Here is a 57,671-nt window from a genome sequence, read left to right as displayed (position 1 = left end):
TGAAGCCCTGAGCGGCAAAAATGGGCGTTTTTAATTCGTGTGAAACATCCGCCAGAAATTCGCGCCGAAATTGCTCCAGGCGCTTTAGTTCATCAATCTCTTTCTGTTTTTTAGCGACATAGACAAAAATTTCGTCGTTTAGCTTTTTGAAGGGATTGGTGTTCTTGATAATTGTTTTACGGGAGATCGTAAAATCGCGGATTTTAAGTTTGTGGATCGTCTTATACATCTTATTGACCTCCCGGAATACCAGCAGTTCAATCGCGTATAATACCAGAAAAAACGAGATAACAAACGATGATACACCAACCACAAACAGCATGTTGTTGGTTACGCCCTCCACAAACGTCAAAAACGCCAGCGTCAGCGCCGAAATTAACGACGCCAGCAACAGGGCAATAAATCGGGGACTTAGGGACATTAGACGAATGAGTGAATGAGTGGTTGGCCAAATGAGCTAGTCAGCCAACCACTGTTCAATAAACATATTCGCCTATTCACTAATTCACTCATTCGCTTATTCGGGTTGGTCTGTAAACATATACCCTACACCTTTGAGGGTTCGGATATGTGTATCCCCAATTTTCTCGCGGAGTTTACGAATATGAACGTCTACCGTGCGTTCGAGGACATAGATGTCTGCTCCCCAGATTTTTTGAAGGAGTTCTTCTCGACTGAACACCTTATTAGGATGCTGTGCCAGGAAAAACAGTAATTCAAATTCTTTTTTTGGAAGAATCACAGACTTATCGTCCTGAGTGACCGAATAATTTTTGCGATTAATCGTCAATTCGGCAATATTGATCTGTTCGCCTGGATCAGCTTTCTGCGCTTCCCGGCGGAAAAGAGCATTTACCCGGCTCATCAAGGCTCGTGGTTTGATTGGCTTGGTAATATAATCGTCGGCACCTACATCAAAAGCGGCCACCTCGGAGTATTCCTCTGAGCGGGCTGTCAGATAAAGAATGTAGGTCTGGCGTAACTCCGGAATGTCACGCAATTGTCGACCAGCCTCGATGCCGTCCAAGTGCGGCATCATAATATCGAGCATAACCAGCTCGGGTAAATAAGACCGTGCAATTTCGACGGCTTTACGTCCGTCAGTTGCCGTACGGACATCATAACCTTCTTTGGCGAGATTGTATTCGAGCATCTCGACAATGTCAGCGTCGTCGTCTACGACTAAGATGCGATGCAGCGGTTGAGCAGCTTTAGCAGCACTCATGTGAAGCAGAGTTGGTGAGAAAAGCCTATTTTTAGCTTAGGCTGCCCCGAAGTTACGTGGCTTATCCACAACGTTACGCCTAAGGAACACATACTTAACAATAATTTAACAAGCCAACAAACTTTTTTACGCTTACCTAGTAACTGACTTCTAGTCGATTAGCCTTCTACGTTACGCCATACCGCTTAAGAAACAAAGCTGTTGAAAATCAGTTAGCTCCTCATTAATTTATCGATTCACAAAAAGAAAATAACGATTAGTCTCTAAATAGCGTTTATGCAGCATCATGGATACTCGCGCACGGGAGGTTAAGCTCCCCTCATACGCTAAAATTGCCTGCGTATTACTGTCATTAGTTATCATTATTTACGGATTGCATGCCCTACAGGGATTACTGATTCCCCTGGTCTTCGCAATTCTCTTCTCTGTTCTCCTCTTTCCATTAGCACAACGGCTCGAAAATTGGCGGGTGCCTCGTATACTAGCCATTACGTTGTGTTTAATCCTGACACTGGCCGTTATTGTCGGCATTCTTTACGCCGTCTCAATGCAGATCAGCAGTTTTGCGGAAGTAATACCCCAATTAATCAAGCGTGGCAATGAGTATCTGGCTCAACTTCAAACCTACGCCGATGAACGCCTGAATATCGACCGTCAGCGACAAGTCAATGAAGTCCGGAAATACCTGAATCAGGCGCTGTCTGAAGGGGGCACTATTCTGACCAGTACACTCTTAGCCACAACCAGCACCCTGACGGATGTTTTTCTGGTATTATTATTTATTTTCTTCTTTCTGCTCTACCGCGACTTTTTCCGGTCGTTTTTTTACAGAGTATTTAATGGTACGCGACGGTCGAAGATCGATGCCGTGCTAAGTGGCATTTATAATGTTGTGAAAGACTACCTTGCCGGGTTGGTGCTTGTCATTCTGATCATTGGCACATTGATGACCGTGGGGCTGCTTATTCTGGGTATCGATTATGCTATTTTCTTTGGCTTCTTCGGAGCCTGTCTGGTCCTCATCCCTTACTTTGGCATTTCACTAGGCTCGCTTCTACCAGCAGCTTATGCGCTCGTTACGGAAGATAATCCCCTGAAAGCACTGGGTGTGATTGGTGTTTTTCTATTTGTCCAGACTCTGGAAGGCAATTTTATTACACCTTACATTGTCGGTTCGAAAGTAAGTATCAATCCATTGGCAGCCATTATTGTGCTCATTTTGTGGGAAAATGTGTGGGGATTTCCTGGTCTTGTTCTGGCTTTACCGATGACGGCCATTCTAAAAGTTATTTTTGATGCGGTCGAATCGCTAAATCCTTATGGATTCCTGATCGGTGAAGCCGAAAAACCCCGCCCACCCATTAAGAACTTCCAGCAATTGGCAGAGCATTTGCCTAAACGGGCCAAAAAGATTGGTGAGATCGAAGAGAAAACCTAGCAGTAACTATTATGCGCTCATTTATAGCTCATTGCACAAAAAATCGCCTAATACACAGCGAAGAAAGACAGGTTGCATACAGGTCTAATTGTTCTCCTATTAAATCATCTTAGAGATCCACTTGCGTTATTAGCGCAAAAGCTAGTATATTTGCACTCCCAAATAGGGAAATCCTGCTTCCGTAGTTCAATGGATAGAATTTCGGTTTCCGGTACCGACGATAGGGGTTCGAATCCCTTCGGGAGCACTGAGTAAATTTCAATAAGGCTTATAAATCAGCGATTTATAAGCCTTATTTGTTGAATAAGAGCATATTAGAGTGTGCTAGCGAACCATTTCGAACCCTCTATAGTTCATTACGGTTCGTTGGGTTTGATACAGTTTTGATACGCATTTTTTTGGGCCGTTGTCGGTAGATGTTTGGTGCAAACCAAACAATCAGTTTGCCATGACGCACAAAGTAAGGTATCGACTTCTGTTCAACCGCCGTAAACAGACCACTAAAGACGGTAAAGCACCCGTTGTTATTGAAGCCTATCAAAATGGCTTGCGACGGTATTTTGCAACAGGCTTTAAAGTCAGAAAAGAGGACTGGGATTTTCGTAAAGATGAGCTGAAGAATCCTACTCACATGAGTAAAGTTCGTAAGCAGATAACGGATCTGAGCGATTTTGAAACCCTGTTTGAGAGTCAATACAAACAGGCGTTTACTCTGAAAGATTTTGACTTGATGCTAAAGGCTGCTAATCAGCCTAATAAAGCGAAGGCCACCTTTTCAAGCCACTATCGGGAGCAGTTGCAACGCAGAAAGCCCGAGCTGTCTTACCGGGCCTTTCAACATTCTCAATTAGTATTGACGCGCTTGCATGAATTTAACGCGGGTAACGATCTGGAATTTGATACGTTAACTCTGGACTTTATAGAACGGTTTGACTTCCACCTAAAGACCACTCTTCGGCTTGGAGCCAATTATATCTATAAGTATCATCAAGCAATCAAGAAATGCCTGGACAATGCCGAACGCAAAGGACTTTTTTTACCCCAACAGAACCCTTATAACGACTTTAGGCCAAAGAAAGCCCGAGTCAATAAGGTAGCCTTACAAATTGAAGAAATCGAGCGAATCGAACGGTTAATATTTACGGAAGAAAACCAGCATTTAACCTTTTACCGTGATGCCTTTTTGTTTGCCTTTTATACCTCACTACGGATCAGCGATATTACCCGGATTAGTCGCAAACACATCTTGCAAACTAATGAGGGCATACTGCTTGAATTTGTAACGCAAAAATCTAAAAAGGAAGCTCGTTTACCGCTTGGGCTATTGTTTCCAACTGCTGACGGACACAGCAAGCCAGAGCGAATACTAATAACCTATTCACGTACGGATTCACAACCTTTCTTTAGACGGTCTCATGTGAAAATGAATAAACATCTTAAAGAGGTTATTCGAATGGCCGGAATTACTAAGGCGGTTACGTTTCATACTGCCCGGCATTCTGGCCTTACCTATCTATCAACCGTCTTACCAACGCCAATGGTTAAGGAGCTGGCTCAACACTCGGATATACAGACCACAATGGGATATGTACATACGTCAGGCCATGCAATTGAAACCGCCTTACGAGCTATTAAGTGGCCTAATTCTTATCAAAAGTGATGCTAGAGCTTACACGTGGATTATGTAATCCACGTGTAAGCTCTAGCATCACTTTTTGCGGGATCATATATAGAGCCATCGCGTGATTTATGATCCTACTTGTAGAATATATTTAATCATTTTGCATCAGAATGGAACGTACAAAACGAAAGTATAAAAAGCACAAATTTGATAAAAAGGTATCTGTGCGTTTTTACTTAAATAAAAAGCTAAAAGCAAAGAGTAATGATGACAAGTTGCTGTATCCAATTTACGTGCAGGTTACTGCAAACTCTCAAACTAGGCATTTCAAGAGTTTAACCAATCTCTATACATCTGATGCTGAGTTCGAAATTTTTATAGAAAATAATAAATCATTATTCCTCGAAGAAGAAAGGATCATAAAAAAAACAGTACAAACAATTCAAACTAATACAGCACAGGACTTAATAGATTATAATGCCTTAGATTTATCTAACAGAATTGTTTATAATGGAATTTTATGGGGTACAGAAAGAAACTTACATGAGCAAAAGGAGTTGGATGACTTAATAGAATCGTCTCTTAAAGAAATTCTATTAGGATGCTTAGTTTTTGATAAGACTGTAGTAGATCATAAAGAGAGAAGTTACTTTGCAAAATTAATTGATTGGGATAGACTCGAAGCAAAATATATCTATGAAAACATTTCTAAAATTGTAAAAGAGCCAACCCCGAGTTACGAACTCGCATTAGCCAATTATTCGTTTTTGGCAACACACTATCAAAAAGGGATCTTCCGAAGTGTTTTTCCTTTAGGCATTTATCGATGTGACTGGATTGATGGAGAATTTGTCACCATTTGGAGAGAAAAGTATAATGGGCCTGATAAGGATTTTATAGAAAATATGATACCAGCTATTTTACAATTATTAAAGCCAACTACTCTATACTTTATGGAAAGACCATTGTAATGGCTTCTATAAAAAAATAGTCACAAATATTTTTATTACTATTTTTTTTATTACTTGCGTTGGTAAGTTCTATTGAACCACATCGAACGTATGTTTTCTAACGCCCCCCTTCTTGAACAGATCAATGAAAAATTGGATCTGCTTCTAGCTGCTCAACCCGATGAGTGGCTCACTCCAAATGATGTACAACGCATATTCAAGCTTGGAAAAACCCGTTTCTGGCAATTAGTAAACGATGGCGCTTTCCCTGTATCACGCCCTCATTCTGTACCAGATAAAAAAACTCGTTCTGTTTGGATCAAACGGGCTGACGTAGAAGACTTTATGAGGAGAGGTTACCCTAAAGAATCGTAAACAGTTCATTCTTCACAACACGTATTGGTGATAAATCCATGTGCTGATTTTGAGCCATTCCCTTATACTCTTCTACCAAGTAAGGCTATATACTTAGCCTATTAACTCCTATCCACTTCCAGTTTAACAGGGTATTAACAACGCGTTTTGCTAGCTGATGGCAAAGACAGAAGGTCTATATGTTCTATGTAAGGCGTTGCCTTATCCCTATTAGTTTGTTTTCCATCATTAAGCAAGCACTTGGACTAAGTACTAGTTCATGGCTTTACAATAAAAAACCCGGCTGTTTCTACCAGCCGGGTTAGAGTAAAACCGAAGCTTCACCCCTCTATCTCTCCAAATGTATGAATAATTACTATAAGTGTAATGGCAACACACCACTCCTATTTCCTCACCCAAAAACAGGTATGTCAATTAACATTGAACCTATGATTACTGCCATGTTTGAATTGGCTGATAATGAGCACCGCAATACACCACTTGGATTAGGGATTATTGTTGGAGATGCTATTCGTCATTTAGCTACTAATGTTCCTGCAATGGAAAAAGATGAGTTAATGCAATACCGGCAAATGATTAGCCAGCTCTACGAACTACAAGATATGTTCGAAGCCATGTTCATAGGCCAATAAAAAAGCCGCTTGCGTTCTAGACTCGCAAGCGGCTTTGTACATAATTAACCTATCAGTTAATACCCGACAAAGATATGAACAATGTCATTACAGTGCAACCTAACCCATTGATAGATAGTAATCAGTCGTTTCCAATTGAGGAGCCTCATCTGATCTTTTCCAAAGTATTAGCTACTATTAAAAAGGCAGACTTTAGGCACTTGGCTGGACCTGTATTTGTGGAAGATCCCGACCGTAAACTTACCCAAAAGCATTACTTAATATGTACCGTAGAACACTTGCTCGCTCAAGCCCAGGTTAACGGTTATGCCTTGTGCAGACGGAACGGAATTGTCTATCTCTATAATAGGGCCTTCTGGCAGGTAACTGAAGAGAACGAAATACAGGATCTGTTAAGTAGAACTTCCGAAAAAATGGGCGTGGATAAGTTCAACTCACGCCATTATGAATTTCGTGACCGTCTTTATCGCCAGTTTCTTTCATCTAGCCATTTCCCTGTCCTTCCGCAATCTCCTCAAACCGTCCTGATCAATATGCAGAATGGTACGTACGAGATTACCCCAGACAGTCAGCGCCTTCGACCTCATGATAAAGCAGACTTTCTAACCTATCAGCTCTCTTTCGCTTATCAAGCAAACGCCAAAGCGCCCATTTTTCAACGCTATTTGGACACGGTTCTGCCTGATACCGATTTACAATCTCTCCTAGCCGAATATATCGGCTATGTCTTCATCCGACATCTAAAACTAGAAAAGGTCTTACTGCTTTATGGTACTGGCTCAAATGGTAAATCGGTGTTTTTTGAAGTAGTGAATGCCCTATTGGGTGGACAAAATGTTTCGAATTATTCCTTGCAAAGTTTAAGTAACGAAGCCCACCGCGCTAAGCTAGCTGATAAGCTTCTCAATTATGGCAGTGAGATTAAAGGGAGCCTAGAGAGTGATGTGTTCAAGCAACTCGCATCAGGCGAACCCGTTGAAGCCAAGCTCTTGTATCGAGATCCCTTTATTATGCGGGATTACGCCAAGCTTATGTTCAACTGTAATACTCTACCTAAAGAGGTTGAGCACTCCGAAGCTTTTTTTCGCCGGTTCCTGATCGTACCCTTTGAGGTGACCATTACTGATGAGCAGAAAGACCCTGAATTACCCACAAAGATTATCCAGAGAGAACTGTCAGGTGTGTTTAACTGGATCTTAAGCGGTATGAATCGACTGCTAGCCAATAAACGGTTTACACATAGCGAAAAGGCTAGTCAAGTCTTGGCTAAATACCGGCAGGAAGCCGACACTGTGGCAGTCTTTTTAATGGAAGAAAACTACCAGCCTTCTGTAAGTTATTTATCACTTCAAAGCATCTACGAACATTACAAGGCTTTTTGTACTATTTCTGGATTTGCCTTTTTGAACCTCAAGAATTTCAAGGATAGGCTTGAAAAGAACCATATACAGGTAAAAAGGCAGACAATTGGCAATGTCGTCTATGCAAGCAAGCCTTTTCCTTAACTAAATGCATGTTATGCAATCAGTTATCTAAACCTATCGCGTGCGAATGACAACTCAAAAAGTTTTTCCTAACAGCTACATTTTCTACATGATCTACATTCAAAAAATCAAAAAAACGGCAATCATGTAGGAAATGTAGCAAATGTAGGTGTTGGCCAAACTTTCCAGAATTTATGTCACTGCGAAATTCCAAGATTAGGCTAACAAGAATTTATTGAGCACAGCCCCCCCACAGGGGTAAAAAAGTAAGACTTATGAGCAACTTAACTCAAACAGCAATTGAACGATACCTGTCCGTTTTCGATGCGGCTAGTTATAAGGTGCAGCTTAAGAATCGATTGACCGATGAAGGTTTTTGGGTGGACTATACGCCCGATCAGTTAGCAAAATCTGAAACCGTCCGCTATTTGCGGGATAAGAATAGCAAGGGGTTCGATATATATGCCCGTCCAATTGGCTATCAATACGTCTTACTTGATGATCTGAGTTTCGATTCATTAAGCGAGCTGGCTAGACTTAAGCCCTGTTTGCTGATTGAAACTAGCCCCACCAACTATCAAGCTTGGCTAATTCTTCCAACGATACCAGCTAACCGGGATATTGCTAAAGTATCCTGTCAAACGCTAGCTATTCAATTAGGAGCAGACCTTGCCAGTGCAGAACCGGATCACGTTGGGCGTTTGCCAGGCTTCACTAATCGAAAAGAAAAGTACCGCTTACAAAGTGGATTGTTTCCGTTTGTTCGGCTATGTCGAGCCGCAAACCGGCTGTCAACTTTTTACCCCTGTGGGGGGGCTGTGCTCAATAAAAATACAACTGCAATAAATAGTATGCCGCTCTATCAGCATAGCCCCAGCAAGAATAGCAGTAGTGAACAAGACTTTGGTGTAGCCTGTGGACTCATCAGAGCAGGTAAAACCGACATCGAAATTAGTCAACACTTGGAAAGGACTAGTCCAGACCTAGCAGTCAGAAAAGGCAAGTATTTGGAAAGCTATCTACAACGCACCATTGCCAACGCTCACAAAGCAATACAATCAATCATCTAACTATCATACTATGGAAAAAGAGACTTACACCACCGATGAAGCATTTGAGATCGTGCTTTCTAGCCCTGAGCTATGGCAGAAAACAGGTCGTCCTGTAGAACAGCGTATTAAGTATCTACACAAATACCGTAATCAGATTCCTATCACAGCAGATCTTAAAGAGAAGATTTTAAGGCAAGCGGGATGCCAAATTGCACAAAATACCCTTTGGAATGAACCAACGTTTACAAGCAAAAAATATAACAACTAACTGTAAATCAATTCATTAAAAACCATTCACATCACTATTTTGCAACGCTTACCTTCAATTTTTGAAATCTAAAAATCAACAAAAATGCTCATAATCAATTACTTAACCCTTAAAAAATGCAAAAATCGTGGCACTGGCACACACAGCCCCCCTAGACGCGCACTGAGCCAAATTGCAATTGCCAAAACGGCCTTCGGAGCGATATATGAATTGGCAATTGATATGCATCAATAACGACCATTTTACCTTTTTCCCAAATCTCTAATCCCTATGCATATCCTAACACTAGGTACTGCCGGTAAGTATCTCCTAGAAGCCGCCAAAGAGACGGATTGTACTTTGCAAGCCTACGAGCCTTTAGACTTGTATCTGTACATCAGTGAAAACGTTAGCGGCTATGATCGTATCTATGATGGCAATCCAGAACTGGAAAAACCCCAACGATTAAAAATAAAAGATTACGATTTTATCATTCCCCGGCTTTCAGGACAATTAGAACACAAAACGGTTGTCCTGGAACACTTAAACAATAATCTGGGGATCTACTCCCCACAAAAAGGAGAACCGCTTCGTACTGCCTCAAATAAGATCCAAACAACGCTTCGGCTTTCACAAGCTGGCTTAAAAACCCCTAAGACGGTTTGGTCAAAAGCCCCGGCTCACGTTCAATACATCATTGAAGATCTTATGGACGGTTTACCAGTTGTCGTTAAATCAGTATATGGCTCTCAAGGTTCAGGTGTTTCAATTCTGGAAACCAAGCTATCAGCTAACACAACCCTAGAGAGTTTTTATAAGCATGAAATCAATGTAAAGCTTCAGCGCTACATTGACGGTAATTTCACTGATATACGAGCGATTGTGGTAGGTGATGAAGTAGTAACAGCTATGGAACGAACGGCCAACAAAGGCGACTTTCGGGCCAACCTATCCAAGTCGGGTTCTGGCCGCAAGCTCGTCCTATCAAAAGAAGATCAACAGCTCTGTATTGATGCCAGTAAAGCAGTTGGCTTAGAGTACTCAGGCGTAGACTTGATGAAGGATAAGGAAGGTATTAGCTATGTCATCGAGGTAAACGGCAATCCAGGGACCAAGATTATTGACATAACAGGTATTAACTTCTTTAAGAACCTGATTGAATATTGTATAAAAGAAAAAAAGCGAGGAGCAACCACTAAAGAAGGCTACGGTGCTTACCGCACTGATACGTTTACTGATGATGATGGTAAGATATACGTGGCTCATGTAATGGGAGATGTCACTCATCTAGCTAATCATCCCCAGGTCGCGAGCTTACACACCAATTTTTATGAGAAGTTAAACCAAGTAAACAAAAAGACTTATGCCAGAGCCAACCGATGACATACCCGATTACTTACCCGATGGGAGCCTCAATATTCATGGCAAGCTAGCTTACAAGTTTCGCATCAATCTGGGCAGAGGCCAAAGGGGAAAGACAGTTTATCATCTACAAGTTGAAAGCCCCTCTGAGAATGAAATGAAAAAGCGGGTAGATGAGGCAATGGATAAAGCTTATAGGGGCGAATAAAAGAGGGGGTTAGCCCCCTCCTTTATTCGATATGAATAACGAATAAATTTTCACGTACTACTATGACAAGATATACTTTCTCAAGCTGTCTTCACTAAATAGAAATAATCTATCAATATTATTTTAATATAGAAATAATCTATATAACAAATCAATTTTAACAGTAATTGCTCCTATTTTGGTACAGAAGTAGAATAACACAATGTAAGACGTTGATTATCAATATCTATAAATGATCTATAAGAGTTCATAAAATTCACGCCTCCAAACATAATGTTTGAGAGATGGATTAAATTAGGCACAAAGAGGCTGCTTAAATATTAAATTTATTTTATTTTTATTATAAGGAAAGGCCATAACTTCTACAACTTATTAAATATTGATTTAAAATATGCTTACTAATGAATCAATAATTATTCTTGAAAAGATTTTAGGAAAAGGCTCATTAAGATGGCTTGGACAAAACTATGACAGTTTACCGCTGTATAATACAGTTATTGGAGGTAATAGAATAAAATCTATTTCAAATGCATTAAACTTTAAGAACCTGTTTAAAAATGCTTAAGCATTCGGTTGATATTGGATAAATATACAAACGATTCGTGTGAATTAACCCCACATTCATAGTCCTTGCTCAAGCGTCGTGACCAATTCTTTAGGCAAACGTCCACTCAACTTTCCAACGCATGGGTATCATCTAAAAACCAGCCAACTCGCTCACCTTAACCACTTCTAGAATCAGTCCATACGACTTTTTCATCCAACCCGCTAACTTCTTGCCATAGCCGCTGTCAGCTAAGAGCTTATTGATCTGTTCAAAACCTAGCAGAGCTAGCCGACTTATCACTAGTCGTGCCGCCGGACTATCATGAATATTGGCGGCATGGACGACGACAACCAAAACCAGTCCTAACGTATCGACTACAATATGCAGCTTAGGGCCGTTAATCTACTTGCAGCCATCATAGCCTTAGACACTACACTCTATTCGCTACATTTAACACCCTGATAATCAATTACACCCACACTAGTGAGGCTTCTAGATTAGCTTTATTTCGTCTGCGTTCGACGAACGCTTTATTAAGCTTTTCCCAAGTGCCGTTGTTGCGCCATTGCTTCGGCGCTCCAATTCCGGAAGTAGTAATAACATAATGGCCAAGGCGGTAGGTCATTAGGCATTTGGCGCCACTGGCCGCCTGTTTTAGTGATATAAAGCAGGGCATCAAAAATACGGCGCAGGGAATATTTTCGATTTCTCTTGTCAGCCAAGATTTCTTGGATAACTTTCCCGGCGGAATCAGTCAAGGAGGGGTATGGCTTTGATCAGCTCATCCCCAACGATTGACTAATTCTGTCTTTTCTGAGTCTTCAACCTATTTTTTAACAGGTTCTTACATATCAATAATAACAATAGATTTCTTGTGTAGCTTTTCCTAAAAGCTCCTACATTTGTATACACTATATTATGATAACAATGGTGGTGTAATTGTATAATGAGCTTATACAAGCCTATTTGTGATTTTAAAATCTGAAAATACCTTATTAAATAAGTTTAGCATTGGAGACTACAAAGACAAAATGTGGCCTGAAAGCCGTGGATTTCTTTTGCTCTGGAGGTGGAATGAGTTTTGGAATGCAAGAAGCTGGAGTTCAAATAGTTGCTGGGATTGATTTTGATGGAAATTGCAAATCTACTTATGAGGCTAACATTCATGGTGCAGAATTTATTCATGCCGATGTTTTTAATCTAAAGGAAGAGACTCTTCAAGAACAACTTTCCCTCTTTAAAAACGATGACGAACTTATTTTAATCGGATGTAGCCCTTGCCAATTTTGGAGCCTAATATATACAGACAAGACGAAATCGAATAAATCAAAAAATCTACTTATCGAGTTTAAACGCTTTGTAGAATATTTTAATCCGGGTTATGTTGTTGTAGAAAATGTTCCTGGCGTTTTAAAACGCAAGGAAGAAAGTGGGTTAGACGAATTTATTAATTGGTTAGCAGAAAATAAATATAAAGTTCATTTTGATGTACATGAAGTTAGCAATTATGGAGTTCCTCAGTATAGAAAAAGATTTACATTAATTGCCAATCGTGTTTCATCAAAAGAATTAATACCGGTAATAGCTCAAGAGAAAAAAATAACTGTTCGAGACGTTATCGGTGAGCATAATGGATTCCCAAAAGTTAGACCTGGGCACAAGGATTCTTCAGATTTTTTACATACAGTTGCAGGCTTACAAAAAGTAAACTTAGATCGATTAGCTGTAACCCCCAAAGATGGAGGTGGACGAATGGCGTATGTTGATGATGAAAATTTAGCGCCAAAATGTCATAAGGGGAAGACAGAAGGTTTTAGTGACGTTTATGGGCGTATGTGGTGGGATAGACCATCCCCTACAATTACAACAAAATTTTTCAGTATCTCTAATGGACGCTTCGGGCATCCTGAAGAAGACAGAGCAATTTCATTAAGAGAGGGAGCTGTATTACAGTCTTTTCCTAAAACCTATATTTTTAAAGCAACAAGTATTGAAAATACCGCAAGAATGATTGGAAATGCTGTACCTCCAAAATATGCCACTGCAATAGGTAAAGCTATAATTCAAAATCATAAAAATGCAGTTTAGAACAAAAGCAAGGGCGGTAGACTTACTCGGGAAAGGACAAATTGCAGATCTGCCTACGGCAATTACCGAGTTATGGAAAAACGGTTACGACGCTTATGCGGATAAATTAAGCGCTGATTTATTTAAAGAAGGCTACAACGGACTTTCAAAATCTTATTTTGTAATTTCTGATGACGGAAAAGGAATGTCCGGCACTGATGTTTTAGATAAGTGGTTAGTACTTGGAACAGACTCCAAGTCAAGGGCAGAATTAGAGGAAGAATCCGAGGATACTTTATGGAAAAGACCACGTATTAAAGCCGGAGAAAAAGGTATTGGACGCTTATCCGTAGCTTATTTAGGTAATCCAATGCTGATGCTTACAAAGAAAATCGGTTATCCACTGCAAGCAATATATTTCGATTGGAGATTATTAGAAAATTATAATTTATTTCTGGATGATATTACAATTCCGATTAGGTCTGTTGAAAAAACAGAATCGATTAATGTGGATTTCCATGAATTGAAAAATATGTTTTTATCGAATTTTGACAAAGAATTTGATTCAGATAATAGTCCAATTTGGGAGGGAAAACAAATAGAATTAAAATTCGATATTATTTCAGATACGATAAATTCAGAATTGGAAAAACCAATTCTGAATAATATATTATCCTTCTATAATTCTGATGATTCACACGGGACAATGTTTTTAGTATTTAATCCTATAAACCAAATTATAGAATTATCAGAAAAAGATGAGGACAAAATAGACGAAGGCAACTTTGTTACATCAAGCCTGATAGGGTTTACTAACCCTTTTAAAGAAACTTCAATCAAAATAGAAGCTGTTTTTAACATTCATAAAGATTTAGAAACTTATGATTTGTTAACTAAACAAGGTAACTTTTTTGAAAAATCTGATTTTGATTTAGCGGATGTCTATATAAAGGGGCGTTTTGACGGAAATGGTACTTTTGATGGTATTTTAAGAATATTTGATAAAACCATTGACTACAACTATACTAATCCCAGAAAAAAAGATAAACGTTCTTTTTATGGTAGTATTCCAATTGAATTAGGATATTCTCAGGGAATAGAAAATTCTTCGAATTTATCAGAAATCCAATTTGAAAAAATCTCAACTAAAGTTAGAGAGTATGGAGGCCTATACGTATTCAGAGATGATTTCAGGGTGTTACCTTATGGAAGAGAAAATGCCGACTTTTTGAACTTTGAACTTAGAAGGTCTAAAAGAGCAGGTACATATTATTTTTCTTATCGAAGAATGTATGGTTATATAGCTCTGACCAGAGAAAGAAACCCTGATTTAAGAGATAAGTCTAGTAGAGAGGGATTAATAAACAATGCCCAATACCGAGCATTCACCAGTGATGCTACAAATTTTTTTATTGCCTTAGCACAAGATTTTTTTGCAACAACACCTAAACAGTCGCTTTTTAGAGATAAATTAATTGAGATTCAAGATCAAAATAAAGCTTTAGAGGCAGACAAAGCTAGAGAAAAAGTAGAAAAGATTGCATTCACTAAAGCATTGAATACTTACCCTCAAAAATTAGATGAACACCAAACTAAGTATGAAAGTCTTCTCAATACATTAGATGAAAAACTAGATAATATCAATATCACATACTCAGAAGTTGAGTATATTTTAGATGAACTTCAAAAGCTTGACTTAGACCTTAAAGGATTAATTCCTAAAGTTCCTAGAAGATATAGACCTACTGAAACGCAAAAAGAACGGTTATATAAGTTTGAAAATCGTTTAAATAATTATATTGAATCTGTTACCCCGAGAAGGGAAGAATTAAATAAAAAAGCACAGGATAAATTAGAAATTAGGGATTTAAAAATTGATTTTACGAAGAAATATAACGGATATATTTATTCTCTGGAAAAATCACTCAATGAATATCGACAACAACTTGATGAAAAATCTGCTTTATTAATTAAAGAATACAGAGATAGAGCAAAACGATTAACTTCTTCTCTATCAGAGAATAAAGAAACGACAATAAAAAGCATAGTTTCCAAATATCAGATAATACAATTTGCTGACGAGATTGAAAAACAATATTATACTCTGTTAGAAGAAGCTGGAAAAACATTATTTCCGTTGGTGGAGCATATAAAGCGATTATCATTCGATATTGACGAAGAACAAGTTCAAGGCGCTTATAAAGCTCAATATGAACAAATGAAATACCAATGGGAGCAAACCAGAGATACAGCTCAATTAGGGATTGCAGTTGAAATTATCGACCATGAATTCAATCAACTGTATGCAAAAATAAATAGCCAGTTAGGAGAACTAAGTAAAAATTCAGAAGTTAATTCAATTAAGGAGTTTGGTTTCTTAGAAAGAAATTTCAAACAACTGGAAGATAAATATGCGCTACTTTCTCCGTTGTACAGGATTTCTGGTGCATTAGTTAAAGACATTCCAGGAAATACAATTTACAATTATTTACTTGATTTTTTTGAAAATCAGATTGAAGAATATAGCATAAGACTTGAAGTTTCTGATGAATTTAAAACACATTTAATTAGCATTAAAGAGCCGGTAATTCACACAGTATTTATTAATATTATAAACAATGCTATTTACTGGATGCGAAATAAAGAACAGCGTATTATTAAACTTGATTATTTACCGAATCCCAAAGAGATCATTATTGCTAATTCAGGAGAAAAAATACCTGACTATAGGCTTAATAAGGTTTTTGATTTGTTCTATTCTCAACGCCCTAATGGCAGAGGGATTGGGCTTTATTTATCAAAGCAAAGTTTAAACGAAGCCAATTTGGATATTTACGCAACTAACGATAAAAAATATAATTCTTTAAATGGAGCTTGCTTCGTAATAAACCAAATTACTAAATAAAATGTATAGTTCTAAAGCCTTCACCATATTGAATTCATCTATCAATTCTGCTGTATTTATTGATGAAAAAGCTAAGGATTTTTACTCGGGGACTCCGATCAATACTGATATAATGGAAGAAAAATTATCGGAAGATCTTTATAAAACTTTTAAGGAGAATGGAAAAAGCTTAATAGTTCATAAGTTTGAAGCAGCAAATCTTGAAAATCCCCAAACTCTAGATTACTTATTTAAAGGAAAAGATTTAATTCTTTTAGATTGGGAATTATCTGGGATTGCAGGACAAGAATATTCTTTAAAGTTGTTAAATAAAGCTGTTAGCACACCATATATAAACTTCTGTTGTATATATTCCAGTTCAGCAAATTTCAATGAAATTCCGCTTTTTTTGGATGCATATTTTTCTGGATTAAATAAAGAAGATTTTGAGAGTATAAAAACAACCTATGAATATATTGAACCCGAAGAAATTCAGAAATTATGGAATAGTAATAATAATATAAACGATTTCTTTAAAGAAAATGCTATAGAAATTGACAATTTCCCTATTGAAAGAATAAGAGAAAAATCTGTCGAATTAATTTTACGTTACATATATATTTCGCTTGTAGGTGAAAAGGTTATTATTCCGGAATATGCGAATAATGATTATGAAGTATTAAACGTAGGAGATAATTCTTTTATCATCAATAATACTTTTGTATTGACGTTAAAAAAAGATTTAAAAGAAGATGCTGATTATAATAAGCTTTTGGGAAGAATTTCAGAAATTGTAATAAAAAATAATGGAAGTTTTTTTCAGTTATTGGGATTAGAAATGCAATCTGTTTTTAACTCAAATGAAAGTTTTATTGATGAAACTATATTAAAGTCTTCAACAGAAGCTCTTTTTCAATTTAGAAATCATCTTAAGGATGATAAGACTTTTGGCATTATTATCAAGAAGTTATTGTTAGAGCAAGCAACATTAAAATTGAGAACAGCTAAGCTTGAATTATTGAAAGAAGACTTCTTAGATTTTAAAAGTAATGAACTGAAAAACAAAGAGCCAAGCATAGAAGACCTGTTTCAATTGAATGTTTTTTATAATTCTGTTTCTGTAAAGAGCCTAAATCCGGACGACATACCTAATCTGAACTTCGGAGATATTTTTAAAGGTGAAGGGAATGATTATTTTTTGTGCGTAACAGCTCTATGTGATTGTTATTATCCAAATAAAATTGATCACAATTTTTACTTTGTAAAAGGAACTGAATTTAACGATTTAGAATTAGCGTTAAGATTGGGAGATACAGCTTTCTTGAGTTTTTTACCAAACAGAAGGGCAGTTTATTGGGGCGATTTAGAAAAACCAGAGCTCAAAAAAATTAAAGAATTAATTCTTTCGAATTCTGAGGATGACTCCAAGAAATTAAAAGGTGACCTTGCTTTACAAAATGGGTTAATTGGAAAATTAGTTCATAATATAGAAGTGCTAAACCGTTTTCTCTATAAACCTTTTTATATAAAACCGAAAGTTTATAATGTTGAAAATAATAAGCTTATCGGCAACAAAATTAGAATTTGGGATATAACAAATAATTATGCAAGAGAAAAATTTGATCAGAATCTAAATTATTTTGATGTTGAATATATTACTACCTTAAGAAGTGATTATACCCAAAGGATAGCTAATCACGCTTTCGGTCATCCTGCCAGAGTGGGTGTTGATTTTGTAAAAATTAAATGATTTTTGTTCACAGACTTAAACATTTATACGAATTATTTAAGTTAAATAAATTATATTTATTTGTTGTAAAATGATAATCTCAAGATAAACTGTATACTGTCTTCTAATAGTAAAATTTGTTCTGTGAACAGACTCGTAATATTAGTATTTTGCACTAATCATGGTAAGTTACAAGCAAACTAAATAAGGAGATTATCACACTGACATTACTCGATTAGCGGCTACGATTGAATACCCAGGATAACTAGAGTAGGCAGGCAAGAGTGAGCTTTTTAGTTATCTTGTTTTAACTTCAGAAACAATCTCCTCAACCTATACTGCTATATAATAATCTTTCCTGAAATCTGGGCTGGAATGGATAAGGCCCTCTAAATTGGCAATTGTTGTACTCATTGATGATCCCTTAGCAAGAAGCCCGTATAGAAAATCCTCCTTAAACTGATTCCTAGTCACCTAGTATCCTACTTGTATTCAACCTTCATTGTACGTTTATAAAAGTACGTGTAGGTACAAACGGAAACCATAATTCTTGACGAGCTTAAGCTAACTGACCAATTGGTGTCGATACAGTTTTGATACAGCTTATTTAAAGTTGCACCTAAATGCCTGATAATCAAAAACATATTTGAGTCCCTTCGGGAGCACGAAACAGTAGAAAAACCGCCTGTATGAAGCATACAGGCGGTTTTTTGTTTCCGAAACAGCAAATACATAGCTTTTACCCGAATGGGAAACGCTCAAACCTTCAAGAAAAAGGTCATTATCAGGATGCGTATGCTATTATTTGGGTGTTCTAGCGGAGCTTCCCATATAAAAAAGACATTTCGTACATGAAGCCCTCTTTGCACTAAGCCCAATGAAGTCTAAAAATGAATGCGGACTTTAGCCGCATAACTAAAGTCCGCAAGCTTATCATACAGCCAGAAAAGAGTACTACTACTGTTGTTTATTTTTTAACGGATGGCCGAAAATTAGGCGTGTTTAGCGAAACTAATTCAGGATGCTTTTCTTCCTTCTGGATGTCGGCCTCCCGAAAACCCATTTCGTCTTTTAAATAGTCCGGGTATTTCTTCACATAAGCTCGTTTCAAGGCCGTGTACTCCTGAACAGTGCTCACTTTCTGAAAATCCACTAAAAAGAATTGCTGCAAAATTTTACTTTTTCCTCAACGAATGAAAAAGTTTTCATCCAGTCATCAAATTACTCTAGGCTCATTTTTAAAAAGATCCTTTTGGGCGACTTACCCCTGGGATTGCCTGCCGTAGGCGTAAAGCTCCAATTATTTTCCAAACCATATTTCCGGGCAATTTTCATCAGCGTTGCATACTCAACGAGTATCGAATCGGTACCTTCCGGCAATCCCTTAACGGATTTTACGGGATTCGGACTGGTTTTCTGCTGACCATATATCAGGGTGGGTAGCAAGGTCAGAATACACAACAAAAGTTTAAGGATGTAACTTTTCATAGTTTCTCTATTTTAAAGATTTATTTCTGTTTAGAGGGCTTTTAAATCTGGAAGTGGCTTGCCTAATCGACATTCCCACTCTTAAGTTCTCGTAAAATAGCCAAGCATTTTTTGTATGCGAATTTTCGAGCTTTTACCTGAAATTCTCTGTTCTTAGCATGGCATCGTTTACCTTAAGACTCTTACCTGATTATTTTCCAGGCAGGCTTTTACAGCATGAGCATTGTCCAGTTTAATTTTCCTGTAATTGCGAGACAATTACAGAGTTTATAATCCCACTCCCATCATTTAGTATAATCTCCTGAACGATATAGTCACCCTATTTGAACTTATGTGACTTGAAAAGCCTACCTTTATTGGCAGCTTTACATTATTCTTATTTTATCCATGAATAATGCAGAAAATGACCAATATGTAGATGCCCTAGTCCTTCAGGCCCTCAGGCAAAACGATGAGAAGGCGCTTCAGTATTTATTTACTACGTACTACAATCCACTTTTTCGGGCTGGAATAAAATGGTCATTTGACAGTACCCTCACCGAAGAAGCCATTCAGGCGATCTTTCAGGATCTTTGGCAGTACCGGCATACACTAGGTGACGTGGTATCGTTTGAAGCTTATCTGAAAGGTTCGTTAAAAAAAAGACTCGTGAAAGCCCTAGCTAAACTCCAGCAGACGGCCACAGAGCCGCTGGATGAGGTTTATCTGCCCGTAACGTCTTATGAAGATATTCTCGTGGCACAGGAAGAAGATGCTATTCGGCGCAGCCAACTTGTACAGGCGATGAATGAACTGACCTCCCGCCAGAAACAGATCATTACGCTCAAATACTTCGAAGAACTGTCGTACAAGGAAATTTCCGAGCAGACAGGCCTGCAAATCGACAGTATTTATAAAACGTTGCACGAAGCATTGAAGCGCTTAAAAACGTTGCTGAAGCCAATCTGAGCGATAAGTATAAAATTTCTACATTTTTTTCTACAAAAACGAGAAGATTCTGACCATCGGGTTCCTCTGTATAAATGAAGACCAACCGATGCGTCGCAGTGAAACCAACGTACCCGCTTACTCTCGACGATCTGCTGACCAACGAAGGCTTTCTGAATTACTATTTTCAAAAAAACGAAGCCGACGTTTGGGAGTGGAACGAGTTTCTGGAAGACCATCCCGATCAGTTGCCGACGGTCGATGCCGCCGTTTCGCTTTTAAATCGACTCTCGCTCAAGTGGTCGGAGGAGTATATTCGCCAGCAATTCCTTCAGATGCAGGACAGCCTGGCTAACACGACCCACCATCCGATCGCTCGGCCACTCTGGAGCAACAACTGGGTGCGGTGGGGGCTGGCCGCGTCGGTGCTACTCGCCATGGGCATATGGACCTACGTGTACCAAACCACCATTCCTGCTTCACTTTACACCCAGCAGGTAAGTCAGAAAGATCTTATCGAGCAAGTCAATCCCAACAGTGAGCCGCTCCGCGTCGACCTGCCCGATGGTAGTTGGATTCGGCTGGCTAAAAACAGCCGACTAAGTTATCCCGCCCGATTCACGGGGTCCGTTCGGGAGGTATATCTGGATGGTGATGGTTTTTTCGACGTGGCCCGGAATCCGAAGCAGCCCTTTCTGGTCCATGCTGGCGAAATCACCACTAAGGTATTGGGTACCAGCTTTCTAATAAAGGCTCGTACCGACCAGGAAAGAGTTGAGGTGGTGGTTCGGACAGGTAAAGTATCCGTCTACCGCGAAACAACGGTTAGTCAGCCGGTGATTGTTAAAAAGCTTCAGGGCGTTATTATCACCCCCAATCAACAGCTTGTATACAACCGAAAGGCTGACAGTTTTGCCCGGAGCATCGTCGGGAGTCCACAATTGATTCAGCCCGAAGCGCTGGTCGATTTCGATTTTCGCAATACACCCGCTTCTACGGTCTTTGAGCGTATTCAACGAGCCTACGGCATTCCCATTGAATACGATGCTGCGCTTATGAGCGATTGCCCTGTAACAGCGTCGCTGGCCGACGAATCACTATACGGTAAGCTTAATCTGGTCTGCCGGGCAATCGAAGCGCAGTATGAAGTCGTCGATGGGCAGATCATCGTCAATGGAAAAGGCTGTAAATAAATTAGGACTTTCGCTGAGAGCCGTGCCACGGTTTCTGATGCTACTCCTGATAACCGTGGCACGGCTCTCAGCGAAAGTCCTATACATGTAAACAGTGTTAAAAAAAACGGCAGCTCTGCGCGAACAGAGTTGCCGATAGCAAGTGCCCCTAAACCCGTTTCCAGCGCAGTTAAGGGGCTTTTTACCCATCTCCCGATGGGCGTCAGGTTCTTATTGCCAATACTAAACCCCCTTAAATCTATGCATTTTTTCATTACCCGGCATTCACTGCTGCTCAGACTCATGAAATTGAGTTGCGCCCCGTTACTGGTCACTCTGCTGTTTTCCGGACTGACCTATGCCACCGAAATCAGAGCACAGGAAGTACTCGACCGAACAGTAACGCTTCAATGCTACAATCAACAGCTCGAACGGGTGCTGGCCCAGCTTGAAACGCTTGCGCAGGTAAAGTTTGTCTTCAGCTCCCGACTGATTCAGAGCAATCGGCTGGTGACGCTCAGTATTCGACAGGATCCCCTATCAAACGTATTGAATCAGTTGCTGCAACCCCTGCAACTAAGCTACGAAGTGAGCGGTAACAAAATTATCCTGAACCGTTCGGCCGGCACAGGCCCAAACGAACCTCGACTCGCCAGTATGGAAGCCATGACCGGAAAGGTATTGGACGAGCGGGGCGAAGCCATGCCGGGCGTCAGCGTAGTGATCAAAGGAACCCAACGCGGTACGGTCACTAGCCCCGATGGCCATTTTACCATCGACGCCAACAGGGGCGAAACGCTTATCTTCTCCTACATCGGCTACATCAGCCGGGAACTGGTCATCGAGAACTTTACGCCACTCACCGTAGGAATGAAACAGTCGGAAGCCAGCCTGTCCGAAGTCGTCGTAGTAGGATCGCGGTTTGCCCAGCCCCGTACGGATGTCGACAGGCCAGTGGCCATCGACGTTATCAACGCCAAAGAACTTCAAACATCGGGGCAAGTCGATCTGGGTCAGGCCATTACATTCGCGGCTCCCTCGTTCAACGCCGTTAAGTTCGGGATCAATGATGCAGCCCCTTTTGTCGATCCAGCTACATTGCGTGGCTTGGGTCCCGATCAGGTGCTGGTGCTGGTTAACAACAAGCGTCGGCACAAAGTATCGTTTCTGAGCATCAACGATGGTGTCGGAAAAGGACAAGTGGGAACGGACATTAACGCCGTGCCGGCTTTATCACTAAAACGGGTCGAGGTCCTGCGCGACGGAGCCGCTGCACAATACGGTTCCGATGCCATTGCCGGGGTTATCAACCTCGAACTCAACGATGCCGCCGAAGGAGGTACGGTCAATGTATTCACGGGAATCGGCTATTCCAAACCGAATCTGGACATGACCGGACATACGCCACCGGCGCTTATCACCGACGGGGCCACGTATAACCTGAACGCTAATTTCGGACTGAAACTGGCCAGGCGCGGCTTTTTTAACACCACGCTGACCTACTCGCACACGGATGGCTACGACCGATCGGGTACGTACAAAGCATCAAGCGGCTTCTACGTCGCAGACCCCGTACAGGATGCACTGCTTGTCAAACAGAACAACATCGACCTGAAACAGGCAGTGCTGGGATCGGCCCGCAATACCACCTATGGGTTGTTCATCAACGCGGGCCTGCCTCTCAACAACAACTGGCAGCTATACGGCTTTGGCGGCTATACGCACAAGCACGTCGTAACGGGTGTGTTTACCAGAGCTCCGTCGAACACTCGCCGGTCGGTGCTGTCTATCTTCCCGAACGGCTACAACCCGGAAGCACCAGCCAATCTGCTGGATTACTCGCTGACGGCTGGAATAAAAGGTAAGCTAAGGAGTTGGAATAGCGATTTCAGTCTCTCACAAAGCATGAACCAAGTCGACTGGTATGCCAATAATACGGTAAATCCCAGCCTGGGTGATCAGTCGCCGACATCGTTCTACGTTGGGCAGACCCGCATTACACAATCCCTGTTCAATGCCGATGTTGCCCGTACCTTCCGCCAGGGAAGCTATCCGAACTTCAACCTCGGTGCGGGTACGGAAATACGCTACGAAACCTACCGGCTGCGCTCTGGCGACCCGTCTTCCTACGAGGCTGGCCCGCTCCGGCAAACCAAAGATGTCGGGTCGTCGGGGCGGGAAGGCTTCAGCGACCGAGCAGCCGGTCAGTGGGGGCGTACCAATGTTGGGGTGTATGTCGAAGGAGAAAGCGATCTGACCAGAAAGCTATTGGTGGGGGCCGCCGTCCGGTTCGAAAATTACAGCGACTTCGGCTCCAACCTGTCATACAAGCTCAACTCCCGCTACAAGATCGCCGAACCGTTTGCTGTTCGGGCGTCGTTCAGCCGGGGTTTTCGAGCGCCTTCCATGACGCAGACTTATTACAGCAACTATATTAATATCTCGTTCGATAACAACAACAATTCGATCATTAACCCCATTATACCGGCCTCGTCAGATCTGGCACAACAGTTGGGTGTCGACGGGCTGAAACAGGAAATTTCGTGGGATTATTCGACGGGGATCACTTCGAAAATCGGCCAGTATTTTACCCTTACGGCTGACCTGTATCAGATCGACGTTAACAACCGGATCATGCTCTCGGGCAATATCAATGTCTCAAAAATTCCGCAGTTCGTAGCGGCTGGATTCCCGCAATCAGCCAACGTATTCGTCAACGCCATCGACACGCGCACCCGTGGTTTCGAACTGGTTACGACTTACAATCGGCCTGTGGGAGTGAAGAGTAAACTGGGCATAAACCTGGCCTATTCGTCGATGAACACAATAGTGCGGGCTACTCGCAAAACTTCGACAGGCGTTGAGGTAGCTGATCAGGTAGCAACGCTGTATATCACCGAAGGGCTGCCGAAAGGCAAGTTTATTGGAACCCTTTCGTATGACTTCGGCAAAATCGGGCTGATGGTGCGTGGGTCGCGATTCGGGCAGGTATCGGACCCACTGGCGACACTGGCCCAGAAACCCACCGATGTCAATGCACCGACTTATCAGGTGTTTGGGGCCAAAACCCTGTTCGACCTGTCGGTAACGTTCCGGCCCATCCGGAAGCTGTCGATTATCGGCATGGCTAATAATATCTTCGACGTCTACCCTAGCCTGCTTCAGATTCCTCAAACGGCTAACGAAGTGGTATTCTCACGACGGACCAATCAATTCGGTATGCAGGGGCGGTTTATGAACCTGACCGTTAATTACGCATTTTGATAACAGGCCCCGGCCCGATTTGCCGGGGCCTCTACCTACTAGCTGATGACGATTATACCTAACCGGGATGAATTGCCAAGTGTCGACGTATTAATTATCGGGAGCGGAAGCGCGGCCCTGTGCGCAGGCATTTCGGCCCTCGAAAACGGTGCTCATGTACTAATGGTCGAAAAGGCCGATGCCCTGGAGTGGGGAGGCAATAGCCGCTACACAGCCGGAGCCATGCGCTTTGCCTTCTATTCTTACGAGGACCTGAAGCCCCTGATCCGCGATCTGACCGACGATCGGTTGGCAAATACTGACTTCGGCAGTTACCCGAAAGAACAGTTTCTGGCCGACCTCCAGTATTTTAATCAGGGTGAACCACCCACTGAAACTCAGCAGTTTCTGGTCGATGAAAGCCTGAGTGTTATGCAGTGGCTGTCGAGTCATAATATTCGTTTCGACCCCAGCTATGCCCGGCAGAGTTTTCTGAAAGCCGGTCGGCATACGTTCTGGGGCGGATTGGCCCTTGACGTAGAAGGTGAAGGCGACGGGCTGGTGCGGGCCGAACGAGCGGAGTTTGAACGGCTAGGGGGAACGATCCTGTACAATTGCTCCGCCGAAGAAATCGTGATGCAGGCGGGTGACATGCAGGGCGTGCGATGCCTGCGTTCAGGTATACCCATCTGGATTCCGTGCCGGACAGTGGTGCTGGGCTGCGGGGGATTTGAAGCCAGCCAAGAATTACGTACGCAGTTTCTTGGCGATGCCTGGGCCAACGCCAAAGTGCGGGGCACCCGCCATAATACGGGTAAAGGTCTCGAACTGGCCACTAAACTGGGGGCGGCTCTGCGGGGGAATTTTGGTGGGTGCCATGCCGTGCCGATGGACAAGAACATGCCCGATTATGGCAATATCGACCTGCCGCACAACGAACGCAAACACTACCGAAAAATATCGTATCTGTACGGACTGATGCTCAACGCGCTCGGAGAGCGGTTCGTCGACGAAGGACTGGATATGCGAAATTACACCTATGCCCAGTTCGGCAAGGCGATCATCGAGCAGCCGGGAAACGTTGCCTGGCAGCTTTTCGACGCCAGTGTCGAACCATATCTCTATGCCGACTACCGGTTCCGGTTTACGAGCGTCGTGGAAGCCGATACGCTGAGCGACCTGATCGGGAAACTCGACGGCATCGATCAGGCGACCGCATTGAGGACCGTTGACGCGTATAATCGGGCTACTGAAATCAGCGATCATATACCGTTCGATCCAACCCGAAAAGATGGCAAACGTACAGCGGGGCTTTTCCCCGAAAAAACCAACTGGGCCAATCCACTCGTCACTCCGCCATTCAAAGCCTATCCCGTTACGTGTGGTATTACCTTCACCTACGGCGGACTGGCCGTAAATCGAAACGGCGAAGTGCTGACCGCTGCCGATGAACCGATTCCGGGCCTGTTTGCCTGTGGCGAACTAGTCGGGGGCGTTTTCTTCCACGGGTATCCTGGCGGCTCCGGCCTAACCTCTGGTGCAGTTTTCGGGCGGTACGCGGGTAAGTCGGCAGCACAATATAGTCATCAGAAACCATCTTCGCTAAACTCATGAAACGACCTACCGCACTCCTGATTGGACTTATGTGCTGGCACGCCGGTATGTTCCCGATGCTGGTCCAGTGCCAACCGGTTGTACCACCCGCCAATGCCATTCCGTGCGTGTTTATGCGCGGAGGCACGTCGCGTGGCCCGTTCCTGGACCTGCGCGACCTGCCACGCAACCGTACCGAACGCGACGCTATTCTGTTGCGGATCATGGGATCGCCCGACGCCCGGCAAATTGACGGGCTGGGGGGAGCAGAAACCGTAACGAGTAAGGTCGTCATGGCCCAGCCGTCGACCCGCCCCGGCATCGACGTCGATTACCTGTTCGCTCAGATCGATCTGGAAAATCCACTCGTCGATACCCTTCCACCCTGTGGTAACATGATGGCGGGTGTTGGCCCGTTTGCCATCGAGAAAGGCTGGGTGAAGGTCACCGGTCCCGAAACGAAGGTGATGATATACAATATCAACACAAATTCCGTCATTGAGGAGATCGTGCAGACCCCCAACGGTCGGGTGCAGTATACCGGTACGGCCCGGATCGACGGCGTGCCGGGAACGGCGGCCCCTATCCTCATGAATCTGTTCGATCAGGTTGGCGGCAAAACAAAGAAACTCCTGCCCACCGGCCACCTCAAAGACCGAATCGACAGCCTGGACGTGTCGATTCTGGACGCGGGTACGGTGATGGTGCTGCTACGAGCCGATGCTATTGGCCTGACAGGGGGCGAAGACGAATCCTTTTTTAAAACGAACCGGGTGCTGATGGAAAGACTGGAACGCATCCGCCGGGAAGCCGGTCGGCTGGCGGGGCTGGGTGACGTATCGAACAGTGTACTGCCCAAGGTCGGTATTCTCTCAACGCCCCAGACTAAAACAGCCAACATCCGGTCACGTTACCTGACTCCGCACACCCTGCACCCCAGCCACGCGGTTACGGGGGCTATCTGTATCGGCACGGCCTTGAAGATCAAAGGCACAGTAGCCAGCGAAGTTGGTCGCGAAAACGGCAAACCGACCGAACTTATCGTAATTGAGCATCCAGCGGGCGTGATCGAAGTCAACATTGAGCTTGACAGACAAGGGGATCGGATTCAGGTTCGAAAGGTCGGTACGATGCGAACAGCCCGTAAATTAATGCAGGGGTATGTCTTCTACTAACCCACCCTGCCTGAATGGAATCAGCCGATTTATACAGTATATGATTCTGAGCACGTTACGCTTCACCATTTTGCAGTCGCTGATCAGGCTGTTGCCTCAGTTCAACAGGGCACAGCACATCTTTTTCCGGTCGGTGATCGGCTGGTTGCTGAGCGTGGAGTTCTGGCCCAGAACATCATGACCAAATCCATCCAGGCACCTACCGAAGATATTAGCTTTCTAGCCATTATCCGCTATTCTGAAGTCATTTTCGCCATTATCGTTGGGTACATCGCGTTCGATGAGCACTATTCCCAGCAAAGTATTCTGGGTATGGTGTTGATTTTTACCGGCCAGCTATTGTCGTTTCGCCGACGGGCCCGGCCTGCTGACAACGCAAAACAACTCGACCTCTAACATCATGAAAAAACGCTATCAACTCATTCTTGTATTCGTCGTTTTTGCGATCATCACCTACCTCGACCGCAACTCCATTTCGTCAGTAGGAGACGATATCACCCGCGAGCTGGGCCTGTCTGACCAGCAGTGGGGCATGGTTATGTCGGCGTTTTCGCTGGCCTACGGAGCTTTTGAAATTCCAACCGGTTTGCTGGTCGACCGGGTAGGACCGCGTAAGACTCTTTTCCGCATTGTGCTCTGGTGGTCGGTTTTTACGCTGCTGACGGGTCTGGCTACGGGCTTTTACTTCCTGCTGATCGTTCGGTTTTTGTTCGGAGCAGGTGAAGCGGGTGCGTTTCCGACCGTATCGGTAGCCATTGCCCGATGGTTCCCATCGATCGAGCGGGGCCGTATGCAGTCGATTGTCTGGATGGGTAGCAGGATGGGCGGAGCCATGGCACCGATTATGTCGATCCAGCTAGCCGAAAGTTTCGGTTGGCGGGGCGTGTTTTACCTGTTTGGCGGATTGGGGCTGCTCTGGGCGGCTTACTGGTTTTGGTGGTTCCGCGACGAACCCCGCGACATCCATGGAATCACCCCCGACGAAATCATCGAAATCGAAGCCAGTCGTAGCGTAAAGGCCGTATCACACAAGCTACTTTCCTGGAAAATGGTTTTCGGTAACTCCAGCATCTGGGCGCTGATGGGTATGTATCATTGCCTGCTTTATGGCGCTTATTTCTACATGTCGTGGATGCCCAAATATTTGCAAAACGGGCGGGGCATTCCCAAATCACAGTTGGGATGGATGGTATCGCTTCCGTTTATATTAGGGATGTTCGGCTGTCTGGCTGGTGGATTTGCCTCCGATTATTTCACCAAAAAACGGGGACTGACCTTTGGTCGTCGCTACGTGGGTATGTTTGGGCTGGTCATGGCGGGAATCTGCATGATTGCCGGTTCATTGACTAAAGATAGCAGCATCGCCATTGTACTGCTGGGGCTGGGGCTGGCTTTTAAAGACTTCACGCTGCCCGTGTCGTGGTCGGCAGCGACTGACATTGGTGGGCAACATGCCGGGGCGGTATCGGGTACGATGGGCCTGGCCGGACAGTTGGGATCGGCCATTATGGCTACTGCCTTCGGTTTCATCTTACACGCCACCGGGAGCTACGAAATTCCGGTTCAGCTGATCGGCGGCATCGTTATCGTGGGCGGTCTGCTGTGGTTCAGGATCGACGCCAGCCAGCAACTCCGCGACGAACCGGAATCAACCATAAAGCCAAAAGAAATTGTTGCCTGATACCACCCTATCATAAACGAAAAGCGACCTGAAATTCAGGTCGCTTTTCGTTTATTTTGTCGTAAGCAACTCGTCGATCAGATCAGGCGAACCTACATACAGTACCAAACGCTGGTGCAGATCTGTTGGAGCAATGTCGAGAATGGCCTGCCTGCCGTCGGTTGCTTTTCCGCCAGCCTGTTCGGCAATGAACGCCATCGGGAAGCACTCGTATAGCAGCCTGAGTTTACCTCCCGGTGATTTGCACGTAGGCGGATAAAGGTAAATACCGCCTTTGATTAGATTTCGGTGAAAATCAGCCACCAGCGAGCCAATGTAGCGACCTGTCATCCGGCGTTGCCTGCACGTATTCAAATACGTCTGGATCTTATCCGGGTATTCCGCTACGTTCCCCTCGTTGCACGAAAAAATCGAACCCGTCCGGGGCTGCTTCATATTGGTGTGAGAAAGAATATACTCGCCCAGCGACTGATCGAGTGTAAAACCGTTGACACCCTGCCCGGTCGTAAATACCAGAATGGTCGATGAGCCGTATAGTACGTACCCGGCCGCCACCTGCTGCCGTCCACCCTGAAGTAAGTCGGCAAGAGTAGGCACGGAGCCAATAGGCGATAATCGGCGGTAGATCGAGAAAATCGTTCCAATAGAAACGTTAACGTCGATATTGGAGGAGCCATCCAGCGGATCGATGGCTACGACGTACTTACCGTTGAGGTTGCCCGTCAGAATTATGTCATCTTCTTCTTCCGAAATAATGGCGCAGACTTCACCCCCATTTTTGAGCGCACGGATAAACCGAATGTTAGCAATGACGTCGAGTTTTTGCTGCGATTCGCCCTGCACGTTGTCGGTTCCGGCAGCACCCGTCACATCGATCAGTCCTGCCCGGTTAATTTCACGGTTAATAATCTTGCTGGCCAGCGCAATGTCACGCAACAACTGCGACAGTTCTCCCGTAGCAAACGGAAATGCACTCTGTTCGCTCAGGATGAAGCGATCCAGGGTGGTGCCAACCGGAAGAGCCAGGTCCGGTTGGGCAGATTGCGCTGCTACGGGTACTACTGTATCTATAAAGGTAATCATACGGTAGCTGTCGGAGCGTTGGTAATGGATTTCCGTTTAGAAATAAACAGATTATTCAGATGGTCGGCTTTCATGTCGTAAGCTGCTGGGTCGGCCCATGTCTGGCGTGGGTTCAGAATTGTTGCCGGTACGCCGGGGCAGGCGGTCGGCATAGCCAGGCCGAATACCGGATGTATTGCAAAGGGGCTGTTTGTCAACGTGTTTGTCAGAGCGGCCCGGATCAGGGCACGGGTGTGAGCCAGTTTCATACGCTGCCCGATGCCAAAACTACCACCGGTCCAGCCGGTATTGACGAGCCATACATTCACGTTATGCCGACGGATTTTATCACCCAGCATATGAGCGTACTGGCTCACATGCAAAGGCATAAAGGCAGCGCCGAAACAAGCCGAGAACGTAACCTCTGGTTCGGTAACGCCCATTTCTGTACCCGCCACTTTCGCCGTGTAGCCCAGTATGAAATAATCCATCGCCTGTTCGGGCGTCAGTCGGGAAATAGGTGGAAGCACACCAAAAGCATCGCAGGTCAGGAAGAAAATATTCCGGGGATGCGTACCTACCGACGGCTCGACGGCATTGTCGATGAAGGAAATCGGGTACGACGTGCGCGTGTTCTGTGTCAGTGTCGTGTCGGTATAGTCGACAACGCGCGAGTTGCGGAGCGTACGGGTGTTTTCCACAATCGATCCGTAGCGGATAGCGTCGAAAATCTGCGGCTCCTGTTCCCGGGTCAGATCAACGACTTTAGCGTAACAACCCCCTTCGAAATTGAAGATACCCGCATCGCTCCAGCCATGTTCATCATCGCCAATCAGGCCACGTTCAGGATCAGCCGACAGTGTGGTTTTACCTGTACCCGACAGCCCAAAAAATAAGGCTACGTCTGTTGGATCGCCCAGATCGACGTTCGCTGAGCAATGCATAGGCAGTATGTTCTTATGCGGCAGCAGGAAGTTAAGTGCCGAGAAAACACCTTTCTTGATTTCGCCCGCGTAGCCCGTACCACCAATCAGAATAACCCGTTTGGATAGATTCAGTATGGCAAAATTGCTGCCACGGGTCTGGTCTTCATCCGGAATCGCCATAAAGTCAGGAATTGCCAGTATCGTAAAGTCGGGCTCAAAATCGACCAGCTCGTCATCTGCCGGGCGCAGGAACATATTGCTACAGAACAGATTATGCCAGGCCGACGTGGTCAGTATACACAGTTTCAATTGGTGAGCCGGATCAGCACCGGCCAGTGCGTAGCGCACAAAAACAGGATGATATTCCACATAATGGCGCATACGGCGGTGAAGCTGATCGAATCGTTTTTCGTCAAACGGAATATTCACCGTCCCCCAGTCTACCTTCATATCGGTCAGGCTGTCGCGCACGATATACCGGTCTTTGGGCGACCGGCCCGTGTAGCGTCCTGTAGCGCACATCAGCGCGCCGGTGTTAGTCAGTACGCCCTCACCCTGACGCAGCGCGTACTCAACCAGTTCAGTTGGTGAAAGTTGAAAATGAACTTCTTTACTCGTCTGCACACCCAGAAATTTCAGGGCCTTTTCGTTGGGCAATGTGTGCACTGACTGGGGGCGACGAACAACTTTAGCGACCATAGAAGCAGGAGTTTCGGTGAATAAATCGTTTACCCGACAAATATAATTAGCGATCATTATAAAAAAAGCGAATGTTCGCTAAAATATTTTCAATCGCTAAAAATTCTTTATTTCTCAACGTATTCTCTGCGAATAGCTATTTTTGCAGTATGACAACCGACCGGGAGAAAGTAAGGCTCATTTTTGGCCTGAAAATCAAGCAGCTACGTAATGATCTGGGCTTATCGACCTATGAACTCGCCGACCGAACAGGTTTATCACCATCGTACCTGAACGAAATAGAAAAAGGGAAGAAATACCCGAAGACCGAGAAGATATTTGCTTTAGCCAAAGCACTCAATAGCAATTATGATACCCTTGTATCGCTTCAGGTCAGCAAGTCGCTGGAACCGGTTGTAGAACTACTTAACTCCAACATACTGACCGAATTACCATTAGATCTGTTCGGTATTGAGCCAGGCTATTTTCTAGAAGTGATGGCCACTGCCCCGGCGAAGCTGAGCGCATTTATCAATACACTGATCGAAATCGGGCGGAATTACGATCTGAGTGTCGAGCAGTTTTATTTTTCGGCCCTACGGACATACCAGGCCATGCACAATAATTATTTCGAGGAACTCGAAAAGCAGGCAGACACCTTCCTGACCGATTACCCGCGGCCTGAATTGCCCGGCCAGTATGGCAACTGGCTGATTCGGGTTCTGAATGAGGTATATGGCTGCACCGTCGATTTTTACGACGAAACCACGCAGCCTGCTCTGATGTCGCTTCGATCGGTCTACCTGCCAGAACAACAAAAGTTGCTTGTAAACAGCGAATTATCCATTGAACAACAAGTCTTTACGCTGTCGCGGGAAGTAGGTTATCACTGGCTCGGACTAACCATCCGACCGCTCGAATCATCTGTACTGGAAGCCAGATCGTTCGATGAAGTGCTGCATAACTTCCAGGCGTCTTACTTCGCCCGCTGCATTCTGATTCCCCGGCAGCAGCTACTCGACAAACTAAGGATAATGGTGCAGCAACCCGATTGGGACAACGAACGAATGCTACAGATGCTGGCTCAGTTTACAGTGACGCCGGAGATGTTTCTGCTGCGGGTTACCAATCTACTATCGGGTTATTTCGGGCTAAATAATTTGTTTTTTCTGCGCTTCAATCAGTTACTCAATGGCCGGTTTATTATGGCCAAGGAATTGCACTTGAGCAAGTTGCATACGCCACATGGCATCGCCCGCGACGAACATTATTGCCGCAGACAGATGTCGGTAACGATTCTGAACGAACTTCGTCAGCTTCAGGAATCGGGGCAGTGGGATGGACAACCTATCTGCCGGGCGCAGCGCATTTCATTCGTGACCAACAACACGACGTATTTTGTCTTTTCGATCGCCAAATCGTCGCCCCCCACCCCTGATAATAGCAGCATTAATATTGGCTTTCCCATCGACGAAACGCTGCTCGAGAAGATCCCCTTTATCGGCGACCCGAAGTTACCAACCGTTCAGGTAGGCGAAACTTGTGAGCGTTGTCCTATCGCTGACTGTACCGTGCGGGCCGCCCCCCCGACTGTACTGTCGCACCAGCAACGGATGAAGACTATTCAGGCTACAATCGAGCAACTCCGTGCGGCATCGTCTGGCAAATGAGTTATTTCAAAATAGAACGAGCCGTGACGGAGCGTGCTGATAAGGGCGGTATTAATTTTAGGCAATGCTTTCTTAATTTCTCTGGCTTTGGCCTGAAACACTAACTAGTTCTTCTTTTAATACCCTGATAAGCAATATAGTGCAGGTTAGAAAGGCAACAAAAGGTATGATGTAGAACAAAGCTCGTTCATTTATATGCCCCACGCTTGCGTAATAGTTTATTTGCTGATACCCTGCCAATAAAGCATCAGCATAAAGAACTACAAAGGGAGTTATTAGCTTCGCGTTAAGAGCCATTTTTTTTTGCAAGATCAGCACCCATAGATAAAGCCAGCATAATACAAATAAGCCAGAAATGATTTTTGTTACCCCTGCCCCAGCAAAAACTCCCATTAATCCCCATATGATGATAGGCAGATTCCATTTGTCATCATATTCATGTATCTCTAAAAACGATAGTATGCATAGGAGAATAAGAATTCTTGGCTTGAGGTAAAACCAATCATATTCAACGATTCTCTGAGTTTTCATGCAGCGAATTACAATTATAGTAGTCTCCTTTCATAAAAAAGCATACACTTCATTACAGATTAATTCAAAGCTCCATTATAGAGTTGAGATAATTCTCTTTTATATTGTGATTTAAGAAATTTACCTTTTATGGCAAAGAAGTAAATCCTCCAACTCAAATCGAATTTGAGGTTCTAATAAACAATTGTTTAACGGCCTTTTTTTCTCAACAGAATAGCAAAATAGCTCACCTATGAACAAGCTATTTTGCTATTCTTATTGATACGATCAGCGTCAAAATGGTATTTTAAATAGATGATATAAAGAGTACATAACAAGTACAGAAATTCCCGCAATTAAAGTCGATGCAAAAACTATTTTTTTTCCTTCCGATCGATCAAAATCCTCCTTTAATAAAACAAACAAATAGCTTACTATAGAGTAGGATAAAAGTATAAGAGAGCAAATAGACAAATCCCGAATTAGCTTTGGAACATTCGTTATCGGCGATCTTGCAAGTACATATAACGATAATATAAAAAGTAAAAAGAATGATAGCAATAAAGAGTCTCTAGCTATTCGCTGAAATATATTTTTAAATAAACTTAATGAAGCGATAACTAACGTTAAGACTTCAGTAAATATAACGTACTGAAACTTAAAATGATCATTGGTAAAAGTAACAACTAGTAAGACCAGAATTGCACTCAAGCTCACTGAACCCCTAAGTATACTGGATAAAGTCATTTTCATAGCTAGTACGGCGTGGCAAATCTAACTATTAATTTAGTTAAACCTACTAACTGTCATACATTATTTAAAAGTTGCATCCATTAACACAATCCGCAGAAGTCAAATAATTGCAAAAATCTTTATCCATACTAGTCATTTTGCATTGAACCATTGTGCTTAAATTCCTCGTTTGACCTGTTTAGGTTTGAAGCATTATTGATGAGTGAATAACTCTATAATACAGGTGTTCCTCCCAGGCGGCAACGTAAGCATTTCAAATTTATTCGGGGTCAATAAATCACGGGTCAATAAGTACCGGCCATCATTGACATATAATAGTTGGCGCAGTGTATGGAAGTCAGCAGTAGTATTTCTTTATTTAAAAAAGACTCAAAACGATCGGATGTTTGGATCTGATATTCATAATTCAGGTTGCTCCATTTCAGATGTGGCTTCATGACTAATAGTTCAGTTTCGTCCTGGTCTATGAGGCTAAAAGATTCGTTAAAAACACCTTGGTGCCTAAAAATATATTCTTTCTCAATGTCATTATAATAGGTTTGTAGGGCAATACTTCCATTCCAGTTCATGGAGAATTTCAGCAGCACAGTGTCGTTGTATTTAAGTTCAATGGTTGATCCCCAAAATCCCTTTGGAATAAGCTGATAGGTCGAATAGTTCGCCAGTTCGATTGAAGCAGTAAACTGAAACCAGTTTTTGTAGGAAAGTTTCCCAATCGATTCATTGCCCTGCGTCAACTCAAACGATAATGAGTTGTTTGATTTTGCCTGATATTCGGCTATAAGAGTTTTCATTGTCGAACGTGTTTAACTGGTCTGAGTAATTGAAAGGCTGCAGCTATCGCCACAAAGCCTGGGATGGCCTTCTGCCGTTTCGGTATGAAATTTCCATTATTTTTGATTGTAAAGTCAAGGTTGCACCTTTATTTAGTTGTGTGCAGCGATGCTTACACAGACTTACACAGCTGTTTTTGTCGATAACAACGTGTGTAGTCCCTCTATTTTGGCGCTTTCTTATCGGCCGTAGCGATTCATTTAATTTGTTTTATGGTTACCGACCGCCTGCTATTTGAAAAATTGTGGAACGAAGTCCTGCGCCAGTATTTTCGGGAAGAATTAGAGCTGGAATTCAATGGTCCTGAGAACCCACCTGCTCCCATGAATCAGGTGTTGGGTAACATGCGCAATGCCAAAGGGGAGGAAATATGGGCCAAATTTAGCCCCTACCTCGGTAAAAATCGGTTGCCGGACTATGTCGCCCTGAAAACAGGACACCGATTCAGTGGAAGCAATTACCGGAATCATTATGATAATCTCATTAAGAAAAAGGCCGATATTAATGCCAATCCAGAGTTCTTTCTGGCACTGGCAAAAACGCTGGGTTATCCCGATTTTAACGCGTATAAAAATGTCTATGAGTCAGACCTGAATTCAGTACAAAATGAAAAAGAAAAAGCTGATGCTGACGCGGCACGAACCATTCAAAGCCTGACGGCAATCAATCAACGTCTCTGGATTCACGTACGTTGGCTGAAAGTGATTGCTATCGGAACGGTTGGTATGCTGGTGATACTAAGTTGGCTATTATTCACTAAACAGCCCTCCGCCATTCCCAAAGGGCACATCATTCGAAAAAGAGCGCATATTTCTACGTTGGCCAAAGGCGTCATAGGTAATTGGTACAGCTACAATCGTACGTATGAAGCCCGGGGAAAAACGGATGACTATATTTTCAATCGGATAGCCTGGGCTATAGCATCTGATAAAGACGGTTATCTCACTTTCGAACGCTACTGGAAAGCCATGGAATTCGCCGGCTGGATTGAATTTATCGATGGCGCTATTCCCCAGCTCCATTTTTTCATGAGTGTTTACCAAAATGGGAATGGCCGAAAAGATGCCATTGGTTATCGGCATTTCAATTGTGGCATATGGGGTGAAAACCACGATTGGCTTCGAACGGATACGCTAATCTGCGTTTGCACGACCTACGATTTTAGGGCTAGTAGTCTGGGCGAGCCATTAGCCAGTCGTGAATTACTCATTCGACAACCCGGCATTTCGTTTGATTCTCTCAAAAATGGGACTGCCAGCCTGACAATTCAGAATATGAATTGGTTAGATAAAATCTTACCAAAGCAGAATAGTTATATTTTTCAAAAGCCTGGCAAATTTGAGTAGTACCCCTCCCGGATAGGACAGAATTGATCGCTGATCAATTCGTTAAGGAAATCTATCGGCCACTGGTGCGGTTGTGCTTCCGGATGGCAAATGAAACAGTATAAACTTATTCACGGATCATTGAGTAGTTCATTGGCAAGTGCAACGCGGACCCCGCGTTTGAATTACCTCGTGCTACTGATTATTATTCTCCATATTTTCCTGGAGTATAAACTTGTATGACCGTTTCTAATGTAGACCTTCGGCTAATCGTGCCGTTTAAAACGTTCATGCCTGTGGTTAGTGCCAAAACCAGATGGAGATCGCTCTGGTGTTTCCTGGGCTTCATCGCCTGCCTGTTCGTCGTAGCCCAGGCTCAAGCACAGGCCAAATCGACAACGGCTTCCTATCACGTTTTCGGACGTTGTCATGATTATGCTACAGCGCTTGGCTTGAAAGCCAGCCTTGTCGCGGTGACTCAGCAAGGTCGTTCGAAACTAGCGGAATGCCAGCCATCAGGTGATTTTGATGTTTTACTGCCTACCTCTGCCACTCACTTAACTATTGAGATGAAAGGGTATCAACCGGTTACCATACCTGTTCATTTTACAACGGACATTCCACCAAAGGCTCGGTTTAATATAGGCAATTTAACAGCTATGGCCAAAATAGGCTCACCACCGATACCTCCCGACAAAGGCGCTCTACTGGCTCTATTTTTTTCCATGCCTGATAGCCTGACGATAAAGTATCACTTAACCAGTCTGACTAAACCATCGAGTCATTTGCAGGCGACTATTGCCTATAAATCGCCGATAAGCCGATCGTTTCCAATTGCGCCCGATGACTATATAACCACCATATCAACGCTCGATAATCGTTTGTTTCTCAGCGAAAAAATGACCGTCAGGCCGGGTGCTACGTTTAAGGCGGTTAAGGCCATGAAGCCTGCTGAAGTAAGTACATTAAATGAGGCCGCACCCAACACATACACCGCAACTGAACTCGCTTTAAGCATTAATATTCTCTATTTCGATCAAAGCAGTCATATACTACGGCCGGGGGTCAAAGTAGCGTTGGATTCACTAGCGCATCGATTGGTAAAGCAGCCAAACCTGGTAGCAACGGTGACTGGTTACACGGACAATGTAGGAAAACGCGAATTGAATCTGGTTCTAGCGGAGTACCGGGCAAAAGCAGTGGAGAATTATTTAAAAGAGCGCGGTGTCCCTGCTAACCAGATTAAGGCCAGTTGGGAAGGCCCCGATACAAAGGCATCGGCAGAAGCTTCAGAGGCCGTAAAAACAATCAGCAGACGTGTGGTTATCCAGCTTTCTCCCAGGTAATATGATCAAAGCCTGACTTAAAACCAGACGTATACTTTTACCATATAATTATCTAATATTCAATGATATATAAAGAAAAAAGTGTAGAAACGACTTAGTAAACCGAAGAAGTGGGAATATGCTCAGCTTTCGAAAAGGCTGATCGGTAACTGGCTTCAATCTGCGGCAGTTCAGCGCTCTTACCCTGAAGGCTAAGGGCTTTGTGAAGGCCTACTAAAGACCAGCCATTACCGGGATGATGAACCAGATCCTGGCGGTATACTTCTTCAGCTTCTCTTGCCTTTTTCATGCCAAGCCAGTAAGCACCTAAAAATTGCCGGGCTGGTAAAGGCCAGTCACTAGGCTCCGTGTAGATTAGTTGATCTTCCAGGCTGATCGCTTTATTCAGGCTTACGACAGCCTGCTCATATTTTTTGTCGGCAAAAAGGATGGAGGCTTCCAAAATATGATTAGCAATTTGGGCCACTGGAAGCGGGGCATTGAAAGGAATACGTCGCTTTTCAAGAATGGGGTCTTTTAATCCGTCAACAAGAAGTTGCTGCTCTTGCTGGGCTTCAGCGATTTTTCCGGTACCCACCAGAGCCATTCCCCGTGAGAAATGATCGAGAAGGGTTGCATAACCCCAGTCTCCGGCTGGCTTCTCCGACGCTAAAATCTCATTCCATTTACCTAGTCTGACCAGCGTTAGCGATGGCAGCATATACAGATATTGATCGTAGGTATTCCCGGCGACAGGAGAGACTGATTTGCGACACCGGAGGGCATCCCTTAGACCGGTTTCGTACATACCCCCGCTCAAGGCACAATAGGTTTGTACCGCAAAATAATGCGGTGAATGTTTCACCAGGCCAAGATTTGCTGCCAGCGAATCATACTTTAACAGATTGACATCTGCCTTGTCATTGACAATCACTCCTTCGGCAAAAAGCCCATTCCGCTGGTATTCATGACTCGCCATGTGAACCATATGTGCAACCCCCGGAAGCTGGTTTTTTAGTTTATCGGCATTGGCCAGGGCCACCTGTGGATTTTTAGATGCCTCGGTCAGGTGGATATGATAATGTAGAGCGGCCGGATGATCCGGGTATTTTTTAAGCACATTTTCACTAATGTCTACTACTTCCTGAGTCCAGGCCTTAGGCTTACCATCGCTAGTCCAAAAATCCCAGGCATGGATCAACATGATGGCGTCCACATAGAGCATTTTAATATCCGGATCGTCAAATTCGGCTACTAACTGTTTGGTTGCTGACGCATAAGCCTGATTGAGTTCTTTCCGGTTGGCATCGGCCGGATCAGACGAATAGCGGGTATTCATCACCTGAATCAGCCTTTTCTCTTTCGGACTGGCGCGATCGGCGAGTTCGTTCATGCGTGTCAGAATAGCGGGCATGCCTGGCGGAACGGTGTAGGTATGAGCCGCATTATAATAAGGCCCGCCCGCCAATGCCTGCCCCCACCACGCCATTGAACAATTGGGATCCTGACGGGACACTTCTTTAAAAGAAGCCATAGCTTCCTTCATATGGTAGCTGTAATACATCGTCAGGCCCTGATCAAAATAGAACTGCGCACTATCGGTAGTCGTCGAAATCTTGTAGGAATAATTTCCCCAACCCGGTAGTGGAACCATGAACTTGCCGTTTTCCATCGGATTGACGATACCATCGGACCCAGATCCGCAAAGCACTATACTATTATTACGTTCCAGAACTGGTCTACGCGCTGAATTAAAGACAAATAAGGTCGTTAAAAGGACAGCAACTAAAGTTATCCGGACTGTTTTTCGACGCTTCATACTAGCCTGATTTTATGAATATAGCCTTACTAACTAGTGCTGGCCGCAACGGCGGACCGTGCTTCCGAGCGAAAGTCCTGGTTTTATGGCCTTGAATTTCCAATATGTAAGGTACATACTGGCCTTAAGAATGTGTTAAGACTTTTATTAAGTGGAAGCCGTTTATACGCTTTTTTAGATTAACCTGACTTATACACGCTCTACTACTCACTAACATCAACAAAAGCTAAGTAACTGATTTTCAGTTCACCAATTGGCTATTTATGAATCAATTAATTTTCCAGACCAATACGTATAGCTTCTTCTACTGGCGTGTAGCCCACTTCTGAGCCCGTAATCATCAACTCATTACGGAGCAATAAGGGCGGCTGGGCTAAAAATCTTGGCTCTTTGCCCCGGTGAGGCTGAGCTGCATGAACCAAAAAAGGATGACACAGATAAACCGTGCCTGCTTTCCCAATGGCCATTGTTTCATTTCTTTGGGGTAATTGCTCCAGTTTACCGGCAAGTTCCATAAAAGAAAGTCCTGCTTCTCCTGCTTCCGCCAGTAATCGGGCGACATCCAGATGCGACCCCGTACGGATTCGGGTGGGGCATCATCTTTCGTACTATCCGAAAACAGAAACAACATGAGTAAAGCACGACCTTTTGATCGCACATTAATACGCCATTCTAAATAGTTGGCAGGATTAGCTCCCGGAAAACTGGCATCTACATGCCAGCCCGTATCATCTGGCTCATCATTTGACGGAAAACGGACAGGAAACGTACCCATACTTTTACAGGAAATCCACTTTCCGAAGCCGACTAACTGGTCAAATGCACGATGAAGCACGTCCGTATTAGCCGCCCGAACAAAAGGCTCCTGGGCGTACATGCCAAGTCGTATTACGGGTTTTGTCCAGGTACCAGGGTTGTTAGGATCGCAGGGCAAGTTTTGCCAAAGAATGTCCCTCACTTCTTGCGCATTCTCTTCAGAAAATGCGTTATCGATGCGGATAAACCCATCATGAACAAATTGTTCAATTTGTTGTTTAGTCAAACCTTCCAGCATGGCTTTGTAGCTAAATGAAATTAGGATCCCCCGCTCAGGGTCGTCAGCGGTGTGTCACTGCACGGCGGGCCCTGGTTATTTTAGAGCGTCATGGTTAACCACCGTCGTCCGCGATTGCGGTGTCACGGCTTGAAGCGAAAGCCCTGATACGATTAAGATTGCCGTTCGCTAAATAGTTTATAGTTAGCATGGCAGATTTATTTTATTGACATTCAGTACCGTAGTTGATTTAGCCATAAAGGTGTAACTGTTTTATTACTAACTAATACACATAGCCTCATGCTTACCTGCTTAACTATCTTCACGTACTCTTAACTGTAGGAATCGGCGATCTTAAGAATAGGCCAGTTTATCTATTCATCAAATTTTATAAAAACACAAACCAGATGAAAGGTTTACGTGCTTTATACTGTCTGTTAGTTCTTACGCTGCCAGCAAGAGCGCAGGTTAAGGATGCAGGAGAACCCAAAGAGAACACTCAGTATATTGATACATTAGCCTTATCAATGGGCAGTATTCCAGAAAAGCTAATCAAAATCCATGAGAATATTTACATTATCTCGCCCAATGGAATTGCCGGTAATACTGGGGTATTTGTGGGCGATAACGGAGTATATCTGATCGATAATCAGTGGTCTGTACTTGCCAACAGGATTAAGCAACTCCTACAGACCATTACGTCTAAACCCATCAAGGCAATTATTAATACCCATTATCATTTCGACCATACCAACGGCAATATTGCTTTTGGTGCTGAAAAGATTCCGATTGTCGCCCACGCCAACACCCGGCTTCGCATGATGGCTAAACAAGTGATTCGTGGTCACGTATACGAAGTTCAACAGCCCTATCCCGCTCAGGCACTTCCTACCATAACCTTTACCGATAAGGCCGAATTTCATGAAGGCAATGAAACCATTGAGTTGTTGTACTTCAAAAATGCCCACACCGATGGCGATGCAGTAGCCCATTTTAAACGGGCAGATATCTATCATACTGGTGATATTTTCGTCACCTACGGCCTACCCGTGATTGATGAAGACGCAGGAGGTACTATTTTTAGCATGATTGAAGCCGTTGATACGCTATTAGCTCGTGCGGACGATAATACCCGGTTTATTCCCGGACATGGTCCACTGTGTTCCAAAAAAGAATTACTTGTCTATCGAAACGTACTAGCTTTCATTCGCGATCAGGTTATGATCTTATACAGAAAGGGAAAACCATTGGCAGAAATCATAAAAGAAACCAAGGCCAAACTAGACCCAAACCTTTCTGTGACAAGTCAGGAAAAGTTCATTGCACAGGTGTATCGAATGGCGCAAAGCCATATTAAGTCCCGAGCAAAACGCGAATAGGTATGTTGAATAATTAGTTAATAATCCTACGTTTTATATAGAAATGGCCAATAAGCAACTTACATAAATAATTCTTATTCATACTAGCCATAATAATACAGTAATAGAAAGAATATTAACTTGCTATCAGGCAACTAAATTGAACTTTCCTGAGCATCATATAGTCAATCGAAAAGCCACGTCAACCCAGGTCCTGATAAATACAAAAACAAAAAGAAGCAATTATGAAATTTACTAAAATAGTTCCGAATGTGTTTTACACGGACATTAACGACGCTTTAAAATTATTCGTCAATTGTCTTGAATTTACTATCGAACATAATGAATTAGGTACCGGCAATCCATTTTGTGTGATTGAAAAAAATGGGTTACGTATTAATCTTTTTGAAAACGCGGAGTTAGCTCAAGAACATAATCCTGAATTTAGATTAGTAACCGATGATATCGAAGAGGCTTACCAAAAGATAACATCTTCCTATCCTGAGTTTCTTCATCCCAATCTAAATAAAATTACACTTAGGCCCTGGGGAGCGAAAGAATTTGCTTTAATCGATAAGCAACTTGGTTTAATTATTCAACAATGGTAAACTATGTGTCACGACTTCAGTTGACACGGCTTCCCGTAGCACAAGGCGTTTTAGAAGCGTGAATAGCTATTCGGTACGACAAAAAATGCAGTATTAACCACTCTTTTCTTTCGTATTCTCGTTACGACAATTCAGAATTATGTATGAGAGAAAAACCAGAAATTATAAAGGCGGTAACATGAGATTGCTCTAAGATTTTTACAAGAGCACTTAGTTAGACAATGCTCTTCGCTCACATTCGAGCCAGCCTGTCACCGATACCTCTTTGAGCAACATATAGGAACCCTGTATGCTGAATTTGTCTTCCTGATTGGAAATCGGCTTCAATCGATCTTGGCCACCTTCGCCAAGAATAAAAGCAATCGGAATAACATAATTTCCGGCATATTTAGGGTCCTGGTTGGGCAGAATATGCCAAAGGCGATCTACTTCTTGCTTACGTGATTCATCTGTAGGGTCAAGATTGACAACGGCCACATCTCGCTTTCTCTTTGCCGTCTTAGCACATCGATAACAACAGAACGCTGAATCTATTCTGATGGCACGTCCTCTCTGATGGCACGTCCTCATTTTACGTGACTCTTTTGCCACTTCTTCACTTCCCGTTTGCTCATTTCCTGTTCAATAATAGATTCAGGATGCTCAGACAGGTATGGCTTTCGAGGCTCTAACCGTCCAGCTTTCTGCTCATCCTTGAGCCAGAATCGAACCGGTATATAGGCCCAATACTGCTTCTGATCGGTGGGCTGACCGTTTTTGATCACAGGAGCTTCGTAATTATAATGCACGGCAAACCGCACATGCGGTCCAAAATCGTAATTTTCACCCCCAACAATACCCAGTGGGGTGCCCGCTTCGACAAACTGACCCGGCTCAACAAAAATACTTTTCGGCCGGAAAACAGTGTAGGTGGCAAAGCTACAGTCGGCATGATTGATCTCGACCTTATTGTCGTCGCGGTGAAAGCTCAGATGAGTCCCGATGGGCGCGGCATCCCTGACCACCGCTGATACCATTCCCCGGCGAGCCGCAAACACGGTGTCTCCACTATTCATTTTAATGGCCAGCGAATACCAGTCCTTGGGCTCTGCCTGACCGGCATAGAGTTTACCGATATAAGCTAATTCGCTTACAATGACCCGTTTTCCCGGACTAGCTGGCAGCAGATAAGCCATTGTCGTATCGGCTTTAGGTCGTTTACAGCCCTTTATGAAATTAAATGTATATCGAAACGAACTTGGTTGATTGGATTGAGGCTGTAGCTTAAAAAGAGACTGCTGCCCCGGCCTAACCTCTGTCTGGTAAGGTAGCGTTGCTGAGGAACGCATCCCGTTCAATTCGGTGAATGTAATGGTTATGGTGTAGGGGCAGAAGGCAGTATTACGACTGTAAAAGGCATACGCCCCTGTGTTATCTTTTTCATAAAATACCTCAACTGGCGATTGGGCGTTGGCTCTAGCGAAAAGCAAAAGGGTTAGGCCGATGAGTGTGAGCAGGCGAATCATGGCAAAATTAGAATAAGCGGTTTTGGGTGGAGCAAAGCGAACGAAAATAAGATTTTTTTGTAATCCCTTAGTCGCGATTTAGGCGTCATAAACAAACATATCCTGGGTGCTACCGGCAGGTATACTGGAAAAAGCACTAGATACTAATAAGACATCATCCAAAGCGGCCTGGTATCAGTACATTTTTTTGCAATGTATGTATTATAAACAATAGTGTTACAAATTTTAGTAAACTTGGGGCTAAGCAAAAGGTATGTATAATGGGAAATAGAGGTAATTTATTGAATTTCAATCACTTGAACCGACTTTTCTGGAAGGCAAAGCTAAAGCGCACAAATTCAATAATCTGAGCACTTTTTTGTTTGATTCGTATCCGAATTTGTAATGGATTAATCTCAAAAGTTGCGGGGCAGCCTGGACTAAGTCTATAACTGCGTAGGCTAATAAAGAAAGAATTCGCTGTTTCGCGCCCCAGGAAATTGATATCAACAGCCTCTGTTTTGGCCTTAACTGATTCAGTCCGACCATAATCCAATCCTATTAAAATTAGGATACCATGAATATAATTGATAGCCTTATGAAGGGGGTATACTATTTTTACAGAATATCACTTGAATAGTGACGAATCCTCTCAGTCAAATGAAATTTGGACTAACTCTATTAGCGCTGACTATCCTGATGACAGCTTTTGCACCTGACGTCGATCTGGTCGATTCCGCGACAAATCCGTTCTTTAGCCCCTACAACACGCCGTTTGGTGTTCCACCCTTCGATCAGATAAAGCCCGAGCATTTTGAGCCAGCGATTGAGGAGGGTATTCGGCAGCAAACAGCCGAAATGGCAACCATCACCAAACAGACAGCGGCCCCAACTTTTGCCAACACCATCGAAGCGGTTGAAGCCAGTGGTGATTTGCTCCGTCGGGTCAACATTGTTTTGGGTAATCTCAACGGGGCTAATACCAATGATCAATTACAGAAAATTGCCCAGACGGTAGCCCCCAAACTAGCCAAACACAGTGACGATGTAATGCTCAATCCGCTGTTATTTAAGCGGGTGAAAACCGTTTATGAAGATCGCAGCAAGCTCAAACTATCGGGCGATCAACTGCGGCTGCTGGAAAAGATGTACAGGAACTTTGTGAGGAACGGTGCGGCATTGACCCTTGATAAGCAGGACCGCCTGCGGCAAATTAACGGCGAACTGTCTGTACTGACACTGAAGTTTGGCCAGAATCTGCTGGCTGAAAATAATGCATATACGCTGGTCATCGACAAAGCTGAAGATCTGAGTGGTTTGCCCGCTTCAGTCGTAGCTGCAGCCGCTGAGGAAGCCAGGAAGCGAAATCTGGCAGATGGCAAGTCGGCTCAACAGTGGGTGTTCACTCTGCAAAACCCAAGCATTATGCCGTTTTTGCAATATGCTGACAACCGGAGCCTGCGTGAGAAAATTTTCCGGGCCTACCTCGAACGAGGCAATCACAATGACGAGCATGACAACAAGGCAATCATGGCAAACATGGTGGCACTACGGGCCGAAAAAGCCCAGTTGCTGGGTTACGACAACCATGCCGCTTACGTGCTGGAAGAAAGTATGGCCCAAACCCCGGAGAAAGTAGCCCAATTGTTGAATCAGCTTTGGTCGGCAACCGTCCCCGTTGCCAGGCAGGAAGCCGCCGACTTGCAGGCGATGATGGACAAAGAAGCGGTTTCGGACCGGAACAAAGGCGAGAAACTGGCCAGCTGGGACTGGCGCTATTATGCCGAGAAACTACGTAAAGAAAAGTTCGCCCTCGACGAGCAGGAATTACGACCCTACTTCTCCCTGGAAAGTGTGCGGGAGGGTATTTTCACGCTTACCAACCGGCTCTATGGCCTGCGCTTCGAGCGTCGTACCGACGTGCCGGTGTACCATCCAGATGCTATGGCGTATGAGGTCAAAGAGGCAGATGGGCGACATCTGGGGTTGATCTATATGGATTTTTACCCAAGAGCCAGCAAACGCGGTGGCGCCTGGATGACCAGCTATCGTCGGCAGGAAGTCGAAAATGGCAAGAAAATAACGCCGGTTGTTTCCATTGTCTGCAATTTCTCCAAACCGAGTGGCAATGCGCCTGCGCTGCTGACCTTAAACGAAACCAGCACTTTCTTCCACGAGTTTGGCCACGCCCTGCATGGGTTGCTGTCAAATGTTCATTATGGCAGCCAGTCAGGTACATCGGTACCCCGCGATTTTGTAGAACTACCGTCGCAGATTATGGAAAACTGGGCCGTTGAACCCGAAATGCTGAAACTGTTCGCCAAACATTATCAGACTGGCGCTGTCATTCCCGATGCGCTCGTCGACAAGATCAAACGGACCAGCCTGTTCAATCAGGGCTTTGAAACCAGTGAGTATTTAGCCGCTTCGCTGCTCGATATGGCCTACCATACGCTGAAGCCGGGTCAGGCCCCTTCAGATGTAGTAGCCTTCGAGAAACAGGCAATGGACAAGATTGGCCTTATCGATCAGATTCCTCCACGCTATCGGAGCACCTACTTTCAGCACATCTTCTCGGGTGGCTATTCGGCGGGTTATTACAGTTACATCTGGTCGGCGGTTCTCGATGCCGATGCCTTCGAGGTGTTCAAACAAAAGGGGCTGTTTGATGCAAAATCAGCCCAGTCGTTTCGTAAAAACATTCTCGAACGGGGCGGCACTGAGGATCCGATGACGCTCTACCGCAAATTCCGGGGTGGTGAACCCGATATTAAGCCCCTGCTTCGCCGACGTGGGTTAATGAAGGACGTATAAGCTTGACCGAGTATCAATCATGGACAACGGGAGGCCCTTTCAGGTCTCCCGTTGTCGTTTAAAACAATAAGAATCAGGGCATTAAACGAGACGATCTACGTTGTGAAATTTTGTTTAATTAGAGTGTAAATTCTGGCCTTTCGCTTCGAGCCGTGCCACCGCTGGCGAACCGTCGCATCGGCGAACCGTCGCATCGGCGAACCGTCCTCCCCGTGTTGGTTTTGAGAAACCGACAACAAATCACCACCATATCGACCGCTATACTGTCGAATTCACGGATCAATATATTCCACTAATCTTTGGTCGATTTATGACGAATCCCTGGCCTGAATTATACAAAACTAACCAGAAAAAAAACGGGGAAGTGATTCAAGGAATTGGCTATACTATTCACTTTCCTGATTGAAAACCTGATCTCATCCGAACAGGATTTGTACAGATTATTTATATTCAATCTAAATAACTTTGGCAATTATTTGGAATAATTATAAATAAGAAATACGTTTGTGCCATAACCTCTAGTCTTTCGATGTTCTGTAACTGTCAGATTCTTACTTAAAACTCTATGAGCACCTGCTATTGCTGGTATAGACAAGTTAAGAATTTATACCACAGGACATGCTTACTTAGCTCCTGATTCACTGAAAATCAATTGAATAGATTTAAGTCCTCAGCGTGGCGACTGACCATTGTTCGGTCGGGTCGTCCGCTCAGGCACAAAACGAAGTCACAATGAAAAACTGGACAGCACTACCGATTCAACTGGCCCAAACCCGACAAGGTAAGGTTGTACTGCACAACAACGGTGAACTCTGGTATGCCTTTCAGTTTGGTACCCTGTACCGTTATCTGACAGCCGATGAATTTCTTCGTCTCCACGACTCCGTTATGGCCTATGACCCGATGAAGTTGCCGGTTAAATCCAGCCAATTAGATGGCCATTCTACTCACAGCGAAGCGCTGAACGTTACGTTATTTGGCTTACTAACCCGCGCTGACCTGATAGAATTGAAGGCGTTATTGGGGTGGTCGGCCCTGAAAGTCACCAGTTTGTCCAGAATATGGAATGATGTCAATTAATTCCAACGCCCGTGAATGGCTGATTGTCACTTCAGAGCGACTCGCGGATTACCGTTCGTATTTGGTCCACGAAAACGCCTGAATTACCACGGCTCAAATCAAATCTTCCTGATTAGTTGCTTTTGTTATGAATCACAATCATCATCACGACGGCGGATCGTTTAGAACCTTTGCCGAGAACGAATTTGGGTACGTAGGGATATGTGAAGGTTGCCGCACGATCAACGTAGCGTTTCAGAATTCGCTGTTTTGCCTTACACTCGATCAGATTGGCGCCTTTACCAAACTGATCGCTGATCGGCTGACCACGCGCCCCTTTTGCACCACTCATGGTAAGAAGTTGATTTTGGCAACGCCAGTGCCAAACTACTTTCTGCTGTTTTCGGAAGCAGATTTGACTAATCTCTGTGCGCTTCTAACCGAGGCAGCACCGATCCTGGAGGCCGAACGCATTTTGGATCGGTGCCGCATGAACTGATCCGTCAAAAATCCCAAAATCTATGATCGCTGACTCACAATCTTCTCACCGTATCTTAGTCGATGAACCTGGTTTACTGCTGGCTCAGTGCCGCTGCTGCGGAGAAATTGAGCTTTACTTCCAGGGTATGGCATTGGCCCTTACGCTAACCGATTTGCATGCGCTGGTTACCCGACTGGATAGTTTACCAACTTCTCCTAATTATGTAGTGAACCTGCTCGATGTGCGTGATACGACGGCGCGGGTAGGTTTTCAGGCCGTTGGGTTACACCTGAACGCAAACGATCGGGATCGACTCCTGCGGGGGTTGAGTCTGGCCTGTATGCGCCTGGATATGAATCTGTTCACCCAGAGACAGCTCCCTCTAAACTAACAAGGTGCATGCCCACTAACGAACCACTCTATGCCAGTTGTTACGGGTGCGTGCATTACTGCCCCTACGAAGGCCAATTCAGGCTGTATTTTGGGGAGATCCAGTGCGCGCTGGAAACAGAGATGCTACGGCAGTTTGATCGAAAAATTGCCCGACTGGCAGCAGGCATCGAGCGGTCACAAACCTCGTCGCCAGCGGTCTCCATTTGGCTCTGCCCTCCAGGAATGGACGGTCAGGCATTCCAATTCTACCCCGACGAGGTCATGGACCTGGCCGATCTGTTATCCGGCTCGTTAACTTTGATCGAATTGAACGAGTTTCTGATCGAAAATGGCATTACGCAAGCTATATGAGTCTCTTTTAATAGGTGCACTGGTATCGTTACTTGACCAATGGCAATGCAACGGCCCTATCAGCCAACTACCTATCAACTCATAGGCAGATACCGTCTAGTAAATAGTAGATCTATATCAAAAAATAGCTGGGAGGAGATAGGTTAAACAAAAACATTATGCCTAATTAGATAAATTATATTATCAATACTAAAAGTACAATTATAATCCCAAGCACCTTATTGTTTATGTTTTTTTGTTTAACATAGACAAAATGGTCATATTTATTTGCAAATTATACCACAAAGTTCTCCCAGGAATCCAGCTTACCTTTATATCCGTAACTAGCCTAAACTACTCGTTCACAAGCCCTCTTCATGCAACAAACTAGCCTGCCCCATGAGCAACATCATCCGGCGACTACCACTGATTCCTTTGAGACACTCTATTCTCAGTATGTCCACAAAGTCTTTCAAAAGTGTCTGTCTATGACCCATGATTCCGAGACAGCACAGGATTACACCCAGGATATTTTTATCAAAGCATTTACCAAGCTGGATCGCTTTCAAAGCCGCTCAGCAATATCTACCTGGCTGTATGCCATTGCCCACAACTACTGCCTGGATCAGCTGCGATTAGGAAAGCGATTCTCGACAGAGGCCTTATCGGATGAACTGACGAACAGTTTTAAGGATGCGGAGGATGCAGAATCAACCCACTCCTCATTACAACGGTTAGAGGGAGTATTGGATCAGCTACCGCCTGATGAGGTGCTGCTGCTTCGGCTAAAACATGAGCAGGGATTATCGATTAAGGAACTTAGCGATCGCTACCAGCTCACAGAAAGCGCGATTAAGATGAGGCTGAAGAGAAGCCGGGATAAATTAGTCGCTATGTATGCCGATTTTGTTTGAGTGCTCCTTATACCTCCAGGGACGGTTCCTTCTGATTCAATAAATCCTGATTTGGCCAGTAGCTGAATCAGGATTTGGGAAGACTGTTTGCTTACTTTTCGCAGATAAGCAAGTTTAGCAATCAATAGTCATAACGACTTAAGCGCTCATTATACAAGTCCAGGGCTATATCACTACCATGAGCGTGCCTGACAGCCGACAGCATTAACTCGTTACGCATGTTGAGACATACTGCCTGGGCCTCAAAGAGCAGTTCCCGGTTAATCCACTCGGTTGATTTGGCCAGTTTACACCCCTGATTGATCACGGCGACTATGATTTCAGCCGATTGTTCCAAATTAAGCGTGGCTGCCCGAATGTCTTTTAAAGCTTTGGTAAATTGGGCATAGTACACTTGCTCAGGGTAAGTCACGCCCACTACTCCATCAACCGATAGGAAAAGGAGTAGGTTTCTGGCCTGTTCAATATCAAGGGGCTGACTGATCGGCATTGCTTATGCGCTTACACGAGAAACAAATGTAACGATTTTCCTGATCCTCAAGTGGTAGCCAGGGAGCCTTTGGCTTTGGCATAAGTCAATAAACCCGCAGTTGACAAAGTTGTTTGCCTGTCACGAATAAAGATAGCCAATTTACTCAAAGAGCGTCAATCTAGGTTACGCCATCAGCCACGGGCGTTTTACGAGACAGATAGGTTAAGCCTTACTATTCTCACCAAACCGGCAGACGTACCCTTCTCTTCCTATTTTAGGTGCATCGTTGAGGTGAGCAGAATAACGACCAAGGGCCGTCCACATCTGGACAGTTTACCGTCCGTTTTCGGACGGTAAACTGTTCCAAAGAAGTACGAAAGGGGCATTTTTGGGCACTTAGAGCCTATAAGGGTTGTTGGCCTCTGATTTGCTATGCAAAAGAGAAAGATAAACCTTACTTCCTCAAGTGGTAATATCGACTTATGAAAGGCACCCAATTAGGCGAGTTCGAAGAGATTGTCTTACTGACGATTGCTTTACTCTATGATGATGCCCACAGTATAGCCGTTGTGGAAAAACTGAGTCAACGTTTAGAGCGGCCTATAAGCTTAGGAGCCGTTCACCGAACCATGCAACGATTAGAAGAAAAAGGCCTGGTTATTTCCCGCTTTGGCGAAGCGACGCCCGAACGAGGTGGACGACGCAAACGCCTGTTTACGATAACTATAGCGGGTGAACAATCCCTGCGGGAAGTGCGACATATCCGGAATGAGTTGTGGGAAGGTATTCCAAAAACCGCTTTTGATCACCTGACATGAATCGAAAAAATAAAACACATCAGGATCCCCCAGGCTGGGCTGAGCGGCTGCTGGCACGAATTACGGCTCCTCATATCCGGGAAGAAGTTTTGGGTGATCTGTATGAATTATTTCAAAAGCGAGTACAGCGGTATGGGTACATGAAAGCCCGACTATTGTATGTGCTGGAAATGCTGTTGCTGTTACATCCCCGGCTTTGGCGTAAACAAGCCCAATCAGCCCATTTATACACGAAACCGACTGATTATTCAACACCAAACCCACTGGTTATGCTAAGCAATTATGTTAAAATCGCTTTGAGAAAACTGAATCGGCACAAATCATACACGCTGATCAATGTGGTAAGCCTAAGCCTTGGGATTGCCTGTACTATTCTGATTTTTACATTGGTCAAATACCATCTGAGTTTTGATACGTTCCATGCAAATCAAGACCGGATCTATCGTATTTATACAGAGCTTCATACCGAAAAAGTGACCTACAGCACGGGCGTTCCCAGTCCGATGGGTGAAGCCTTCCAAGGTGGCTATAGTGTCGCGGAAGAAGTCGGACGAATCGCCTTCTTTAAAAAACGCGTGGTTTCCGTATCGCCGGAGAAAAAGTTTGAGGAAGATATTGCGTTTGCCGATCCGGATTTTCTGAGCATTTTCAATTTCCCACTAATCCAGGGCAACTCGAAAATAGCCTTGCAGGAACGCAATACTGCCCTGATCACGGACCGAATCGCAAAAAAATACTTTGGAACCCAGGATCCTATCGGCAAGCTTCTACGGGTGGATAATTCCCTGTCGGTCAGAATTACGGGCATTCTTCAGAACCTCCCTCCCAACACGGATTTTCATACGGAAATTTATATTCCCTTCAGCAATTTGCAGGAACACAGCCCCTGGATAGTCGAAAAAGACTGGTGGTTAGGTTTCAACAAGGAGATGCAGTGTTTTATCCGACTCAAACCAGGTGTATCGGCGGCTACGGTCGATTCAAGGATTCTTACGGCGATTTCCAACAAATACTATGACAAAGAGATGGCGAAGCAGTTTCGATTTAAATTACAGCCGCTCGCCGATGTCCATTTTAATCCGAAACTGCGGGGCTATACCGAGAAAAAAAACCTCTGGACCTTTGCCCTGATCGGTTTTTTCCTGGTCGTTACGGCCTGTGTCAATTTTATTAATCTGGCAACAGCTCAGGCGCTCGGGCGCTCCCGGGAAATCGGGGTTCGAAAAGCATTGGGCAGCCAGCGAGGAGCGATTTTCTGGCAATTTATTACCGAAACGGGTCTCATTGCAGGATCAGCCCTGATTATCGCTTTCGGATTGGCGTACGTGGCCTTACCTTTTGTCAATCAATGGTTTGATATAGAGCTTTCGCTCAATCCATTGACAGATACGGATTTACTTGTCTTTTTACTCCTCCTGTTGCTGGTCGTGATTTTCTGTTCAGGCGCTTATCCTGGTCTGATCCTGGCTCGTTTTCAACCTGTACTGGCGCTGAAAGGGAAACTTTCCCAACAGGCGGTGGGGGGCTTTTCGTTGCGAAAGGGGTTGGTTGTCACTCAATTTGCCATCTCGCAACTGCTCATTATCGGCACGCTGATCATTACCAATCAGTTACGCTATTCACAACAGGCCGACATGGGTTTTCGGAAAGATGCGATCGTCATTCTGCCGGTACCCGATAATAAAAAGTCAAAAATCAATACGTTGGGGGCACAGCTGTCGGAAATGTCAGGTGTCGAAAACGTAACGTTTTTTGATACTCCTCCTGCAACTGAATTCCTGGGAAGCACCTCGTTTCGGTTTGATTCCCGCCCGAAAGCAGAAGCCTTTAACATATCGATTAAATCGGCGGATCACCAGTATATTCCTACGTTCAAAATACCCATTCTGGCCGGCCGTAACCTGAATCCGTCAGATACGATCAGGGAATACCTGCTTAACGAAACGGCCGTAAAATCCCTTGGTTTAGCCTCTTTACAGGATGTGATCGGCAAATCGGCTACGATCAATGGTCGATCCGGAACCATAGTCGGGGTTATAAAAGATTTCCATTTTAAGTCATTTCGTGTCGCCATTGAGCCCCTTTGCCTGACTACCTGGGGCGAGGTTTACAACAGTTGCGGGGTAAAAGTGAATCCGGCCAACCTGGGGCCAACCCTGTCTGGTTTTGAAAAAGCCTGGAAAGCCATGTACCCGTCCTCTATTTTTACATACCGTTTTCTGGACGAGGACATTGAGCGGTTCTACAAGCTGGACAACATGCTGCTTCGGCTCATTCAGGCGTTTGCCGCCATCGCGATTTTTGTGGGTTGTCTGGGTCTATACGGATTAGTGTCGTTCATGGCGGCTCAGAAAACGAAGGAAATTGGCGTACGCAAGGTATTGGGAGCGAGTACTGCCAGCATCCTTTGGCTGTTCGGGAAAGAATTTTTCCGTCTGTTACTGGTTGCCTTTATGCTAGCGGCTCCATTGGCATGGTGGCTAATGGACAGGTGGCTTAATAATTTTGTGTATCGGGTTGAGCTCGGTGCTGGCATTTTTATCCTGGCGATTCTGATTACGTTAATTGTTGCCTTACTGACTGTCGGTTTCCGAAGTGTGAAAGCCGCGCTGATGAACCCCATAAAGACTTTACGAACGGAATAGCCAATAAGTGATTGCTACTCAAAAGCAACAGACCGAAGGGTCGTTTTTTGCCGGCTCTGGCAAAAAACGACCCTTCAGAATTTGAGCCTATATAAACAGGGCTTTCGCTTCGAGCCGTGCCACCGCACGGCGGACCGTGGTTTGTTTGCGCATCATTAGTAACCGTGGCACGGCTCGGAGCGAAAGCCCTACTAAGATGCAAAATACTATCTAGTGCTAGCCTACACTCAACCTTCAACCTGTTATCCCTCAGCCTATAATCTTTCTTCAAACCAGAGCAACAATCCAGCTTCCGCTAAGCCGCGTATATTTCCTAACTATAAACCAGCTATGCGCAGAGCCTATACCGCACCATCGATGTTTATTAATGTCTACTCTCAACGTAGCCGGATTAGAAAATCCTATTGCCATTGAATCAATAGTATGGATTCAGGGAGATCGTAATTATGCCCGAATTTATTTTTCAAATCGCCCCACGTATTTAGTGACCCAAACCCTGAAATGGTTTGACGAACAACTCCCGTCGTTTGTCCGGATTCATAAATCAGCGCTGATTAACCCTCACTATGTCATTGGGTTTGAGCAGGAAATTTCTCGGGCGGCTCAGGTCCTTTTGCGTACCGGGCATCGCTTACCCGTATCGCGACGGCGGATTGATGCGGTTAGGGCTGAGCTTGGAATAAGTCCTTTCAATAGCTTTAAATCCGGCACCTCACAACATGATAAGGAATCTTAGCAGATACCCGAATTATATAGCCTTTATTTGGCATAGAGACCAGTAAATATAATAGCCATATCCAGGTATCAGCAGATTCGTACTTGCCAGGATGCATAACCTAAATAATTTAATACTTTCGACAGTAAGTAGAAATAGCTCCTGTCAGGCGCAGTTGTGACGTGGCAACTAATTGTAGGTGGAAATGACAAAACCTGTTGTGTGCATCGGTGGTGCTCTTGTGGATGAATTGTATTATGTGAACGAGCCCATATTACCCGCTACCACAAACATGGCCAGCGTTCAGCAAAAGGCAGGTGGAGTGAGTCGAAACCTGGCTCATCAGTTAGCCCTATTAGATGTACCGGTCGAATTAATTAGTGTGTTCGGTGATGACCCAACCGGCAATTGGCTGAAAAATAGCTGTACTAATGCAGGGATACGCTTAACCAGTAGCCTGTTTGCCGATGCCGGTTCTACTGGAAAATATACCGGTATCATCAATCACGATGGCTCATTATATACCGCACTTCTTACGAATAGTAGTGATCATTTGCTAACGCCTGACTATTTAGAAAAACAGACTGACCTATTGGGTTCAGCCTGTTATTTATTGGCCGATACCAATCTATCCGTCCAATCACTGCAATGGCTGGTTGATTTTAGCAATAGGTCAGGAATACCCCTGATTATTGAACCGGTATCGGTGCCACCAGCCAGAAAGTTGTTGCAGGTGACCATGAAAGGAGTATTCCTGCTAACGCCGAACGAAGATGAATTACCAGTTCTTTGTAGTGCTGATGCGGTTACTACCGAGCAACAGATTCAGGAATTAATTGACCAGGGTATCCAGGCAATCTGGCTGCATAAAGGGGCTGAAGGTTCCGTTTTATACACAAAAGATAACGCGACCCGATTGCATGCACTGGCCGTTGATATAACTGATTGTACCGGTGCCGGTGATGGGGCGCTGAGTGGATTTGTCTTAGGCAAATATTTGGGTTATTCCGATGAAGGATGCCTAAAGTTAGCACACACGCTGGCTGGCGAAATTTTACGGGTAGAGGGCGCGATTGCGACGCATTTAACCCGGGAGAAATTAATAGAAAAAGCACAGGAATATTATTCCCTGTAAGCCACCGCAAACAACTCATGGATGATTTCCTGCTGATAACCCATAGGATGAGAAACTATTTAGCGATACAACCTGAAGTACAAGAGGCCATTGCCAGTGGTAAACCGGTAGTTGCGCTGGAATCGACCATCATCTCCCATGGTATGCCCTGGCCACAAAACGTGGAAACCGCCATCCGTGTTGAAGAAACAGTACGGGCTAACGGGGCCATACCTGCAACGATTGCCATATTTAATGGCAAGTGCCGCGTGGGCTTAAGTACGGAGCAGCTCAGCTATTTTGGCCAGGAAAAAAACGTGTGGAAAGTCAGCCTGCGTGATATTCCCTATGTGCTTAGCCAAAATTTGTATGGGGCTACTACCGTGGCCGCTACCATGCGTATTGCCGCTATGGCGGGCATCAAATTATTCGTTACGGGGGGTATCGGTGGCGTTCATCGGGGAGCCGAGCACAGCATGGATATATCGGCCGACCTGACCGAAATGGCGCAAACGTCGGTGGCGGTGGTTTCTGCTGGCATCAAAAGTATTTTGGATATTGGACTTACCCTGGAGTATCTGGAAACCAAAGGCATTCCCGTGGTAACCGTTGGTCAGGACGAACTGCCCGGTTTTTATAGCAACCAAAGCAATTTTGCCTCGCCCCTTCGCCTGGATACACCTGAACAGATTGCAGCCCTCCTCAAAACAAAATGGGAAATGGGTCTGGAGGGGTCTGTACTGATTGCGAATCCTGTGCCTGCTCACCAGCAAGTACCTAAAGATGAGATCGAAGTATATATTCAGCAGGCTTTAGCGGCTGCCGATGCCCAGCATATTAAGGGAAAACATATTACACCATTCCTGCTGAAATACATTGCCAGCCATACACAAGGAGAAAGCCTGCATGCGAATATTGCCCTGATAAAAAACAATGCTGCGATTGGGTCAAAAATTGCGGTAGCATTTGCATCAAATGAGTTGGCATTCCCTGAAGAAAACTAGTGCTCCTGTCGGTTGAGCTATTGTACCGGTCGATCCATATACGTTCACTTCCTCCCGATATCCAGCGGTGCCTGTCAGTAAACGACTGGAGGTATCGTTGATGGTACTCAGCCCGAGTGCCCGCAATTACCGCTAGCTCAAATTTTTACCGTTGTCAAATTCAGGTTTTAGCATACGCAAAACATGGGCAAATGTGCCCAACCGCCAGCATGAAACCCTCATGACCGCCCATGCGAGCAGAAATTAAGGAAAATTACTCTGATTTTATTGAAGGCGTAGCGGACCAGTTATAGGATTGACATTAAAATGACCTTAAACAAAACACAGACCGGCCCGTGTTATAGAGTTGAGCGTTTTGATCTGAAATCCATGAATTATAGCTTTTTAGCTATGATTCTGATTGCGATCTCTAACTGGTAGAAATCCT

52 protein-coding genes and 1 tRNA gene (1 of these 53 only partly in view) are annotated in these 57,671 nt (G+C 44.3%); 38 read left to right on the top strand and 15 right to left on the bottom strand.

Features of this window, described 5'->3' with window-relative positions:
- Both GJR95_RS26370 and GJR95_RS26365 read right to left on the bottom strand, forming a co-directional pair.
- A protein-coding gene (locus tag GJR95_RS26370) for a sensor histidine kinase (protein ID WP_162388702.1) crosses the window boundary here: on the bottom strand, nucleotides 1-421 show its start. 614 nt of this gene lie to the left of the window's left edge; the window shows 421 of its 1,035 coding nt (coding positions 1-421); the start codon lies at nucleotides 419-421; the stop codon falls past the left edge of the window.
- 96 nt (nucleotides 422-517) lie between these two features.
- Nucleotides 518-1,225, bottom strand: coding sequence for a response regulator (locus tag GJR95_RS26365; RefSeq protein WP_162388701.1), 708 nt, complete (start codon nucleotides 1,223-1,225; stop codon nucleotides 518-520).
- 286 nt (nucleotides 1,226-1,511) lie between these two features.
- Here GJR95_RS26365 and GJR95_RS26360 point away from each other — a divergent pair, with 286 nt between their 5' ends.
- The 11 genes from GJR95_RS26360 (at nucleotide 1,512) to GJR95_RS26310 (ending at nucleotide 10,594) form a co-directional block, all read left to right on the top strand.
- The gene (locus tag GJR95_RS26360; RefSeq protein WP_162388700.1) at nucleotides 1,512-2,663 is read left to right on the top strand and encodes an AI-2E family transporter; all 1,152 of its coding nucleotides are present in this window, start codon (nucleotides 1,512-1,514) and stop codon (nucleotides 2,661-2,663) included.
- A gap of 175 nt (nucleotides 2,664-2,838) precedes the next feature.
- Nucleotides 2,839-2,910: transfer RNA gene (locus GJR95_RS26355), tRNA-Arg, on the top strand.
- Nucleotides 2,911-3,111: 201 nt separating this feature from the next.
- On the top strand, nucleotides 3,112-4,323 hold the full coding sequence (locus GJR95_RS26350) for a site-specific integrase (protein WP_162388699.1): 1,212 nt from the start codon (nucleotides 3,112-3,114) through the stop codon (nucleotides 4,321-4,323).
- A 131-nt stretch (nucleotides 4,324-4,454) separates the two neighbouring features.
- A complete protein-coding gene (locus GJR95_RS26345; RefSeq protein WP_162388698.1) occupies nucleotides 4,455-5,255 on the top strand; it encodes a hypothetical protein in 801 nt (266 codons plus the stop codon).
- A gap of 90 nt (nucleotides 5,256-5,345) precedes the next feature.
- Entirely contained in the window at nucleotides 5,346-5,609 is a 264-nt protein-coding gene (locus GJR95_RS26340; RefSeq protein WP_162388697.1) for a helix-turn-helix domain-containing protein, read from the top strand.
- Between the two features lie 344 nt (nucleotides 5,610-5,953).
- Complete coding sequence (locus GJR95_RS26335) at nucleotides 5,954-6,241, top strand: hypothetical protein (protein ID WP_162388696.1); 288 nt, start codon at nucleotides 5,954-5,956, stop codon at nucleotides 6,239-6,241.
- A 74-nt stretch (nucleotides 6,242-6,315) separates the two neighbouring features.
- Nucleotides 6,316-7,746 (top strand): DNA primase family protein, encoded by a 1,431-nt coding sequence (locus tag GJR95_RS26330; protein ID WP_162388695.1) that lies wholly within the window; start codon nucleotides 6,316-6,318, stop codon nucleotides 7,744-7,746.
- A gap of 254 nt (nucleotides 7,747-8,000) precedes the next feature.
- On the top strand, nucleotides 8,001-8,795 hold the full coding sequence (locus tag GJR95_RS26325) for a DNA-primase RepB domain-containing protein (RefSeq protein ID WP_162388694.1): 795 nt from the start codon (nucleotides 8,001-8,003) through the stop codon (nucleotides 8,793-8,795).
- 10 nt (nucleotides 8,796-8,805) lie between these two features.
- Nucleotides 8,806-9,045 (top strand): hypothetical protein, encoded by a 240-nt coding sequence (locus tag GJR95_RS26320; RefSeq protein ID WP_162388693.1) that lies wholly within the window; start codon nucleotides 8,806-8,808, stop codon nucleotides 9,043-9,045.
- Nucleotides 9,046-9,315: 270 nt separating this feature from the next.
- Entirely contained in the window at nucleotides 9,316-10,407 is a 1,092-nt protein-coding gene (locus GJR95_RS26315; RefSeq protein ID WP_162388692.1) for an ATP-grasp domain-containing protein, read from the top strand.
- Nucleotides 10,388-10,594 carry a hypothetical protein gene (locus tag GJR95_RS26310; protein WP_162388691.1) on the top strand — a complete coding sequence of 69 codons (207 nt, stop codon included), beginning with the start codon at nucleotides 10,388-10,390 and terminating at the stop codon, nucleotides 10,592-10,594. Before GJR95_RS26315 ends, GJR95_RS26310 begins: the two co-directional genes overlap by 20 nt.
- A 697-nt stretch (nucleotides 10,595-11,291) precedes the next feature.
- Here the strand turns inward: GJR95_RS26310 and GJR95_RS42885 are convergent.
- Nucleotides 11,292-11,495, bottom strand: a complete 204-nt coding sequence (locus GJR95_RS42885) for a transposase (protein WP_162388690.1) — start codon at nucleotides 11,493-11,495, stop codon at nucleotides 11,292-11,294.
- Between the two features lie 179 nt (nucleotides 11,496-11,674).
- Entirely contained in the window at nucleotides 11,675-11,899 is a 225-nt protein-coding gene (locus GJR95_RS26300; protein WP_162388689.1) for a transposase, read from the bottom strand.
- 253 nt (nucleotides 11,900-12,152) lie between these two features.
- On the opposite strand from GJR95_RS26300, the gene GJR95_RS26295 reads away from it, so the two are divergent.
- Genes GJR95_RS26295 through GJR95_RS26285 form a run of 3 tightly spaced genes read left to right on the top strand, consistent with a single transcriptional unit; the run spans nucleotide 12,153 to nucleotide 17,842 of the window.
- Nucleotides 12,153-13,229, top strand: a complete 1,077-nt coding sequence (locus GJR95_RS26295; protein WP_198424749.1) for a DNA cytosine methyltransferase — start codon at nucleotides 12,153-12,155, stop codon at nucleotides 13,227-13,229.
- A complete protein-coding gene (locus GJR95_RS26290) occupies nucleotides 13,219-16,113 on the top strand; it encodes an ATP-binding protein (RefSeq protein ID WP_162388688.1) in 2,895 nt (964 codons plus the stop codon). Before GJR95_RS26295 ends, GJR95_RS26290 begins: the two co-directional genes overlap by 11 nt.
- A gap of 28 nt (nucleotides 16,114-16,141) precedes the next feature.
- Nucleotides 16,142-17,842, top strand: a complete 1,701-nt coding sequence (locus GJR95_RS26285) for a response regulator receiver domain (RefSeq protein WP_162388687.1) — start codon at nucleotides 16,142-16,144, stop codon at nucleotides 17,840-17,842.
- A 946-nt stretch (nucleotides 17,843-18,788) separates the two neighbouring features.
- On the opposite strand, the gene GJR95_RS26280 is transcribed toward GJR95_RS26285, so the two are convergent.
- Both GJR95_RS26280 and GJR95_RS26275 read right to left on the bottom strand, forming a co-directional pair.
- Nucleotides 18,789-18,992, bottom strand: coding sequence for a hypothetical protein (locus GJR95_RS26280; RefSeq protein ID WP_162388686.1), 204 nt, complete (start codon nucleotides 18,990-18,992; stop codon nucleotides 18,789-18,791).
- Between the two features lie 50 nt (nucleotides 18,993-19,042).
- Nucleotides 19,043-19,309, bottom strand: coding sequence for a hypothetical protein (locus tag GJR95_RS26275; protein ID WP_162388685.1), 267 nt, complete (start codon nucleotides 19,307-19,309; stop codon nucleotides 19,043-19,045).
- Nucleotides 19,310-19,696: 387 nt separating this feature from the next.
- Here GJR95_RS26275 and GJR95_RS26270 point away from each other — a divergent pair, with 387 nt between their 5' ends.
- The 8 genes from GJR95_RS26270 to GJR95_RS26235 all read left to right on the top strand — a co-directional run bounded on the left by GJR95_RS26270 (nucleotide 19,697) and on the right by GJR95_RS26235 (nucleotide 29,100).
- Nucleotides 19,697-20,257, top strand: coding sequence for an RNA polymerase sigma factor (locus GJR95_RS26270; RefSeq protein WP_162388684.1), 561 nt, complete (start codon nucleotides 19,697-19,699; stop codon nucleotides 20,255-20,257).
- 98 nt (nucleotides 20,258-20,355) lie between these two features.
- Entirely contained in the window at nucleotides 20,356-21,429 is a 1,074-nt protein-coding gene (locus GJR95_RS26265) for a FecR family protein (RefSeq protein WP_162388683.1), read from the top strand.
- A 240-nt stretch (nucleotides 21,430-21,669) separates the two neighbouring features.
- Nucleotides 21,670-24,672, top strand: a complete 3,003-nt coding sequence (locus tag GJR95_RS26260; RefSeq protein ID WP_162388682.1) for a TonB-dependent receptor — start codon at nucleotides 21,670-21,672, stop codon at nucleotides 24,670-24,672.
- A gap of 45 nt (nucleotides 24,673-24,717) precedes the next feature.
- Complete coding sequence (gene tcuA, locus GJR95_RS26255; RefSeq protein ID WP_174260230.1) at nucleotides 24,718-26,265, top strand: FAD-dependent tricarballylate dehydrogenase TcuA; 1,548 nt, start codon at nucleotides 24,718-24,720, stop codon at nucleotides 26,263-26,265.
- Entirely contained in the window at nucleotides 26,262-27,419 is a 1,158-nt protein-coding gene (locus GJR95_RS26250; protein WP_198424748.1) for a 2-methylaconitate cis-trans isomerase PrpF family protein, read from the top strand. Before tcuA ends, GJR95_RS26250 begins: the two co-directional genes overlap by 4 nt.
- Nucleotides 27,406-27,600, top strand: coding sequence for a hypothetical protein (locus GJR95_RS26245; protein ID WP_162388681.1), 195 nt, complete (start codon nucleotides 27,406-27,408; stop codon nucleotides 27,598-27,600). The genes GJR95_RS26250 and GJR95_RS26245 overlap by 14 nt, the downstream gene beginning before the upstream one ends.
- A complete protein-coding gene (locus GJR95_RS26240; RefSeq protein ID WP_162388680.1) occupies nucleotides 27,597-27,815 on the top strand; it encodes a DMT family transporter in 219 nt (72 codons plus the stop codon). Before GJR95_RS26245 ends, GJR95_RS26240 begins: the two co-directional genes overlap by 4 nt.
- 4 nt (nucleotides 27,816-27,819) lie before the next feature.
- Complete coding sequence (locus GJR95_RS26235) at nucleotides 27,820-29,100, top strand: MFS transporter (RefSeq protein ID WP_162388679.1); 1,281 nt, start codon at nucleotides 27,820-27,822, stop codon at nucleotides 29,098-29,100.
- 51 nt (nucleotides 29,101-29,151) lie between these two features.
- On the opposite strand, the gene fbp is transcribed toward GJR95_RS26235, so the two are convergent.
- Nucleotides 29,152-30,183, bottom strand: a complete 1,032-nt coding sequence (fbp, locus tag GJR95_RS26230) for a class 1 fructose-bisphosphatase (protein WP_162388678.1) — start codon at nucleotides 30,181-30,183, stop codon at nucleotides 29,152-29,154.
- On the bottom strand, nucleotides 30,180-31,787 hold the full coding sequence (gene pckA / locus GJR95_RS26225; RefSeq protein WP_162388677.1) for a phosphoenolpyruvate carboxykinase (ATP): 1,608 nt from the start codon (nucleotides 31,785-31,787) through the stop codon (nucleotides 30,180-30,182). The genes fbp and pckA overlap by 4 nt, the downstream gene beginning before the upstream one ends.
- Nucleotides 31,788-31,936: 149 nt before the next feature.
- On the opposite strand from pckA, the gene GJR95_RS26220 reads away from it, so the two are divergent.
- Entirely contained in the window at nucleotides 31,937-33,436 is a 1,500-nt protein-coding gene (locus GJR95_RS26220) for a helix-turn-helix domain-containing protein (protein WP_162388676.1), read from the top strand.
- A 72-nt stretch (nucleotides 33,437-33,508) separates the two neighbouring features.
- Here the strand turns inward: GJR95_RS26220 and GJR95_RS26215 are convergent, their stop codons facing one another.
- Together GJR95_RS26215 and GJR95_RS26210 are read right to left on the bottom strand one after the other, a co-directional pair.
- Entirely contained in the window at nucleotides 33,509-33,967 is a 459-nt protein-coding gene (locus GJR95_RS26215; RefSeq protein WP_162388675.1) for a hypothetical protein, read from the bottom strand.
- Between the two features lie 1,016 nt (nucleotides 33,968-34,983).
- Complete coding sequence (locus tag GJR95_RS26210) at nucleotides 34,984-35,493, bottom strand: hypothetical protein (RefSeq protein ID WP_198424747.1); 510 nt, start codon at nucleotides 35,491-35,493, stop codon at nucleotides 34,984-34,986.
- A 252-nt stretch (nucleotides 35,494-35,745) separates the two neighbouring features.
- Here GJR95_RS26210 and GJR95_RS26205 point away from each other — a divergent pair, with 252 nt between their 5' ends.
- Entirely contained in the window at nucleotides 35,746-36,879 is a 1,134-nt protein-coding gene (locus GJR95_RS26205; RefSeq protein ID WP_162388674.1) for a hypothetical protein, read from the top strand.
- A 218-nt stretch (nucleotides 36,880-37,097) separates the two neighbouring features.
- Nucleotides 37,098-38,204, top strand: a complete 1,107-nt coding sequence (locus GJR95_RS26200) for an OmpA family protein (RefSeq protein ID WP_162388673.1) — start codon at nucleotides 37,098-37,100, stop codon at nucleotides 38,202-38,204.
- A 94-nt stretch (nucleotides 38,205-38,298) separates the two neighbouring features.
- Here GJR95_RS26200 and GJR95_RS26195 read toward each other — a convergent pair whose 3' ends face one another.
- Both GJR95_RS26195 and GJR95_RS26190 read right to left on the bottom strand, forming a co-directional pair.
- On the bottom strand, nucleotides 38,299-40,002 hold the full coding sequence (locus GJR95_RS26195; protein WP_162388672.1) for a tetratricopeptide repeat protein: 1,704 nt from the start codon (nucleotides 40,000-40,002) through the stop codon (nucleotides 38,299-38,301).
- Nucleotides 40,003-40,375: 373 nt separating this feature from the next.
- Nucleotides 40,376-41,056, bottom strand: a complete 681-nt coding sequence (locus GJR95_RS26190; RefSeq protein WP_317167019.1) for a phytanoyl-CoA dioxygenase family protein — start codon at nucleotides 41,054-41,056, stop codon at nucleotides 40,376-40,378.
- A 386-nt stretch (nucleotides 41,057-41,442) separates the two neighbouring features.
- Between GJR95_RS26190 and GJR95_RS26185 the strand changes: the two genes are divergently transcribed.
- Nucleotides 41,443-42,414 (top strand): MBL fold metallo-hydrolase, encoded by a 972-nt coding sequence (locus GJR95_RS26185; protein ID WP_162388671.1) that lies wholly within the window; start codon nucleotides 41,443-41,445, stop codon nucleotides 42,412-42,414.
- Nucleotides 42,415-42,638: 224 nt separating this feature from the next.
- Nucleotides 42,639-43,001, top strand: a complete 363-nt coding sequence (locus GJR95_RS26180) for a VOC family protein (RefSeq protein ID WP_162388670.1) — start codon at nucleotides 42,639-42,641, stop codon at nucleotides 42,999-43,001.
- A gap of 210 nt (nucleotides 43,002-43,211) precedes the next feature.
- Here GJR95_RS26180 and GJR95_RS26175 read toward each other — a convergent pair whose 3' ends face one another.
- Nucleotides 43,212-43,478 (bottom strand): hypothetical protein, encoded by a 267-nt coding sequence (locus GJR95_RS26175; RefSeq protein ID WP_162388669.1) that lies wholly within the window; start codon nucleotides 43,476-43,478, stop codon nucleotides 43,212-43,214.
- Nucleotides 43,479-43,567: 89 nt separating this feature from the next.
- Nucleotides 43,568-44,506: a M23 family metallopeptidase gene (locus tag GJR95_RS26170; protein WP_162388668.1), complete on the bottom strand. Its 939-nt coding sequence runs from the start codon at nucleotides 44,504-44,506 to the stop codon at nucleotides 43,568-43,570.
- 639 nt (nucleotides 44,507-45,145) lie between these two features.
- Here GJR95_RS26170 and GJR95_RS26165 point away from each other — a divergent pair.
- The 6 genes from GJR95_RS26165 to GJR95_RS26140 all read left to right on the top strand — a co-directional run bounded on the left by GJR95_RS26165 (nucleotide 45,146) and on the right by GJR95_RS26140 (nucleotide 50,476).
- A complete protein-coding gene (locus GJR95_RS26165; RefSeq protein ID WP_162388667.1) occupies nucleotides 45,146-47,299 on the top strand; it encodes a M3 family metallopeptidase in 2,154 nt (717 codons plus the stop codon).
- 732 nt (nucleotides 47,300-48,031) lie between these two features.
- Nucleotides 48,032-48,379, top strand: coding sequence for a hypothetical protein (locus GJR95_RS26160; RefSeq protein WP_162388666.1), 348 nt, complete (start codon nucleotides 48,032-48,034; stop codon nucleotides 48,377-48,379).
- A gap of 127 nt (nucleotides 48,380-48,506) precedes the next feature.
- A complete protein-coding gene (locus tag GJR95_RS26155) occupies nucleotides 48,507-48,857 on the top strand; it encodes a DUF6686 family protein (protein WP_162388665.1) in 351 nt (116 codons plus the stop codon).
- Between the two features lie 22 nt (nucleotides 48,858-48,879).
- On the top strand, nucleotides 48,880-49,230 hold the full coding sequence (locus GJR95_RS26150; protein WP_162388664.1) for a hypothetical protein: 351 nt from the start codon (nucleotides 48,880-48,882) through the stop codon (nucleotides 49,228-49,230).
- Nucleotides 49,231-49,238: 8 nt separating this feature from the next.
- Entirely contained in the window at nucleotides 49,239-49,583 is a 345-nt protein-coding gene (locus GJR95_RS26145) for a hypothetical protein (RefSeq protein ID WP_162388663.1), read from the top strand.
- Between the two features lie 356 nt (nucleotides 49,584-49,939).
- Nucleotides 49,940-50,476 carry an RNA polymerase sigma factor gene (locus GJR95_RS26140; RefSeq protein ID WP_162388662.1) on the top strand — a complete coding sequence of 179 codons (537 nt, stop codon included), beginning with the start codon at nucleotides 49,940-49,942 and terminating at the stop codon, nucleotides 50,474-50,476.
- Nucleotides 50,477-50,597: 121 nt separating this feature from the next.
- On the opposite strand, the gene GJR95_RS26135 is transcribed toward GJR95_RS26140, so the two are convergent.
- Nucleotides 50,598-50,966, bottom strand: coding sequence for a hypothetical protein (locus GJR95_RS26135; RefSeq protein WP_162388661.1), 369 nt, complete (start codon nucleotides 50,964-50,966; stop codon nucleotides 50,598-50,600).
- A 464-nt stretch (nucleotides 50,967-51,430) separates the two neighbouring features.
- Here GJR95_RS26135 and GJR95_RS26130 point away from each other — a divergent pair, with 464 nt between their 5' ends.
- From GJR95_RS26130 to GJR95_RS26110, 5 genes are all read left to right on the top strand, one after another.
- Nucleotides 51,431-51,766 (top strand): PadR family transcriptional regulator, encoded by a 336-nt coding sequence (locus GJR95_RS26130; RefSeq protein WP_162388660.1) that lies wholly within the window; start codon nucleotides 51,431-51,433, stop codon nucleotides 51,764-51,766.
- Nucleotides 51,763-54,411 carry an ABC transporter permease gene (locus tag GJR95_RS26125; RefSeq protein ID WP_232540872.1) on the top strand — a complete coding sequence of 883 codons (2,649 nt, stop codon included), beginning with the start codon at nucleotides 51,763-51,765 and terminating at the stop codon, nucleotides 54,409-54,411. Before GJR95_RS26130 ends, GJR95_RS26125 begins: the two co-directional genes overlap by 4 nt.
- Before the next feature lie 367 nt (nucleotides 54,412-54,778).
- Nucleotides 54,779-55,147: a LytTR family DNA-binding domain-containing protein gene (locus GJR95_RS26120; protein WP_162388659.1), complete on the top strand. Its 369-nt coding sequence runs from the start codon at nucleotides 54,779-54,781 to the stop codon at nucleotides 55,145-55,147.
- A 184-nt stretch (nucleotides 55,148-55,331) separates the two neighbouring features.
- Nucleotides 55,332-56,261: a PfkB family carbohydrate kinase gene (locus GJR95_RS26115; RefSeq protein ID WP_162388658.1), complete on the top strand. Its 930-nt coding sequence runs from the start codon at nucleotides 55,332-55,334 to the stop codon at nucleotides 56,259-56,261.
- Nucleotides 56,262-56,308: 47 nt separating this feature from the next.
- Nucleotides 56,309-57,244: a pseudouridine-5'-phosphate glycosidase gene (locus GJR95_RS26110; protein ID WP_162388657.1), complete on the top strand. Its 936-nt coding sequence runs from the start codon at nucleotides 56,309-56,311 to the stop codon at nucleotides 57,242-57,244.
- The last annotated feature ends 427 nt before the right edge of the window (nucleotides 57,245-57,671 follow it).

The organism is Spirosoma endbachense (genome assembly GCF_010233585.1).
In the GTDB taxonomy this organism is placed as follows: domain Bacteria; phylum Bacteroidota; class Bacteroidia; order Cytophagales; family Spirosomataceae; genus Spirosoma; species Spirosoma endbachense.
The sequence above is the reverse complement of the archived record's forward strand: the minus strand, read 5'-3'. Positions and strand labels throughout refer to the sequence as shown.

What these genes read in the sequence shown, in the direction of transcription:
- GJR95_RS26200 (WP_162388673.1), top strand. Translation starts at nt 37,098, where the DNA reads ATGACCGTTTCTAATGTAGACCTTCGGCTAATCGTGCCGTTTAAAACG.
- GJR95_RS26250 (WP_198424748.1), top strand. Translation starts at nt 26,262, where the DNA reads ATGAAACGACCTACCGCACTCCTGATTGGACTTATGTGCTGGCACGCC.
- GJR95_RS26235 (WP_162388679.1), top strand. Translation starts at nt 27,820, where the DNA reads ATGAAAAAACGCTATCAACTCATTCTTGTATTCGTCGTTTTTGCGATC.
- GJR95_RS26315 (WP_162388692.1), top strand. Translation starts at nt 9,316, where the DNA reads ATGCATATCCTAACACTAGGTACTGCCGGTAAGTATCTCCTAGAAGCC.
- GJR95_RS26220 (WP_162388676.1), top strand. Translation starts at nt 31,937, where the DNA reads ATGACAACCGACCGGGAGAAAGTAAGGCTCATTTTTGGCCTGAAAATC.
- GJR95_RS26205 (WP_162388674.1), top strand. Translation starts at nt 35,746, where the DNA reads ATGGTTACCGACCGCCTGCTATTTGAAAAATTGTGGAACGAAGTCCTG.
- GJR95_RS26155 (WP_162388665.1), top strand. Translation starts at nt 48,507, where the DNA reads ATGAATCACAATCATCATCACGACGGCGGATCGTTTAGAACCTTTGCC.
- GJR95_RS26210 (WP_198424747.1), bottom strand. Translation starts at nt 35,493, where the DNA reads ATGAAAACTCTTATAGCCGAATATCAGGCAAAATCAAACAACTCATTA.
- GJR95_RS26270 (WP_162388684.1), top strand. Translation starts at nt 19,697, where the DNA reads ATGAATAATGCAGAAAATGACCAATATGTAGATGCCCTAGTCCTTCAG.
- GJR95_RS26120 (WP_162388659.1), top strand. Translation starts at nt 54,779, where the DNA reads ATGTCTACTCTCAACGTAGCCGGATTAGAAAATCCTATTGCCATTGAA.
- GJR95_RS26360 (WP_162388700.1), top strand. Translation starts at nt 1,512, where the DNA reads ATGGATACTCGCGCACGGGAGGTTAAGCTCCCCTCATACGCTAAAATT.
- fbp (WP_162388678.1), bottom strand. Translation starts at nt 30,183, where the DNA reads ATGATTACCTTTATAGATACAGTAGTACCCGTAGCAGCGCAATCTGCC.
- GJR95_RS26110 (WP_162388657.1), top strand. Translation starts at nt 56,309, where the DNA reads ATGAGAAACTATTTAGCGATACAACCTGAAGTACAAGAGGCCATTGCC.
- GJR95_RS26325 (WP_162388694.1), top strand. Translation starts at nt 8,001, where the DNA reads ATGAGCAACTTAACTCAAACAGCAATTGAACGATACCTGTCCGTTTTC.
- GJR95_RS26150 (WP_162388664.1), top strand. Translation starts at nt 48,880, where the DNA reads ATGATCGCTGACTCACAATCTTCTCACCGTATCTTAGTCGATGAACCT.
- GJR95_RS26165 (WP_162388667.1), top strand. Translation starts at nt 45,146, where the DNA reads ATGAAATTTGGACTAACTCTATTAGCGCTGACTATCCTGATGACAGCT.
- GJR95_RS26190 (WP_317167019.1), bottom strand. Translation starts at nt 41,056, where the DNA reads ATGCTGGAAGGTTTGACTAAACAACAAATTGAACAATTTGTTCATGAT.
- GJR95_RS26245 (WP_162388681.1), top strand. Translation starts at nt 27,406, where the DNA reads ATGTCTTCTACTAACCCACCCTGCCTGAATGGAATCAGCCGATTTATA.
- GJR95_RS26290 (WP_162388688.1), top strand. Translation starts at nt 13,219, where the DNA reads ATGCAGTTTAGAACAAAAGCAAGGGCGGTAGACTTACTCGGGAAAGGA.
- GJR95_RS26125 (WP_232540872.1), top strand. Translation starts at nt 51,763, where the DNA reads ATGAATCGAAAAAATAAAACACATCAGGATCCCCCAGGCTGGGCTGAG.
- GJR95_RS26195 (WP_162388672.1), bottom strand. Translation starts at nt 40,002, where the DNA reads ATGAAGCGTCGAAAAACAGTCCGGATAACTTTAGTTGCTGTCCTTTTA.
- GJR95_RS26365 (WP_162388701.1), bottom strand. Translation starts at nt 1,225, where the DNA reads ATGAGTGCTGCTAAAGCTGCTCAACCGCTGCATCGCATCTTAGTCGTA.
- GJR95_RS26145 (WP_162388663.1), top strand. Translation starts at nt 49,239, where the DNA reads ATGCCCACTAACGAACCACTCTATGCCAGTTGTTACGGGTGCGTGCAT.
- GJR95_RS26140 (WP_162388662.1), top strand. Translation starts at nt 49,940, where the DNA reads ATGCAACAAACTAGCCTGCCCCATGAGCAACATCATCCGGCGACTACC.
- GJR95_RS26310 (WP_162388691.1), top strand. Translation starts at nt 10,388, where the DNA reads ATGCCAGAGCCAACCGATGACATACCCGATTACTTACCCGATGGGAGC.
- GJR95_RS26170 (WP_162388668.1), bottom strand. Translation starts at nt 44,506, where the DNA reads ATGATTCGCCTGCTCACACTCATCGGCCTAACCCTTTTGCTTTTCGCT.
- GJR95_RS26320 (WP_162388693.1), top strand. Translation starts at nt 8,806, where the DNA reads ATGGAAAAAGAGACTTACACCACCGATGAAGCATTTGAGATCGTGCTT.
- GJR95_RS26350 (WP_162388699.1), top strand. Translation starts at nt 3,112, where the DNA reads ATGACGCACAAAGTAAGGTATCGACTTCTGTTCAACCGCCGTAAACAG.
- GJR95_RS26130 (WP_162388660.1), top strand. Translation starts at nt 51,431, where the DNA reads ATGAAAGGCACCCAATTAGGCGAGTTCGAAGAGATTGTCTTACTGACG.
- GJR95_RS26160 (WP_162388666.1), top strand. Translation starts at nt 48,032, where the DNA reads ATGAAAAACTGGACAGCACTACCGATTCAACTGGCCCAAACCCGACAA.
- GJR95_RS26345 (WP_162388698.1), top strand. Translation starts at nt 4,455, where the DNA reads ATGGAACGTACAAAACGAAAGTATAAAAAGCACAAATTTGATAAAAAG.
- pckA (WP_162388677.1), bottom strand. Translation starts at nt 31,787, where the DNA reads ATGGTCGCTAAAGTTGTTCGTCGCCCCCAGTCAGTGCACACATTGCCC.
- GJR95_RS26240 (WP_162388680.1), top strand. Translation starts at nt 27,597, where the DNA reads ATGACCAAATCCATCCAGGCACCTACCGAAGATATTAGCTTTCTAGCC.
- GJR95_RS26330 (WP_162388695.1), top strand. Translation starts at nt 6,316, where the DNA reads ATGAACAATGTCATTACAGTGCAACCTAACCCATTGATAGATAGTAAT.
- GJR95_RS26260 (WP_162388682.1), top strand. Translation starts at nt 21,670, where the DNA reads ATGCATTTTTTCATTACCCGGCATTCACTGCTGCTCAGACTCATGAAA.
- tcuA (WP_174260230.1), top strand. Translation starts at nt 24,718, where the DNA reads ATGACGATTATACCTAACCGGGATGAATTGCCAAGTGTCGACGTATTA.
- GJR95_RS26340 (WP_162388697.1), top strand. Translation starts at nt 5,346, where the DNA reads ATGTTTTCTAACGCCCCCCTTCTTGAACAGATCAATGAAAAATTGGAT.
- GJR95_RS26275 (WP_162388685.1), bottom strand. Translation starts at nt 19,309, where the DNA reads ATGAAAAGTTACATCCTTAAACTTTTGTTGTGTATTCTGACCTTGCTA.
- GJR95_RS26180 (WP_162388670.1), top strand. Translation starts at nt 42,639, where the DNA reads ATGAAATTTACTAAAATAGTTCCGAATGTGTTTTACACGGACATTAAC.
- GJR95_RS26335 (WP_162388696.1), top strand. Translation starts at nt 5,954, where the DNA reads ATGAATAATTACTATAAGTGTAATGGCAACACACCACTCCTATTTCCT.
- GJR95_RS26185 (WP_162388671.1), top strand. Translation starts at nt 41,443, where the DNA reads ATGAAAGGTTTACGTGCTTTATACTGTCTGTTAGTTCTTACGCTGCCA.
- GJR95_RS26215 (WP_162388675.1), bottom strand. Translation starts at nt 33,967, where the DNA reads ATGAAAACTCAGAGAATCGTTGAATATGATTGGTTTTACCTCAAGCCA.
- GJR95_RS26115 (WP_162388658.1), top strand. Translation starts at nt 55,332, where the DNA reads ATGACAAAACCTGTTGTGTGCATCGGTGGTGCTCTTGTGGATGAATTG.
- GJR95_RS26135 (WP_162388661.1), bottom strand. Translation starts at nt 50,966, where the DNA reads ATGCCGATCAGTCAGCCCCTTGATATTGAACAGGCCAGAAACCTACTC.